This is a genomic window from Flavobacterium sp. ALJ2 (genome assembly GCF_015594725.1).
Classification (GTDB): domain Bacteria; phylum Bacteroidota; class Bacteroidia; order Flavobacteriales; family Flavobacteriaceae; genus Flavobacterium.
On sequence record NZ_JADNRC010000016.1, the window covers coordinates 1 to 57,671 of the forward strand.

Below are 57,671 nucleotides of genomic sequence, written 5' to 3' on the forward strand. Positions count from 1 at the left end.
CTTGTATTTTATAAATGTAAAAACTGTAAAATGCTTACGATTTATCGAAATTAAAAATAGATAATACTAAAATATTGACCAGATTTTAAATCAAAATTGGTTATGAAAATACATGAAGGTGTTGTTTAGAGTTATTAATTATAAAAAATGAGAAACATTATTTTAATTTTTGCCTTTTTAACGCTTTTGAGTTGTAAAGAAAAAGAATTTTCATCTTTTACGGTTAGAGATATTAATGAAATAGCCGAAACAATAATTATTGGAGAGAGCTTATTTGTTTCTAAGAATGATAATAGTTCAAGGTCATTTTGTACGGATTTGATAAAAATAAATATTCGAATTCCAATAAAAAGTGAAGAGAATCCAAATCTTCCGCCACCGCTTCCATTTAATAATGTATCAATAAATGAATTATTAAATTTTAAAACAGGGAAAGAAAGATTTTTTTTAAGTACAGATTCTACCTACTTAATTTCACAAAATTTAGGGCAAAAGGTATTTAAAATAGAACAGAATATAATAGATAAAATAAATTCAACTACAATTGAAAAAAGAAACATTAAAGCAAAAAATAGGAGAAAGATATAATTTTTATGATATGACAATTCCTATTTTCTCAAAAGATAATACTAAAGCTTATGTAGAACTTAATCATCATTGTGGAGCTCTTTGTGGAGAGGGTAAAGCATTTTTTTTATTTAAAACGAATGGAGAGTGGGGAATAATATATAAATATATAAAATGGGTAAGCTAAAAATGGGTATCAATAACACAATTATTGAAAGATGTAAAAAAGAAATTCCTAACATGACGTAAACCAGTCTGGTTAAAAAAAAAAATAACTCTATTTATAATGAAACTAACTATCTTTTTTAAACTAAAATCAATTTTAATTGTTTTTTGTTGTCCTTGGATGTAATTTAAAGACTAAAGAAAGGACTGTTTCAAAACAGATAATCAAAAGTGAGCAAGATAAATTTGAAATTGATAGCTTAGAAGTTAAAGATAAAAATGGAGTTTTATACACGATTAGATATTATAATGATACTATTTACATTAGTAAGGGCAAAGAAAATATTTTAAAAATTGGATACCGTGAACGATTTGATAAGGTGTTTCCAATAAATGGATTGATTGTAAATGATAAATCTAAAGATTGTTATATCACAAATAATTATATGCTTTTATTACCATTAAGTGAAGTGAATAATAGAATAAACTTAGTTGTAGTTGATTTAATAGATAAAAAACAAATAAACTATCAATTTAAACAGACATCTGATATAATTACAACGGCTATTAATTCATTTTATTTTAATGAGAAAAACAATATAATTATAAGTACAAATAGTTTAAATTATGAAGAGAAAACAACTGTGCATTATTACAAAATAGGTGAAAAATTAATAATGCATCAAGGTACTAAAGAATTAGACTTGACACCTGAAATGCTTGAAAGCAATGAAGCATTTTTTAAGTTTTTAAATACAAATAACAATAATATTCCTTAAGATTAGCTACTAATACAAAAAAAAATAAACTATGATGGCACCAATAAAAAGATTCAAGATAGTTTCTAAAAAAGTCAATCTTTTTTCAATTTTAAATAATTAAAAATAAGTTTATTATGTTTCGATCATCATCTTCAGGAAAATATAAAAATGCAAGCTCACTAGGGGCTAAAAGTCCACGATATAATAGAGAAACTGGCGAATGGGAAAATACAAATGTTTTAGCTGCGAATATTGAAAGAAGAAAAATTAATGCTGATATACAACCCAATGATAAGGATTATTTAATAAAATACCCTAGATTCATTCGAATTCTAAAGCAATTAAGTGACTACGTCTACAACAATGAAAATGTTTTTAAATGGCTTTCATATTATTCGGGTTATTCATCGACAGAAGTATTAAATCAATTGCAATATGGAAAAGGCGCAATTTTGTCAGCAGAAATAATGGTTACTGAATATGGCCAAACTCTACGAGATGGTTCGAGCATAAAAATAAATATAAAATGAAAGGTTTAGAAGCCGCTAAATTAAACGAAACGATACAAGGGACTTCTTTTTTGATAGTAGCAACAATACTCCATGAATTTGTACATTATGGAAGAATAAAAAATAATTTAGACAGTGCCTATGAATATGGTTGGGGATTTGAAAGAGAGGCTTTTGGGGAAGTAGTCGAAAAAGAAAATGCTAATACTTTATATAAACAAAATGGGTGGAGTTTTAAAAAATAAATATCATGTTATATTCTTATGTTTGATTGGTTGCTCATTGATTTCTTGTCAAAGAAAGACAGAAAATCCAAGTACTTTCATAGAGAATAATTTCTTGGCAATTGTTGATACTGTGGCATATAAACATGGCGCTTTTGTAATCCCACCACCATTACCAAATGGTATTATTGAAAAGAGACCACTCTACCCACACTTAGCAATAGAATTAAATAAGAAAATTAGATATAATAAAAGAATAGAGAAAGATGTTCTTACTTTTTTTAATTTAAACAAAAAAGTAGAAGCTGATTTTAAAGATTTATTAGAAAATGGAAATTATTTTAATTTTTCATTAGATAAAAACTTTCAAAAAAAAATAGGAAAGTATTATGTTTTTTTTGACGAAAAAAAAATTGACAAAAAAATAAAGTATGTTGGAAGAATTGATATTGAAAATTTAAAGATATATAAAAATAAAGCAATACTAGTATTATCAGAATCAGTAGGAGGTCCAAGAAGAGTTGGAAGTTTTGGAAGAACCTATATTGTGTTACTCGCAAAAGAGGACAATGCTTGGAAAATAGTCAAGAAAGAGTTGTTATATATGACATAAAATAGTTTGATAAAGATGGAAAAAATACTTTAGGTAATTCCTTTTTAATATTTTTAAGTTGTAAAGGAAGAGGGATTTTTGTCTTCTACAATTAGAGATATTAATTAAAATAGTCAAAACAATAAATTCCAGACTATTTATGTAAAATATGACAGTCTGAGCTATAAATATAAGAGAACCTTGTTATTACGATAATAATTAAAGAATATATAAAATTGATGAAATAGATAATGATGAGAGAATCATCTTTAAAACTATAAACTTATGAAACCACCAACGATTATTTTTGGAATAGACAGTAAAAAGATTTCACATTTTAAACAACTCAGACTAAAACAAGTAATTAATGGACATCATCAATTTGAAATTCATGTTCCGCATGCTGCTATAGAGAGTCCATTGGCATATACTTTAGAAAATGCCCAAGGATGGCTAGGTAAGGTAGTACACATCATGCTAGATGAAAAGAATAACTTTTTGGGAGTTGTTACCAATATCGATTTTGATCAGGAAGAAGGGCATTCGGGTAATCATATTATTGTATCGGGGTATTCTAAGACAATATTATTAGAATCAGGTGAGAAATTATATTCTTGGGAAGAACTGCCATTAAAAGATATTGTAAAAGAGGTAGTTAAAAATGGAGCTGGAGAACAATTGCAAAATGAAATTAATCCTGAATATGTTACTAAAATAGAGTATCAAAATCAGTATCTCGAAACCGATTTTCAATTTATCCAGCGACTGGCAAAACAATACAATGAATGGCTGTATTATGACGGAGAAAAATTAATTTTCGGGAAACCTAAAAGTTTTGATAGTCCTATATCATTAACTTATAATAGTGATATTTCGAAATTAAAAATATCGGTTAATGCAGTACCTAATAAATTTAGTGCTTTTACATATAATGAGAGTGCTGATAAACGCTATACAGCTAAATCTAAAGATGCGGTGGGGGGGTTGCCCAAATTAGGTAACGAAGCCTTTGCAAGCTCAAAAGAAGTATTTGCAACCCCTGCTTTCACACACGGTATTGTGAGTACAGGAGATGATTTGGTTTTGGAATCCTTCTTAAAAAAGAAACAGGAAAGTGCTGCCGCAAATACGAATACTGTTGAAGTTAGTACCAAAAATAAAAAATTAAGAATAGGCAGTATTGTGAATATACAATCGAGTGTTCTAGAAAATAAGATTAGAATTACACAAGAAGTTGGTTCTTATATTATTACAGAAATCACACATTACGCTACACATTTAGGAGAGTATGAAAATAATTTTAGAGCCATACCATCAAAAGTATTGAGCTTGCCCGAACCAGATGTGGCGTATCCAATCGCGCAAACACAACAAGCGATTGTAGAGAGTAACACCGATCCACAAAACAAAGGAAGAATAAGAGTGCAAATGCTTTGGCAGCAAGGTACTTATATGAAAACAGCCTGGCTTCGTGTTATGACTCCAGATGCAGGGAGCAGTAATGCAGTAGGTACTAATCGAGGGATGGTTTTTATACCCGAAGTTGGTGATCATGTTATGGTGCATTTCCGCTATGGTGACCCTAATAGACCTTTTATTCTTGGAAGCGTCTTCCATGGGAAAAGTGGTGGTGGTGGAGGAAAAGATAACAATCAAAGAAGCTTTGCTACCCGAGGCGGAACTTCGCTTGTTCTCGATGAAGAAAAAAATACGTTTACAGCCACAGACCCAAGTGGTAATATGGTGAAGCTTAATGGTGATGGAACAATGACTCTTTATGCACCAAATAAAATTGATATACAATCTAAAGAGATCAATCTTATTGCTGATGAAAAGGTGAATATTGATGGTGTAAATGAAGTAAATATCAGTAGTAAAAAAGTACTTACTACAGGTACAGATGAAGTTACTGTTAAAAGTGATACTCAAATTACTGATGAAGCCCCAAGTATCAATATAAAAGGGAAAAACACCATTTTGGCAGAAGGAATGGTCGTTGATATTGATGGAAAAACGATGACTAATGTTAAGGGGGGAGTTGTAAATTTAAATTAAAACAAAAATGAATAACGCTCACAATCCTATTGCTGTAAGGGTCGAAAATATTCAAAAAATATGGAATAAAACCAGAATAGCTAAGCCTAAAGTGCAACTATTTAGTATGGTTTGTTTTACTGAAGATTTTCCTTTGGTAGATGGTTTTATTAGGTTAGAATCTTCAGCATATGGTAAATCAGAAGATTCATTTGTTGCCTTTATTCTTGATTTTTATGATAAAAAAGTTTTTTATACCACAATTATAGAACAATGGATCGTAACGTTTGAAGAAGATTTGAAAAAAAATCCAAGTTGGAATTGGGAAGACTTTGCCACTTTTAGGGAAGTATTGCCAGAGATTGATAAACTTAGTATCGAAAATCTTAAAGATTTTTATATAAAAATGCTGATCAGCTTTAAAAAATTTGAGGCTAAAACAGGTAATCTTTTAATTGTTAGTTTTTTAATTAAAAAAGTTCGTGATGCTAATTTATTAAAGGAAAGTATAAAAGAACTCTCCGTTTTATTACCAGCTAATATAGGGTTCCTATTTGTTGATTATCAAGAAAGACAGTTATATAAAGACATGATTGTTTCTATGAAGGAGAAAGGAACTATCATCGAAATTCCAAATCAGAATATCAGTAAAGCTTATAAAGAAATTGCGACTCAGGGTAATCCAAATGACCCGCAGGTGAAATATAGAAAATGCTTATTTGAAATTGGTGAAGCTGCAAAAAGTAAAAAACAAGAGAAAGTAAAAAAACTAGGTAACGTACTTATTGATATTAGCAAGAGTACAGGAGAAACCAGCTTTTGGGCTTCTTCTTATCTTATTTATGCGAGTTTTTTATTTCGATTTAAAGATGAAAAAGAGCTTATTCATGAACTATTGGATAAAGGAATAAAAATAACTACTCCTTTTTATAAGGAGAAAGAAGATATTGCAGGTGTTTTACTACAATTGGTATCATGCAAAGGATCCCATTACAGCATTACAGGGAAATCTGATTTAGCCATAAATTATTTTTTAAAGCAAGTAGCTGTAGCCAAAGAAATAGAGCAGGAAGTGCAAGTTATTAATGGGTATAATTATGCTTTATTATTGGCAGCAAAAAAGAGAGATGGACAATATAACGAAATTTTGAATGACGCTTTTGAGTATGGATATGCTTTGACAGACACGATGCTCAAAATTATCAATTTTACTTTCATTGCGAATAGTTATTTAGAGGACTATCCCAAAATAGATTATACAGAAAAAGAGGCTATTGCCAACAGAATGGCTATGATTTTTGGAGATAATTGGCGTGATACGCCTCGTGAGATAGCCAAACAAATACAAGAAGAATATTCATCAAGCAACACTTACTAGCTATGTTATTAACCGATAATCATTTTACTATTGTCGTTGGTATCGACATCCACTTTACGACCTTACCTCCATTTAATCCCTTTCATCCCTATGTAGGTATCGTTATTGATCCATTTGATTATATTCCTTTTTTAGGAAGCAATGTACATGTAAACGGATTTAAACGAGGTAACTCAGATACTAGCGGAATAATAATACCACTGGTACACATTCCTCTTTTTTCACCTTGGGTAATGGCGCCAATAATCGGGCACGAAAGCATGAACTTTTTTGCATCAGAAACTGTTTATTCCGATGGTACGCGAATAAGTCCCAAAGGACATATGTTAATGACTTGTAACGATATTGGAATCCCACTATCTATGGCTGTAGGAAAAACTAAAGTCGGAAAAAAAATGCTGCCTTTTGCCCCAACATTATTTGCACCAACCTCGTTTTCATTGCCAATTCCTACAGGAAAACCTGTAATGGTAAGCGGACCTTATCTGCCAGATTGGGGCGGGATGCTAACAGGATTAGCATCGAGTATCGGGTTTAGCACTCTTATGAAAAAAGTTAGAGGACTTGCTAAAAAAATTAACATGAAAGGATCAAAAAGTCCAAAAGGACTTAAAGATTCACTCAGAAAATGTGCTCATGATCCTGTAAATCTTATAAATGGAGCTGTTATTTATGAAGGAAGTGATTTTGATATAGCCAGTCCCATTACGCTTAATTGGGAACGTAGTTGGTATTCTGACTCTGAGTATATTGGTTGGCTCGGACATGGCGTGCATAGTGTTTATGACCGCGCAGTAGAATTATATCCAGAAGACGATGCCTTGGGACTACGCATGGACGATGGGAGATTAGTGGCTTTTCCTACTTTACTTCCAGATGAAGATTACTATCTGCGCGAAGAAAAAACAACCTTAAAAAGAACAGAAAAAGGCTATCAGGCTTACGATCATAAAAGCAAACTTTTTTATGATTTTGCCTTGTTTGATGGTAAAAAATACCAACTTACTCAAATTACCAATAACGATGGACTTTGCATCATTTTTGAATTTACAGGATATCGTTTAAATAAAATCATAGATGTCTCAGGCAGAGAAATCAAGGTAAGCACCAAAGAAGGATTCATCCAGAAACTAGAATTAGTAACACCAGAGCAAGATGAATTACTGGTAGCTTATGAGTATGACGAGCACTATAATATGGTAGCAATTCTTGATGCTTTACAAAAACCAACAAGAATTGAATATGAGAACCATTTAATGGTCAAAAAAACGGATCGTAACGGACAAGCTTTTTATTGGGAATACGACGCTCAAAACAAGTGTATTCACACTTGGGGCGATGGAGGCTGGCAAGAAGGCTGGATGGAATATCATACTCAGGAAGGTTATAACATAATAACCGATGCTAACGGAGCTGTAAGGATCTATTATTATGAGCCAAACCAGCTTGTAACCCAAGAGAAAGACCCGATGGGCAATAGCATTTTTTATGATTATACCGAGTTCATGGAATTGTATCGTGAAATAGACCAAGAAGGTCGTATATTAGGCTTTACTTACGATAATATGGGCAATAAAATTAGTACCACCTATCCCGATGGTACAAAAGAAATGATGTTATACGATGACGAAAATCGCCCATCGATAGCTATTGACCCAGAGGGACATAAAACAATCTATTTATACAATAAAGAAAAAGCGCATCAGCTTAAAACTATTATTGCACCCGATAAAACCAGTACGCATTTTACTTATAATGATGATGGACTACTGGCAAGCGTTGCTAAAAACAAGAATAAGTTACAACTCGTTTACGACCAGCAGTACAACCTTATAGAGTGGAGAGAAAACGACCAAAAGCTAAAAACTTGGGAATACAATTACCGAGGACGTGTACGAGCGATTTACACCCCAATGCAAATGGCGGACTATTTTACGTATGATGCCCTAGACAGAGTACAGAAAATTGTTGAGAAGGACAGCAATGTTATTGAGTTTAGTTATAATAATTACAGCGAAGTAATTGCCTTAAAAGACAGAAAGAACAATATTAAGTTTAGTTATACTCCACTAGGGAGTCTAGCCACAAGAGAGCAAAACGGCGTAAAAGTACGTTTTGCCTACGATAAGATGGAACAGCTAAAAAGCATTCAAAACGAAGACTACGAAAGCTACACTTTTACCCGAAACAAAGCAGGACACATTATAAAAGAAGCTGCTTTTGATGGGATCATAAAAAAATACAACCGCAATCTTGTTGGCGAAGTAACCCGAATAGAAAGACCAAACGGGAAATATACCGAATACGAGCAAGATGCACTCGGGCGCATCACTAGAGCCAATTACCACGATGGGACTTGGGAGATTTACACCTATAATAAAAACGGACTGTTAGTAGAAGCTACGAACCAAAATGTAAGCATCTATTTTGAGCGTGATCCAAATGGAAGAATCATACAGGAAACGCAAAAACAGCAGTTAGACATAGCCGAAAACGCTATAACACTAACAGCTACTTACAACGTTTTAGGTCAACGCACCAACATCAGTACAAGTTTAGGAGCTGATGTTAACACGTACTATAATGAAAAGGGACAACTAGAGCGTATAGAAGCGCAAAGTACAGAACTTAAAGAACAACATCAGACTTGGGAAACGACTTTAAAACGCGATGAACTAGGACGAGAAATAGAGCGCTATGCTACAGGAGGACTACATATAAAAACGAGCTACAATAGCAGCGGCAAACAAAAAGAACAGGAAATATTCGCTAATAGCAAACGCACAGGCGCACGTTACTACAATTGGGACACCAACCAACAGCTAAGAAGTGTAGTGAACCAACTTACAGAAGGAATGACCTTTTTTGATTATGATGATTTTGGTAATCTAGCTAAAGCGGATTATGATGGAAAAGGAGAATTATACAAAACTCCTGATGCAGTAGGGAATCTTTATAAAACTTATGACCGTAGCGACCGAAAATATGGCAAAGGAGGCAAACTACTTAAAGACGAAAAGTATTATTATAAATATGATGAAGAAGGGAATTTAATACACAAAAGCCCTAGAAATATTCTTGAAAAGCTGAAATTTTCAGAACCCACCAACTGGATGGATAGATTAATTGGCAACAAAACCGAGGAAACCAGATTGCAACATGAGCATGAGCAGTGGCAACAAGGAGATACTGGATACAGCTGGCTTGCTAACGGAATGCTCGAAAGTGTAACCAACTCTGATGGGAAAGTTGTAAGTTTTGAATATGACGCACTTGGAAGACGTACCGCAAAAATTGCATACAAAGAAATAAATCGCTATTTTTGGGACGGTAACGTTCTTATTCATGAATGGAAATATCCATTAAACGAAAGACCGAAATTAATTGTTGTTGACGAAGACAATTTGGTTTACAACAAACCTGAACCAATTGAGAATTTAATTACTTGGGTTTATGAAGAAGGTTCTTTTATTCCGAGTGCAAAGATTATTGGCGAAGAGAAGTTTTCAATAATTAATGATTATATTGGTCGTCCTGTACATGTTTACAGTGAAGTTGGCGAACTCGTTTGGGAAACCGATTATGATATTTATGGGGGATTAAGAGAATTTAAAGGAGATAGAGAATTTTTGCCGTTTAGGCAACTAGGTCAATATGAGGATGTAGAAACAGGATTATATTACAATCGATTCCGTTATTATAACCCTGAAACTGGGGTTTACATAAGTCAGGATCCTATCGGATTAGCGGGAAATAATCCGAATTTCTATGCCTACGTTCATGATTCAAATAGGATGGTCGATCCGTTTGGATTAATGGAATTATTTAGATCAATGACTCGTGAAGAATTCTTTGATATAAAAAACCACGGGTGGAGAGGTGGTGAAAACATGTCAGGGAAATGGTTTGCAGAAAGTTACGAAGATGCTGTAACATGGGGACATAAAATGGGACACGGCTCTGATTCTAAATTTTATGTTGTAGGGTTTGAAATAGATGATGATATTGCTAAAAATGCCTTTATGCCAAGTGATTACGATAATTATGATGGTATTGGTAAAGCAAGATATCTTGAAGCTGATGACCTAAACAGTAAACAGACTCCTGTTAAATCTATTAATTCACAAAGAGTAAAATGTAAATAAAATGAAAGACGCTATAATTACTTGGAATAAAACTTATTTCGATGGGGAAAATAGATTATTACCTATTAGCAATCAGTTATATTGTAATTTTTATGACGATAACCTTGGAGGATGGACTATTGATTTAAGATTTGATGAACCACCAAGGATTCAAGGTTATAAATCTAAAGGAAAAGTTGGCTTTATGATGGACAATGCTCCTTCTCATATTTTAAAAAAAGGATATGTTTTTGATGTTTTTCACGGTCCTCATAAAGTAGGAATATGTGAAATAATTTCAATAAGTAGTATATCTATAATGAATATCTTAGATCGAGTGGAATCATTAGAGATTGAAAAACAAGATTTTAAAATGTACGTTAGTTCCATTAGGGATGATTCGTTTGATTATTCAGATGATGAACTTAAAAAATTAATAAAATATAGTTCCGATTATCCCTATTTATTTTCACTAGTTTTAAAACTAAATAAAGAAATAGCTTTAGAATACTTAAAACAATATTATTTAAAATATCCAATAAAAAACAATGCTGTATATCATTCTAGCTTATCTTTATTTTTATTTAATATTGATAAATATTTAGGTAGAGAAAACTTTAATAAATTTATAAAAGAATTACCTAAAAATGTAAATGAAGATGAAATAATTAAATCTGCAATAGAAGAAATTTTACTATAAAAATTATATAGTACTTTATTTGTTTTACTCAAATATAAAGCAAACCTCGCTAATTGCGGGGTTTGGTGTTTTTTTAGAGAATATTGAATTTTAAAACCCTATACAGCGGGCAATTATCGATCTCATTCAGTCGTTCACTTAGTTGCATTCGTCGCTACCAGTCGGCTAAAAAGCCTCCGTTTCCGCTCCTCTCTTCACACGTTCTCTACCTTACATTGGTGTAGTTTTTTTATTTTTTAGCCAATTTATTATTTAGAGAATATAGAAAAATCGAACCCCTTAAGAACTCAATAAGGAGGTTTCGTTCTAGTTTTTTACATTCGAAAATATTATGCTTTTTGGTTTAATAATATCTTAAAACGTTGAATTAAAAAATCCACTTCGAATGTTTTCGAAACTACTAATAAGTAGTAATTATATTACAATTACAGTAAAGTTGAAAAAAAACGCTATTTTTGGGATGATAATGTTCTTATTAATGAGTGGGAATACGACCTGAAAGAAAGACCTAAATTAATTGTTGTTGACGAAGACAATTTGGTTTACAACAAACCTGAACCAATTGAGAATTTAATTACTTGGGTTTATGAAGAAGGTTCTTTTATTCCGAGTGCAAAGATTATTGGCGAAGAGAAGTTTTCAATAATTAATGATTATATTGGTCGTCCTGTACATGTTTACAGTGAAGTTGGCGAACTCGTTTGGGAAACCGATTATGATATTTATGGGGGATTAAGAGAATTTAAAGGAGATAGAGAATTTTTGCCGTTTAGGCAACTAGGTCAATATGAGGATGTAGAAACAGGATTATATTACAATCGATTCCGTTATTATAACCCTGAAACTGGGGTTTACATAAGTCAGGATCCTATCGGATTAGCGGGGAATAACCCAAATTTCTACGCGTATACGTATGACTCTAATACACAAGTCGATCCGTTTGGGTTGGATTGCGATGTAAAAGGAACAGCAACTATTAGGCAATACCACAATGGACATTCTGAAGGGCATTTTACGATTGAAATAAAAACAAAAAATGGTTCGAGTTTAACTACTCATCAAGTGACAAATCGAGAAATGAAAATGTCTAGGATTATAAGCAACACTGACGGATTAGGGAAAGCTCCTTATGAATTAGCTAACACTAAAGTTATAGAATTATCAAATGCTAAAGCCGCTATGACTCATCAAAAGGACCTAATGAAAGTAAGTGATTTGGGTAAATATGATGTTTTAAATAATAGCTGTCTTTCTCATGTTACTGATGTTTTAGAAAAGGGAGGGGAAGCTGCAGTTTCTAAAACAGAGTTAGGGTATTATAGATTTGTTGAAAAAATAGGATTTAATAGATTATAAAAAATGGAAAAACAATATTGTATTGATGTTATACCTCGAATTCAAGATGAAATATGTAACAAAATCTTAAATGATATTGAGATAAATAAGAATGATTTATTTATTTTTCAGTTAGACCTATATGATAATGAAGAATACCTTACATCTGTGAAATATTTATTGACTCGAGAATTTTCAAAAGAACATAAACTTAAAAATCCATATAAAATTTATAACGAAGAGGAGGAATCAAAATATAATTTTATATATAATTATTTAGGAGCTGTATCTTTAAAAATTATAGAAAATTACAAATATATAGATAACATTAGAGGCTCCATAAAAGATTTTTTATCTTTACCCGATAGCTCAGATATGTAATCTGTACCCGCAAAAAGAATCAAACCCATGTTGGCGCAAGCATCTTGCTTGTGTCCGCTTTGTTTAAATATAAGCCCGATGGTGTAGATGGATTTAATGAAAGTAATTTAAAAAAATTACAGAGTAAATTTAAATGCAATTAATCATGGATTTAAAAGATAATCTTATTTTAGTAACAGAAGATGGTACTTCAATAAATATAGCTTTTTTTGAATTTTCTTTGATAAACGAAAAGAACAAACACTATTCTGGTAATATTATTTTACATAAAGAAAGAGTACCCAAAAAATTACAAGAATTACTTACAGAACAAGAAAAATTAGTAACAGAAGGCTCATTTCTTTTAGTAGATCAAATTGGGGAAGAAATTAATAAGTTTAATATTTTTATTGAAACTTCAAATCTTAAAATATATGATTTATATATTGAAAATGGAGAGGGCGATTTTAAAATTTATTAATACTCCCGATCGCTCGGATTTGATAACGCGGATTTTTAATCCGTGTGCCATAGAGAAGAAAATAACATTGATAAAAACCACACAAAAAGTGTGGTTTTATCGTTTTATAAAAGGCTTACTAACTGTTTATTGAAAGAATCTAACAAAGCTGTAAAATCCAAACAGTGGGCAATTTATCTGTCTCTCTTCGGTCGTTCCCTTTGTTCCATTCCTCGCTTTCAGTCGGTCGGGATTGGGAACAAATTCTTATGTACTTGTTCAAACAAGTACAATTAATCTAGCAGATACAGCTATGAAATACCAGTAAGAGTCTATTAAAATCTCTGATTTAGGAAAATATGAAGCTATCAATAACAGTTGTTTATCTCATGTAACTGACGTATTAGAAAACGGGGGTAAAGCTCCTGTATCTAAAACTAAATTAGGATATGCAAAATTCTTACGAAGAAATGGATTTAATTTAATAGAATGTAAATAAAATTATGGGAATGATTCAATGTGTAAAACATGGTTTATATGGAATCGCAATTAATATTGAAAATTCCATATGTGAGAAAATTAATAAAAACCAAGAACTTTTCTCTTCAAATTTAAGTGTTGTTGAAGTTTACTTGTATGATGGAGAAGAATATTTATATAATCTAAATTATATCATTACTAATGAAACAAAAAAAAGTATAATCTTAAATCAGTATATAAAATTCATAATGAAGAAGATGAAAAACAATTAAAAGACTTAGATAGCTTGGTAGGAGTAATTTGTGCTAAATACCTTAGTGAATATATATTCATCAATAATATTAAAAATGTCATTGATGAATATATAAATAGAAATCACGAATAATTTTTATATAAATCTAAAGGTATGCGTAAGCTTCAAGCTTGTGTCAGTCGAGAGATTCATTTAGACAGCTTGAACAGTATGGAGATGTAGAAACAGGACTTTACTACAATAGGTTCAGGTACTATAATGTTTGCTGTTATGATTTTGATCGTTTTCTCATTTTCATATTAATAAACTCTACTGCCAATGAAAACGAAATGGCAAAATACAAGTATCCTTTTGGTACTGCGCCTATATGTTCACCAATTAGAGATGCATTAGATAGGTGCATACTTTCGGTGATTAGCATAAATCCAATTAAGATTAAAAAGGCTAATCCTAAAATTTGTATAGAAGGGTTTGCATTTACAAAATTTCCAACTGGAACCGCAAACAGCATCATTACCATTACCGAAATAATTACGGCTGTAATCATAATCGTTAAAGCACCTGTAACACCGTTTGTCATTCCTACAGCAGTCAGGATTGAATCTACAGAAAATATTAAATCGATTAGTAAAATTTGTACAATTACATTCGAAAAAGATTTTTTTGCAACCCCTTTTAATGTTTGCTCTTCTTCGCCTTTATGATCTACTTTTTCACTTATTTCTTTGGTACTTTTATAAATCAAGAATAATCCACCGCCTAATAAAATCAAAGCTTGCCCGGTAAAATCGGCATTTAGCCAACCCCAATTGATGCTAAAAACAGTTGCTTTCATTGCTATTAAATACGAAATACCCATTAATAGAGCAATACGCATAAACATGGCCAAAAACAAACCAATTCGAGTCGCTTTTTTACGCTCTTCGGGGGGTAGTTTTCCTGTTACTATTGATATAAAAATGATATTGTCAATTCCTAAAATAATTTCAAGAAAGGTCAGTGTCAATAAGGCAATCCATGCATCAGGATTTAAAAATACTTCCATTTAAAATTGGGTGTTAATTAGGGGGTGAAATTAGGGATAAAAATTAATCTATTCGAACAACAGTTCCACGTTGTTTTTGGTTAGAACCAATCATTCCGAATTCAAAAGTATAAGAATTTTGGGTTGTACTTAAAATTTTCATTCCAATTGCTTTCTCTTCGGCTTTATTTTTAGGATGTTTCTTTTGTAGAACATATTCGCAATCGCTTACCCAACGAATAGTTGCAGTGTCGGTTTTACCTTCATACGTTTCTATTTCAATATCATTTTTTCTTTCAAAAATGGTAGTTTTTTTTACTCCATCAACTTCGAATTCAAACTTAAATTTTCCAGTTTTAAAATCCTTGCAATTGTGTTCGGCATTGTAACAAGATGCGATAATAAGTAATAAAGGGAGTACTAGTAATTTTTTCATGATAAATGATTTGTTTAATTTTTTTTGGAGCTTTTTCCTGCTTTTCACTAGAATCTTTTTATTTTTTAAAGAAAAAAATAAAAAGGATTTTCGCTTCAATCAGGGCTACTCTGAGCAGACAGAAAGGAATAGAGTGTTTTATTTCAATTTCTTAAGTTCTTCGTCTGCAAAGTTCTTGATTTCTTTTTCTTGTGCAAATTTTACAGCATTATAATTATTAGATTCTTTTCTTGGGATTGATAGACTTTGCCAGCTACTATTTTTTAATTGTTTGGCATAAAATACAATCTGACCCACGTGATAAGGATAATGTGCTAATTGTCTGTTGATGGCTTCAATAACAGTATGGCCTTCGTTTCTAATATATATAATGTCTGAGAGTTGGTTGGGCTGTAAGCTATTTAAAGCATCAAAAAGGCATTTCCAGCCTTTTTCCCAAGTAACCATTACTTCATCTTTAGATTGTTGAATGTCATTTTCAAATTCGGCATCCCGATTGCGCCATTCTTTTTCACCATCGGTTGTAAGAAAATCAGTCCAACGCGAAAGCATATTACCTGAGATGTGTTTTACTATAGTAGCAATACTATTTGTATCTTCATTTATAGCAATAAAAAGCTGTTCGGGTTCAAGTTGGGCGATAGCTTTTTCACCTAAGGTTTTATAATATAAAAACTGTTTTTTTATACTTTCTAAATACGATTCGGATGTATTCATAGTTATACAATTTTAATGTCATATTTATCCAAAAGTCCCAAAACACCTTCGGTTGAGAATTGTGCTTTTTTCATGGGATTAAACTCTGGGTCAATTTTAAAATTATAAGCAGTTTTAAAATTAACACTAGCCAATTGTGTTTCGTTAAAAATTGCTCCTTCCAGATTGCAGTTGTCAAAAACCGAACTAGTTAAGTTGGTACCAATGAAAGTAGTTTCTTTCATCGAACAATTTATAAATTTTGTTTTTGGCATTTTTTTATTCGAAAATGAAGCGTAGTCTAAAGCAGATTCTTCAAAATAGACCTGAAATAAAAAGTCCTCACATTCATTAAATACAATCCCGAGGAGTTTGCAGTTCTTAAAGGTTACGTTTTTTAAGCTTGTTCCTTTTAAACTAGTCATGGATAAATTACAATCTATAAACTCACAATCTAAAAAAGTATTGTAGGCAAAATTACTGTTTGAGAAATCGCAATTTTTGAATACGCAATCTTCAAATTCGCGATTGTTTATTTTCTTATCAATATAGATAACCTTATCGAATGTTTTTTGAATATGAATTAGACTTTCCATGAATGTTTTTTGGATTTTCGAGCATTATGTCTTACCCGAAGAATTTGGATTGTGTGATTGTTGATTTGGTTTGAAATACTATAATCATAGATGCTATAAACTCTAAAGCTACCATCGTTATTGGTTTTTTGTTTGTCGAGTTTGAAAATTTTAGGTTGCATTTTTAGTATTTCAGTACTTTCGAAAATAGTATTTATTACTTTATCAGCAATATCGATTGATTTGCTTTCGAAAAAAATATAAAAATGAATGTTTTCTAATTATTTTAAAGCGTTGTTGGACCAAATTATTTTCGCCCCCATTTTTTTGCTATTTTCTTGGCTTCATTTTCAGAATAAAAGGCACCTTTTTTTATATCTTCTAAAGCATTTTCTATGTCTATGTTATAGACTACATCAGAATCAACAGTTGGATTATTGATAGATTGTAAAAGATTTTTTAGTTTTTCAACAAAAGTTGGGTCTTTTACTTTATCAATTTCTTGATGAATCCAATTTATTTCGGCTTGAATATTCATAATTAAGTATTTTAGTAAAGATACAAATTAGTCGTTAAACAGACCTCTCATAATTGTTTTTAGTCCATAAAAGATTAAATACATTCCTGCCAAACAGGCAATAATGCCAATAGCAAGAACCAAGTAATGCCAAACGTTTTGCTTGTTCATAAACGCATTGTATATTACCGAAGGACCAATAAATAATAGTGGTAAAGAACCCGATAAATATTTAACTCCTTTTCCTATTAACTCTTTGTTTGTTCCCATATTTTTTAATTTTCAGTTTCATGTTTTACAAAATACATGTCACTTTTTAGATGTTATAATTCTCTATCGCTTTTCGTACACTTCCATAAGTATGCAATAGTTCAGCTGCTTGCTCGTATGAAACTGGAATTTCACCCATAATCATTTTAACACCGCGGTCAACTAATTTACTATTGCTTAATTGCATATCGACCATTTTGTTTCCTTTTACTTTTCCGAGTTGTATCATGGTTGCTGTCGAAATCATATTAAGCACTAATTTTTGTGCAGTTCCAGCTTTCATTCTGGAGCTTCCTGTAACAAATTCAGGACCTACAACTACTTCTATTGGGAATTGTGCAGTTTGCGAAAGCGGACTTTCGGCATTACATGTTATGCATCCCGTAATAATATTATTTTCATTGCAACGCTCTAACCCTCCAATTACGTAAGGAGTAGTTCCTGAGGCTGCAATACCTATTACAACATCATTTTTGGTAATGTTATGTGCTTGTAGGTCGATCCATGCTTGTTTAGCATCGTCTTCGGCATTTTCTACGGCTTGGCGAATAGCTTTGTCTCCACCTGCAATGATTCCATTTACTAAATCGAATGGAACACCAAACGTAGGAGGGCATTCTGAGGCGTCTACAATCGCTAAACGACCTGATGTTCCTGCTCCTATATAAAATAATCGTCCGCCCAGTTTCAGTTTGGTTACAATTTGTGCTACTAAAGCTTCTATTTGTGGAATTGCTTTTTCTACTGCAAAAGGAACTGTTTTGTCTTCCTGATTAATATTGGTCAGTAAGTCATGTACAGACATTTTTTCTAGATGTTCGTATTTTGAGGACTGCTCTGTAATTTTTGTAAAAGTCATTTTATTTTTTGAGTTTCTAAGTTACAAAGCATCAAAGTTACAAAGTTTTTCCTACTAAGTGATAAACAATTCATGTGAAATAGAGCTAATTAGTTAAAATATTTAGAAAGGAAAAATAGAATATTTATTGTGTGATAAATGATTTTTTTAATTTTTAAGTTGCGTGAGGGATTGAGGCGGTATCCTTTTTTTTAAGGAACGAAAAAAAAAGATATAGCCAAAAGCCCGACCCAGAGGGGCACGCCCAAATTATATAAAATAAGCCAATGCAATTCCGAAAATAATCATTGAAATTTTAGCGATATTAAACTTGTGTCCTTCGCTGCTTTCAAAAATTATAGTCGATGATATATGGAATAATATTCCGATTACAATTGCTGTAATTTCAGTATAATAATCATTTAAAAACGGTAAATATTCTGATGCTATTGTTCCTAGCGGAGTCATGATTGCAAATGTAATCATAAATGCAAAGATGGCTTTTTTGTTAAGCTGTGCATTAATAAAAAAGGTCGTAAGGATAATTGCAATTGGTAAGTGATGTATAGCAATACCAATGGCAATATCGTGGTGGTGGCTCACAGGGAATCCTTCAAGGAAAGCGTGTATGCATAAACTAATGAAAAGTAACCACGGAATTTGAGATATTTTTGCATGACCATGCACATGCCCGTGTTCCGCTCCTTTGGAGAAAAACTCAAGTATGATTTGGAATAAAATTCCAAGCATTATAAACAATCCAATATTATGGTTGTGCGATTCGTAAACTTCCGGTAATAAATGCATTACTGTAAGCGATAGCAAAAATGATCCGCTAAATGCTAATAACAGTTTAAGATTGGTTTTGTCTTTTGGTTTTAGAACCAATGCGATAATGTATCCTAATAATACAGAAAGTAAGGGTAATAGATAATTCATTTAGTTTAATTAAATAAAAAGTGCTTGTCAATTACTTAAAAATCATGATTAATCGTTCGCTATCGGTTTTGTGAAACTTTTTTAATTTATAATCACCAAATGTATCTAAAAGGAAAATCCCTGCTTGTTCCATTAGCTCTTCAAAATCTTTTAGAGTTAAGGCTTTTACTTTTTCGGTAAAATGAAATTTCTTGCCTTGGTCTTCAAAATCTATTTCTTTAAAAATGTGTCCATCTTCTAAGTATCGCTTTATATGAAAATCAATACCATCTACTGTTTTTACTTCTTCAGGAACTAGTGTCTCTAATACTTGTATTACGTTCATAAAGTCGATTACGGCAAAACCATATTCGCTTAAGCTTGCTTTTATCGCTTTTAATGTGGTAAGATTATCATCATCATTCTCAAAGTAACCAAAGCTGGTAAATAAATTAAAAATAGCATCAAATTTTTCTTCAAAGGGCTCACGCATATCGTGCACTTTAAAATGCAGTGTTTCATTACTGTTTTTACTTGCTTCTGTAATACTATTTTCGGATAGGTCAGCACCAAGAACATTAAAACCTAATTGGTTTAAATAAATTGAATGGCGTCCTTTTCCGCAAGCTAAATCAAGTACTTTGGCTTTTTCGGGTAGATTAAGATAGTGCGTAAGATTATCCATGAAAATTTGCGCTTCTCTATAATTTCTATCCTTATATAATATATGATAGTAAGGTGTATCGAACCAAGATGTGAACCAGTTTTCGGATGGTTGATTTGGATTTGTTACAGATGGGTGATGTGCTTCAGACATTTATTCTTTTTCAATTAATTCAAGTCCCGCAAATTTAGTGTATTTTTGCTGAAAAATAACTATTTCGCAAGTGATACACGAAGAATGTCGCTGTGTATAATTGAAATTTTTTATTACAGATTGATTTTTGTTTAAATAGGTCTGTTTTAATTTAAATATAAAAATGGAAGATAATTTTAAAATGGTAGCCAAAACCTTTTTTGGCTTTGAAGAAATTTTAGCAAAAGAATTGCAATTGCTAGGAGCACAAGATGTTGAGCAAGGAGTGAGAATGGTAAGTTTTAAGGGGGATAAAGGGTTTATGTATAAGGCTAACTTGTCATTGCGTACGGCATTAAAAGTGCTAAAACCAATTTACTTTTTTAGAGCTAATAACGAGCAAACTCTATATAAAGGTATTTCGGGTGTAAACTGGTCTAAACTTATAAGTGCTAATCAGACTTTTGTGATTGATGCAACAGTACATTCAGAATATTTTAATCACTCAGAGTTTGTTTCTCAAAAGTGTAAAGATGCTATTGTGGATCAGTTTAGAGAGCGTACGGGACAGCGTCCTAGTATTGATAAAGCGCATCCAGACTTAAGAATAAATGTGCATATTGATAAAGATCAAGTTTCGGTTGCTTTAGACACTTCAGGTAATTCATTGCATCAACGCGGATATAGAACGGCTACAAATATAGCTCCTATAAATGAAGTATTGGCTGCAGGAATTTTGTTGTTATCTGGATGGGAAGGTCAGGGGCATTTTTTGGATCCTATGTGTGGTTCTGGAACTTTTCTTGCTGAAGCTGCTATGATTGCATGTAATATTCCAGCAAATATTAATAGAAAAGAGTTTGCTTTTGAAAAATGGAATGACTGGGATAATGATTTGTTTGATCAAATTGTAAGTAGTTTGATGAAAAAAACCAAAGAGTTTCATTATACTATAAAAGGTTTTGATAAAGCACCAAGTGCAGTAAGCAAAGCAAAAGATAATATTAAGAATGCAAACCTAGAAGATTATATCTCTATCGAAGAGAATAATTTTTTTGATACTGAAAAAACTACCCAAGGAACGTTGCATATGGTATTTAATCCACCATATGATGAGCGTTTGGATATTCATATGGAAGAGTTCTATAAAAATATTGGTGACACATTAAAGAAAAATTATCCAGGAACTAATGCTTGGTTCATTACTGCAAATCTCGAAGCCTTAAAGTATGTTGGGCTTAAACCGTCTAGAAAGATCAAGCTTTTTAATGCAAGTTTAGAAGCAAGATTAGTAAAATACGAAATGTACGAAGGAAGTAAGAGAACAAAGTTTCAAGTAACAGAATAATAATTTTAAGGCGCTAAGTGCTAAGATATTAATTTCCTGAGATTAGCTCAGAATCTTATAGCCTCAGAACCTTATTAACTTAAAAAAGGATGACAAAATTACAAGTAAGAGCATTTTTATATCAGCTAGGCTGTTTTGCTATATTATTTATTTTAGCGCGATTTTTGGTGGGAAAATATACAGAATTAACTGGCTTTTGGATTCCTATGACAGCATTTGTTGCTGGAACTCTTTTATCTCCAAAATTTCAGGCAGCTAAGACTAAAGATGGTGAGAAACTTTTTATGAAATGGATTTTCATGAAAGGAATTAAAGAAATAGGGTAGTGCTAAATTATATTTTACAATTTGGTTATTTACTTATGATAACCAAATTGTAAGATTATATTATTTTTTTGTTTCAGCTCCTGGGATTACTACTTTTTTCTTGTAAATTGGAATGAAATAAGAAACGGTATAGTTGAAACCAATTCCAAAATTACCGTCATAGGTTCTGTTGAATCCTGGAATATAAAGATTGTCGAAGTTGTCAGGTTTTTTATTTGTAACCAATGTTTTTAACTGCACACTGAATCCTACAAATACGTTATTAAAAACTTTAGCTTTTACCCCAGCATTTACTTCTAACCAACTAGCTGATAGACCACTAAATTTTTCGCCAGAAACTTCAGGCGGAAGTTCTCCCCAGTACGGATCTGAATTGTATATTTTATAATTATTTAGTTCTTGACTAAATGTACTAAAACCATAACGGAGACCCACTGATATAATATTTTCCATATCTAGCCAGTTTTCATACAAATTGTAATCGAATCCTATTTTTAGATAAGTACCTTTAGTGGTTGTGTTTAGTCTGTCATCGTCGGTAGTTTTATTTTCAGTACCTATTTCGCCAGCCAGATAATATTTTTTTGTTAATCGATAATCACCTGTGAATTCTACTCCTTTATAATCGGAATCATAAAAACCTCGGGTTAATTTATATAAATCAACGCCAAAACGTACTCCATAACGATCTGTTTTTGCGGGTATACTATCTTGCTTAACTTCCTGTGTTACCACTTTTTTAGGAGTTGGTTTTACAGATTCCGTTTCTGTTTTATTTGTTATTGTAGTTTTGTTTGCTGTTATTTCTTGGGCTTGAACCGTAAATAAAGAGAACATAAGGCAAAAGCTAAAAATATACTTTGATGTGTGTTTCATTTTCAAATTCAATGTTAGGTTCTTGTACATAAACAGCTTGCATCCAAAATCCTTCAAGATTATTTGAATCAGTTAGGACAAATGGAGAGTTTTGGTCTAAAACAAATGTGGTTTTGTAACCACATGCTCTTGATACAAAAGTATTTATATGCGTATAGTTAAATTTTATGACATCCTCATTTACTAAAGCTGGGTTTGGGTCATTGTAATTTAATATAAAACGATAGGTAGTACTTTCGGCATTTGTTTTAAGCGGAATAGAAATTTTGTTTCCATTAGTAATATATTTATCCGACTCAACAAGAGCATTCTCATTAAAGATAATACCTTCTGTCATTTTTTCTCCAATTACCTTTAAGTTTGTTACATTCTTAGGGGTTGAATTAGTACGATCAAAAAAGGAAATTACCAATCGAGGTGTTGTTGGTGTATTGGGGTCACAAATATCATCTTTCTCACATCCTGAAAAAGTGAATGCCATTACGATTATTATAAAAAGTATTTTTTTCATTTACTGTTTGTGATTTATACTTCACACATTTTTATTCAATAAAACTTATCGCAGTTCCAAAAGCACAACATTTTCTACGTGATGTGTCTGTGGAAACATATCTACCGGGCGTACACGTGTTACTTTGTATTTCTCGTCCATTAATGCTAGATCACGAGCTTGTGTAGCTGAGTTACAACTTACATAAACAACCTTTTGAGGTGCTATTTTCATAATTTGTTCAATTACATCTTTGTGCATTCCGTCGCGAGGTGGGTCGGTGATAATAACATCTGGTTTACCATGTGTAGCAATAAAACTTTCGTTAAATACCACTTTCATGTCTCCAACAAAAAACTCACAATTGGTAATGTTATTACGCTCAGCATTTGCTTTAGCATCTATAATTGCTTCAGGAACACTTTCTACGCCAATTACTTTCTTTGCTTTTTTAGAAACAAATTGTGCTATAGTTCCAGTCCCTGTATAAAGGTCATAAACCGTTTCGTTACCAGAAAGACCTGCGAAATCTCTTGTTATTTTGTATAACTCATATGCTTGATCTGAATTGGTTTGGTAAAATGATTTTGCGTTTATGCTGAATTTTAAACCTTCCATTTCTTCCAAAATATAATTTCTACCTTTATATAGTTTTACATCCTGATCGTAAATTGTATCGTTAGCTTTTCCGTTTACAACATATTGTAATGATGTTATTTCTGGAAATTTATCATAAAGATGATCCAAAAGTAATTCTCTGTTGGCTTTGTCTTCTTCAAAAAACTGAATCAATACCATGATTTCTCCAGTCGAAGCAGTACGGATCATAAATGTTCTTAATAAACCAGAATGTTCTCTTGGATTAAAGAAGGCTAAGTTATGTTCATTAGCAAAAGCTCTGATTTCGTTTCTAATTGCATTTGATGGATCTTCTTGTAAATGACATTTATTAATGTCCAGAATTTTGTCCCACATTTTAGGAATATGAAAACCTAATGCATTGCGATTTCCCAAATCTTCGGTACTGTCTATTTCTTTTTCGGTTAACCAACGGCTATTCGAAAATGAAAATTCCATTTTGTTTCTGTAGAAAAACTGTTTTTCAGAACCTAAAATGTTTTCAAATTCAGGAAGTTCAATTTTACCTATGCGTTGTAAGTGATTCTTAACTTCATTTTGTTTGTAATACAACTGTTGGCTGTATTTCATGTTTTGCCATTTGCAACCTCCACAAACACCAAAATGTTCACAAATTGGTTCTATGCGATGTTCTGATAGTTCATGAAATTTTACTGCTTTTCCTTCATAATACGCTTTGCGTTTTTTGAAAGTTTGCACATCTACCACATCTCCCGGAACTACGTTCGGGATAAAGATTACTTTTCCGTCGGGAGCTTTTGCTACCGATACGCCTTTTGCTCCAGCATCAAGGACTTGTATTTGATGAAAGACAACTTTGTCTGTATTTTTTCTTCCCATAGCGCAAAAATAAGGGTTTGTAAACTTTTATAAATTTAAAAATGGAAATATTTTATCAAATTCTTTTATTTAACATTTTTTTTGTGTTTAAAAGTTAACTTTGTTTTTATCTAGATACCCAAATTCTACGGCTTAATCAGGAACTTATACTATTTTTATGAAGTTGTATCACATGTTGTCAAAGATTAGTTTTTTGAAGAAAAGCTATGCGTTTAAATTTCTTTTTATTGCTTTTATAGGTATTCATATTCCCTTAATCGGGATTTTGTTTTTTGTGCTTTATAGTAATCATTCCATTTCAGTCAATTCTATTTTGTTTTTTTCATTAGTAATGACTTTATTTGCTACAGTTGTTACATTGGTGATTATTAATCAATTAATAAGGCCAATTGTTATAGCATCAAAAGCATTGAATGAATACAGAACTAATCGAAAACTGTCTGTTTTACCATCTCAGTATGAGGATGAAGCAGGATTATTGATGCGTAATATTCAGGAATCTATTGATGAAGCAGAAAGTTTTATCAATGAGAAACAAGATTTAATTTATATGATTTCTCATGATTTGAGAAATTTTGCTGGAAATCCTCAATCATTAGCAAAATTAATTATAGAAGAAAATCCATCGGATTCAGTTAAGAACATGGCGGAATTAATCTGCGAATCAACAGATTTACAGTTTCGATATATTGAAAATTTCATTAAATTACTTAAACAACAAGATGAAATTGCTAAATCGAACTCAATAGCAAAAACAATTCAGATAGCACCAATTCTTCCTGCTATAAATGAGCAAGTGTCTCAGCTTTTAGTTCAAAAGAACATTAAGTTAGTTTCGGATATTACTGTTGGTGAAGCTGTGCTTAAAATTGATCCAGAATTGCTAATTCAGGTTCTTGTGAATTTGATTAGTAATGCAATTAAATTTTCTTACGCAGGAAGTGAAATTTTACTCAAAATTTTTAAAGACAATGAAAAAATAGTTTTTATCGTTTCGGATAAAGGAATTGGATTTGATCAAACTCAAATTGATGAGATGTTTAAAAAGTTTACTAAAATGGGTAAATTAGGAACTGCCAACGAAACCTCTACAGGAATTGGACTGTATTTATGCAAAAAGATTATTGATAAAAATGGAGGTAAATTAAGCGCAACGAGTCTTGGTAGAAACAAAGGAGCAACTTTTACTATTGTTTTTTCTTTTAAAGATTTTGATAAATTAAGTTTCTAAGATTTTAAATGTGAAAAACTAAAAAAAATAGCTTCTTTGTTTAAGCTGCAAAGCTTTAGAGAAACAAAGTTGTAAATGTTTTTTTTACAGCAAGCTTTTAAAACCTTAGTACTTCAGAATCTTTGCAACTTTGAGCCTTTTTCTCTTAATCAAATAGATCAGAAGATAAATAACGATCCCCACGATCGCAAATTATAGCTACAATTACTCCCGATTCTATTTGATTAGCAATTTTTAAAGCCACAGCTACAGAGCCTCCGCTACTCATTCCTGCAAAAATGCCTTCTTCCAGAGCTAATCGTTTAGTCATTTCACGAGCTTCTTGTTCGCTTACATCTACAACTGTGTCTACTTTTTTTGCATCAAATATTTTTGGCAAATATTCTTTTGGCCATTTTCTTATTCCAGGTATTTGTGAACCATCGCTAGGTTGCGCCCCTATTATTTGAATATCGGTATTTTTTTCTTTAAGGTAAGTAGATGTACCAATAATGGTTCCTGTGGTTCCCATTGCTGAAACAAAATGAGTTATTTTTCCATCAGTATCATTCCATATTTCTGGTCCTGTAGTTTTGTAATGAGCTTTCCAGTTGTCTTCGTTAGCAAATTGATTCAGCATGATATAACCGCCTTCGGCAACTTTTCTATCAGCATAATCTCTCGAGCCAATTATTCCCTCGCTAGCAGGCGTTAAAATAACTGTGGCGCCATAAGCACGCATAGTTTGTACTCGTTCTTTGGTGGAGTCTTCAGGAAGAATTAATTCGATATTGATCCCCATCAATTGTGCAATCATTGCCAAAGCTATTCCTGTATTACCGCTTGTGGGTTCAATAAGTTTATCGCCTTTTTTGATATCGCCTCTCTCCAGAGCCGAAAAAATCATATTATATGCAGCTCTATCTTTTACGCTGCCACCAGGGTTGTTTCCTTCAAGTTTTAATAAAAGTTTTACATTTTTGTTTTTTACTAAATTCACTGTCTCCATTAAGGGAGTGTTTCCTATCAGGTTTACTAATGTATGAGTCTTCATGTTATTTTTTTTCTTTTACTTTAACTTCTGTTGTGGTAGTATTGGTTACAATTGACTTTTCTGGAATTGACTTAGTAATCCATGCATTTCCTCCAATAATACTGTCTTTGCCAATAATCGTTTCGCCTCCCAAAATTGTAGCGTTGGCATAGATGCAGACATTTTCTTCAACGGTAGGATGTCTTTTTGCATTTTTCATTTCTTTGGTAATGCTTAACGCACCTAAAGTTACTCCTTGGTATATTTTTACGTGTTTTTTTATTACAGTTGTTTCTCCAATTACAATTCCTGTTGCATGATCGATAAAAAATGGTGAGGCTATTGTTGCACCTGCATGAATATCCGTTCCTGTAATTCGATGTGCATATTCGCTCATTAATCTTGAAAGGAGTAATAGGTCTAATTTGTATAATTCATGGCTTAATCGATATATAGCGATGGCATAAAAGCCAGGGTAAGCGAGGTATACTTCTTCTAGGCTATTTGAGGCAGGATCATTTTCTAAAATGTATGTTGCATCCTGAATTAGTTTTTCTAAAACAATAGGTAGTTTTTCCAGAAATTGCTCCCAAATTGATTCACATGTTTTTTCTGGCTTTTTACAGGCTATTATAGCTATTTCTTTAAAAAAAATTTCGAGTTCATTGATGCTTTTGTCTAAAGGAGCATTAGAATCGAATAAAGTATAAAATAGCTTTTCTGTGAAATCTTCTGTTTTGGTTTTGATTCCATAGTTTATAGAAGAGTGACTCTTTAAAGCATTTATGTTCTGGATAATCATATTTTTTGTCACAATTATTTAATTAAATTGTTAGTTTGAAATGCTAAAAGTAATGTGTTTTTTATAAATAGAAGTAGTAATTAGTTAAAGAAATTTAATCATTAACATTCTATTTACAATAATTAAAAATATTTAATCACCTTAAAAGTATCTGTTATAAAATGATTTAAAAGAGTAAATTAGCTTATATAAAATTATTAAAATGAAAACAAACGGAATGTTTAAAAGTGCTCTTTCTCATATTTCTTATCCTGAAAGTGAAAAAGTTTCAGGAAAATCTATTCAAAGTCCTATTTTGGCATTAATTGTTGCTGCGCATCCAAAATTCACGAGAGAAGATTATATTTCTATAAAGGAATTGAATTTGTTTCGTGAAAAATACATTTCGAATTATTTATCTTCAGAGCTAGGAGTGCTTTCTAGTCTTGAAAAAAATGTGATGGGATCGCTGACGGACGAAAAGTTATTAGTAAGTGCTGTTGAAGATGAAGTAGAGGTAAGGAGTTTTGGTCAAAAAGTAGCAGATAAAGTAGCAGATTTCGGTGGGAGCTGGACTTTTATTTTATTATTTATTACTTTCATAATACTTTGGATTTGCGTTAATATTTACATTTTGGTAAATAAAGGCTTTGATCCCTATCCGTTTATTTTACTTAATTTGATTTTGTCATGTGTTGCTGCTTTGCAGGCTCCCGTAATTATGATGAGTCAAAATCGTCAGGAAGAAAAAGATCGTGATAGAGCAAAAAAAGATTATATGATTAATCTAAAATCAGAATTAGAAATAAGAATGATGCACGAAAAATTAGATCATTTAATTATGCATCAACAACAAGAATTAATAGAAATTCAGAAAGTTCAAATCGAAATGATAAATGATATTTTGAATCAGATTAAGAAATAGATTTTCGGATATTTATGAAACATTAGTAATAGTGTTTGTATGCATAAGCCAATATCATAATTAGGCTATTAAGGATGCCAAAAAGCCAAAGTGGTTTTTTGTAATTTCGGCTTTTATCAAAAAAATATAACGCAAAAATTCCTAAAAATAAAAGGCTGGTATATAGTGCTGGGTACATTTCAAAGGCAGCTTTAAATTCACCTTTAAAAAGTAAGAATAAAGCACGTTGAAATCCACATCCCAAACACTCTATTCCAAAGAGAGTTTTGCTCAAACAGGGTAGCATATATTTTTCTAGATTCAAGAGATTTGTTTTTTTACAATTTTACGAAAAATAGTTCAATCTATTTCAAGAATAATTAAATGCTATTTTAAAGTTGATTACTTTTGGAATCTGATAATTTATAAAAATGAAAAAGTTAAGAATCCCAATAATGATAATTGCAATTTTGATTGCGTTATATGAACAGTCATGTACTGATAAAAATGTATACATTACAATTGTAGCGATTGTAGTTTTCATGATAGGGATGATGCAGTTAAGTGCAAAAACGCCAAGTAAAAACCAAGATAAAGAAGAACAAGATGCTGAATAAAGGTGATAAGGTTTCGGTGCTGGATGAAGCTATAAACGGAGTAGTGTTATCTGTTAAAAACAACGAGATTACTATAGAAACAGAAGATGGATTCGTGATGACGTTTTTTGTCAATGAGTTGATTAAAATGCAAGATACCAATGATTTAATGAACTCTATTAAAAGAATTAATTTAAATGAGGTTTCAAAAGAAAAAGAAGAGCCAAAAGCTAGGAGTTTTGTTAAAGAACGTAAGGATAAACGTGAAATTCCAGCTCCTGAATTTGATTTGCATATCGAGAAGTTAGTACCAAATAAACGCGGAATGTCTAATTATGATATTTTGACTTTACAGGCAGAAACGGCAAAACGGCATATTGAATTCGCTATCAGAAATCGCATTCCTAAAATTGTTTTTATTCACGGTGTTGGTGAGGGGATTTTAAAGGCAGAACTTGATTTTTTGTTAGGCCGTTATGATGGAGTTGATTTTCAAGATGCCAATTATCAGAAATATGGTTTAGGTGCAACCGAAGTTTATTTTAAGCAAAACACTAAATAAAGCATGTTTTAAAGTGTGAAATGAGTTAGGCATAAGCATAAAAAAAACGTCTGTTTTAAAAAGAATTTCATTAAGAAACTCATTTTTAGAACAGACGTTTTTGTAGGAAAATATTTTTTTAAATATTAAATAAAAACACTCAAAAAGAAAAGTGAAATATTCTTTTTGAGTGTTGAATTTTATTCTAATTTGAAGTTGTTATTATTGTTCCCAAGACAAAAGCATTACCTAAATTGAAATCATTATTTCCTTTTTGTAATGAGACATTTTTAAGAGTTATAGTGTGCACAAAGTTATTCCCATTTGTTGTTGTTGAGACTTCTATTATTCCACTCTCTTTTTCAGTAATTCCATTTATACCTGCCCATATTTGAGTTATTGCAGGAGTAGAGGGGGTACTAGTTTGACAGAAATAATCTGGAGATAAAGGAGAGGCAAATACGCGATAAAATACTTTATTTGTTGTGTCATTGATTAAGCCTGTTCTTGGTTGATTTAAAGGAGTTGATGCATTTGCAATCAAAGAAGGGTCGATATTATCAATAGTAAGTGCTGCAGTTTCATTAAAGTTATATATCTGTTTTGAAACTGTACATTGCTTTGCATTTGATGGAACGAAAGTTAATGGCATGTCTGTTATCGTAGCTACGTAATCTCCGAATGGAAAGCTTTCGTATGTTTGTGGTCCACTAGGTTTGTTAAATGTGATGTCTTTAAAAATAATACTATAAGTATATCCTTTTATTCTGGTGCTACCGTTGGCTTCATCTGGTGGAGTCTTATTGGCTCTTGTTATTATTTCTATTATTCCAGAGGTGGCTACCCATTCTTCTATTACATTAGGGGTTGCAGGTGGAATAACATCACACATATTGTTTAGAGTAACTTTACCATTATAAGCGCGATAAATAACACGATATTTAGTAAGGTCGATACTATATTTTTTTGGCACTAGAGGAGTACCTACAGAAGGTTCACCTGCAAAAACCTCTTTAGGAAGATAAAGCAATAATGATTCTTGTTCTTTTAGTTTAAAAATAAGACTGCTTGTAGAGTTGTTATCGGGACAAATGGAAGGTAGTATATCTTGAAATTCGATAGAGTCAACAGATATATCTCCATCGTCACAACCGTTTAATAGAAGGGCAAATAATGCTATGCTTATGATTTTTTTCATTATGTTTTTATTTGGGTCAAAAATAGTGAAAAAAATGATAATTGATATTTAAGAATAGACAATTGATATTTCATAACTTTGCCACAATGAAAAAAGTATATCTCGATAACGCCTCTACAACTGCCATACGACCAGAAGTCATTCAAGAAATGACTAAAGTAATGACAGAAGATTACGGAAATGCATCCTCTCCACATAGTTTTGGGCGAAATGCGAAGACAATTTTGGAACTTTCAAGGAAAAGTATTGCTAAACAGTTAAATTGTTCAGCACAAGAAATTATTTTTACTTCAGGAGGTACTGAAGCTAATAATTGGATACTCCGTTCAGCTGTAAAGGATTTAAAAATCGAACGTATAATAACGACTAGAATCGAGCATCATGCTGTTTTGCATACGGCTTTGGTCTTAGAATCAGAATATAATATTACAATTGATTATGTAAATATTAACTCTGATGGGTCAATTGATCTAACTCACTTGTCAAATTTATTATCAGAGGAGAAGAAAACACTGGTGAGCTTAATGCATGTTAATAATGAAACAGGTACGATATTAGATTTAGACAGAGTTAGTGTTATATGTAAGCAATATGATGTGTTGTTCCATTCAGATACAGTACAATCTGTAGGTAAAACTAAAATAGATTTACAAAGTAGTTCTTTGGATTTTATAGTTGCAAGTGCTCATAAATTTCATGGGCCCAAAGGAATTGGTTTTGCTTTTGTTCGAAAAAATTCAGGATTGCAGCCCTTACTTTTTGGTGGGGAACAAGAAAAAGGGCTGAGAGCAGGTACAGAGGCAGTACATCAAATTGCTGGAATGGCAAAAGCTTTGGCACTTTCATATGAAAACTTAGAGACTGAAGAAAAATATATTACAGAATTGAAAGCGTATTTGATTAATCGTTTAGAGATTGAATTTCCAGCTTTTAGAATTAATGGAAAGAGAGATGACTTTTATACAATTCTGAATGTAATACTGCCTTTTTCAGCAGATAAAACCGCGATGTTGCTGTTTGGTTTGGATATGAAAGGAATAGCAGTTTCTAGAGGAAGTGCTTGCCAATCGGGGAGCGTACGTCCATCTCATGTTTTAAAAGAAATGCTATCAGAAGCAGATCTAAAACTTCCGAATTTGCGAATTTCTTTAAGCCATTATAATACCAAAGAAGATATTGATTGGTTGATTGAAAGCTTGAAACTAATTGATAATTAACGATTGATAATTATCAATTAGTTCTAAATTATTTACGGATTACCTTTACTTGAGAATCACTTGTAAGTTTTATAATTGTTGATGGTTTTCCTGCTATTTTATCACGATATAAATTAACAACATAATCTACCCCTTTGATAATTTCAGGATTAATATCCTTGAAGGCTATAGGAGTGGGTTGTCCAGAAATATTTGCCGAGGTAGAAACTAAAGGTTTTTTCATTCGTTCTAAAAGCTTAAAGCAAAATGGTTCTTTTATTATTCTTATTCCCAAAGAATTATCTGGAGCAATAATATTTGGTGCCACATTTCGAGGTTTGTCTAAGATAATCGTAGTTGGTTTTTCGGATAAATCCAAAATTTGCCAAGCTACTTCAGGAATATCCTTGAATACGTTGTACATCATTTTTTCACCATTCATTAGGCAAATCATACTTTGTGTTTCGGCTCTTTGTTTGAGTTTGTATATTTTAGCAACAGCTTCTGGGTTTGTTGCATCGCATCCTATTCCCCAAACAGTATCGGTTGGGTAAAGTATTATTCCGCCATCTTTAATAACTTCGTATGCGTTTTGAATTTCTGTATTTATGTCTTGACTCATAAGTTTGATTTTAAATGAGAAATATTTTTTGATAATAACAGTATATAACTGATATTATGATGTTAGTTTGTTTATAATTTGAGTAATTTTTTCTAAATCTTCGCGAGTAAGTCCTACATAAAGCGGTAAACATACTATTCGGGATGCAATAGATTCTGATATAGGCATTACATCACCTTTTGTATAATTTATGGTGTTTAATGATGGATAAAAATAGCGTCTAGGAACTATATTTTCTTTTTGTAATTCTTCTTGAACCTTCAATAATGTAGTTTCAGAATCAAATAATAAAGGATAATAGCTATGATTCCAGTCTGTATTTTCTCTGATTTTTATGCTTTTTAAGTTGCTGAAATTTAGATTTTCATTGTAAAAATCAGTTACCTTTTTTCTTTCATAAATAATATGTTCCATGTATGGGAAAATTGCCAATCCCATAGCCGATTGCAATTCAGAAATTTTCGCATTTATTCCGAGGCCATGAAATTCAAGAGGACCATTATGACCAAAATTGTGACTGTAAAATAATCGATGGTGTATTTTATCATCATTACAGAACATTGCTCCGCCTTCTCCTGTATGGAATAATTTTGTAGCATGAAAACTACAAGTACTTACATCTCCAAAATTGAATATCGATTGGTTCTTGTATTTAACCCCAAAACAATGTGCAGCATCATAAATTACTTTTAGATCGTGTTTTTTTGCAATAGCTTCTATGGCGGTTACATGACATGGATTTCCGAAAACATGAGTTGCTAATATTGCAGTAGTTTTAGGAGTTATTGCAGCTTCAATCTTAGTTTCGTCTATAGTTAGATATTCAGGATGAATGTCTACAAAAATAGGTTTACAATTCTCCCACACAATTGCAGCCGAAGTAGCAACATATGAAAAAGGAGTTGTAATTATTTCGCCTCCTTTACCAAATAACTTTAATGCAATTTGTATCGGGATTGTACCGTTATTAGTGATTGTTAGGTTAGAAACACTAAGATAATCTTTAAGTTTTTGTTCTAGTTCTAATGTCAGTTCACCACGGTTTGTGAGCCAAGCTTTATCCCACGCACGTTTTACATAAGAATTGTATTCTTCTTGTGGAGGTAAAAAAGTTTTGGTAACAGGAATCATTTAATTATGGATTTAGTGAGTTTAATTAACCGTTAAGGGTAAACTATTGTTATATTTGCGGGGTAAAAATAGGAAAAGAAACCTGATTTTTTGGTATATGTGAGTATTATAAAAAGAAGAAGAAAAAATTTGAGTATCTGATTGTTTGAAAAACAAGATTTTAAGAATTGACTTCCTTTTGCCAAATGTGTGGTTTTTCTTTAGTTTTTATTGAAATTAATAAAATAATAAAACCCAAAATAAATTTAAGAATACTATGGAAATCAACACTTTTTTGCAAAATTTTGCAGATATTTTAGATGATACGGATGCAACATTAATAAAACAAGAAACTGTTTTTAGAGATTTACAAGAATGGGATTCATTAACGGCTTTATCATTAATTGCTATGGCAGATGAAGAGTATTCAGTAAAATTAACTGGAGATGATATTAAATCTTCAAATACATTAAACGATATCTTCGAAATAATAAAAAATAAAGGGTAAGTAAAATGGCTACTTTTTCAGTAAATAATATTGCAATAAAAGGTATTTCATGTTGCGTTCCCAAAAATAAGGAACGCAATATTGATTTAGAGATATTGTCACAGGAAGAAATTCAAAAATTCATTGCTGTAACAGGAGTGGAAGAACGACGTATAGCAACCAAAGAAATTTGTACTTCTGATTTGTGCTGTGAAGCTGCTGAAAAATTAATCAAAGATTTAAATTGGCAAAAAGAAGAAATAGAAATTTTAGTTTTTGTTTCTCAAACAGCCGATTATATTTTACCTGTTTCTGCAGCCATACTTCAGGACAGATTGGGATTGTCTACAAATTGTATAGCCTTTGATGTGCCATTAGGTTGCTCAGGTTATGTTTATGGTATGTCGATAATTGCTAGTATGATGAAAACTACTGGTATAAAAAAGGGATTATTACTTGCTGGAGATACAATAAGTAAAATTATTTCAAAAAATGATAAAAGTACATTACCCCTTTTTGGTGATGCCGGAAGCGTGACCGCTTTAGAATTGACAATAGATTCCTCAGAACTTATTTTTGATTTGGGGTCAGATGGATCAGGATATAAAACGATAATTATTCCTGATGGTGGATCTAGAAATAGAATAAATGAGGATTCGTTAAAAATTGAAAAAATAGAAGAGGGGATCAGCCGAAATTCCTGTGATTTGATTCTAGACGGTATGGATGTTTTTAGTTTTGGAATATCGCAAGGACCAAAAACAGTGAATAAACTTATCGAAAAGTTTGAAATAGATAAAGATAAAATAGATTATTTTATTTTTCATCAAGCAAATATGATGATGAATAAAATGATTTCGAAAAAAATGAAACTTCCTATAGAGAAAGTACCATACTCATTGAAAAAATTCGGGAATACTTCTTCGGCTACAATACCCTTGACTATTGTTTCTGAATTAAAAGAAGATATTTTGAATAAATCGACAAATTTAATTATGTGTGGGTTTGGAGTTGGATTATCATGGGGAACTATGTTTGCTAAAGATTGTAAAATAGATTGTCTGGATTTAATAGAAATATAGGAATGATTACATTAAAAGATAAAAATATATTGGTTACAGGAGCTTCGTCTGGAATCGGGAGACAAATTGCTATAATGGCTTCTGAATTAGGAGCTACAGTTACTGTTCTTGGAAGAAATATAGAAAGATTAAATGAAACAATTTCATTACTAACAGGGACAGGACATAAGATGTTTTCTGTTGATCTTTCGGTTTCTAGTGATATTGATCAATTAATTATTGAAAGTTTGCCTTATGATGGAGTAGTTTTTAATGCAGGTATAGTAGAATATTTGCCTGTTAAATTTTTAAATGACAATAAGATTAGTTCTGTTTTTGCTACAAATTTTGATAGTAATGTCATATTGAGCCAAAAATTAATCAAAAAAAAGTTGTTAAATAAAAAAGGGTCTCTTGTTTTTGTTTCTTCAATTTCTTCAAAACTAGGTGTTCCTGGTACAGCTATGTATGCAGCATCAAAAGCGGCGCTTTCTTCTTTTTCAAAAGTATTAGCTTCAGAATTAGCTCCTCAAGGGATAAGATCCAATAGTGTTTGTCCTGGGATAATCAGGACAGCTATGACTGAGCAAGCCAGCGATGTAGTTTCTCAAGAAGAATTAAAAAAGGCAGAGTCAGAATATCCATTAGGATATGGAGAGCCGTCAGATGTAGGAGGATTAATTATGTACTTATTAAGTGACATGAGTAAATGGATGACAGGTTCGGATTTAATTATTGATGGAGGTTTCACGCTGAAATAAAAATATTATGAATTCAAATATATCAGCTGTTCATTATTATGACAATGAAATTTTTGCTCGAGAAAATGATCTGTTATTTAATAAAATATGGCATTTTGTTGGGTTTAGGTTTGATTTTGAAAATGAGAATGATTTTGTTACTTTGAAAATTTCAGGAACACCCATTGTAATTCAAAATGTGAGGGGAACTATTAAAGCTTTTTTGAATGTTTGTTCTCATCGATTCTCAATAATCCAACAAGATAAATCAGGGAATAGACCCTTGATGTGTCCATATCATGGTTGGGCTTATGATAAAGATGGAATTCCGAGTGGGATACCTAAAAAACCATTATTTAAGAAATTTTCAAAAGAAGAGCTTTGCGAAATGAAATTGAAAGAATTTAAAGTTTCTTTCTGTGGTAATTTATGTTTTGTCTCTTTAAATGAAACTATTGAACCTCTTGAGGAGTTTATAGGTATTTTTTATGATGAATTAAAAAAAATGTCTTTGGCATTAGGAGATCGAATTGACATTAATGCAATGGAAATTACTGCAAATTGGAAGGTTGTTGTTGAGAACACTCTTGAAAGCTACCATGTAGGTTTGATTCACGCTGAAACACTTGCCAAACTGGAGCCTTCTGGATTAGATTTTGAATTTGATAAAAATAATTCAAGTTGGACAAGTAGCTTAAATATTGTAAAAGATAAAGGGGGGTATAAAAAAATAAATACTTATTTTTCACCTCGAAGTTATGATATTGAAGGTTATAAACATATATTAATTTTTCCTAACTTATTAATATCAAGTACGCATGGTATATCGTTTAATTATTCAGTAATAGAACCTATAACTTCGAATGTATCAAAATTCACAAGTCATGTTTTTACTACAACAAAAAATAGCCCAGATGCAAAATCAGTTTTAATTAAAGCCTTTGAAGAATCACTAATTAATTTTAACAGACAAGTTTTTGATGAAGATAAAGCAGTTTGTCAATTAGTTCAGCAAGGTGTAAAACATACAAATCAGTTGGGTAAACTTTCTGATGAGGAGGAACGAGTGCATCATTTTCAAAATACATATATAAAATTATTAGAGAATGAAAGCTAATATAAAAGCCATTTCGTATTATCTACCAGAAGCTGTTTTATCAAATGATTTAATTAATCAGGAGTTTCCAGAGTGGGATATTGAAAAAATCAGTTCAAAAACAGGAATAAATTCACGTCACATTAGCGCGAATGATGAATTTTCATCAGATATGGCAGTAAAAGCTGCTAATAAATTATTTTCGGAACATAATATAGATAAATCAACTATTGATTTTTTATTGTTCTGTACCCAAAGCCCTGATTATTTTTTGCCAACTACAGCCTGTATTATTCAGGAAAAATTAGGACTAAATACTACTATAGGAGCCTTAGATTTTAATTTAGGATGCTCAGGATTTGTATATGGTTTGAGTTTAGCAAAAGGACTTATTGCTGGAGGAATGGCAAATAATGTTTTGTTGATTACTTCAGAAACCTATTCAAAGTTTATTCACCCTAAAGATAAAAGCAATAAAACTATTTTTGGAGATGCTGCAGCTGCAACGTTAATAAGTAGTGAAGAAGGGTTTTGTTCAATTGGAAATTTTGTTTTTGGAACAGATGGGAAAGGAGCCGAAAATCTAATTGTAAAACAAGGAGGAATGCGTTTCCCAGTTTCAGACGATAATGAAGATATTTCGGATGAGTTTGGAAATATTAGAAATGATAAAAATTTATTCATGAATGGAACTGAAATCTTCAATTTTACAGGAGAATTTGTTCCAAAACTGACAGAAGCTATTTTAGAAAAATCTAATTTAATCAAAGAAGATATAGATTTATTTATTTTTCATCAGGCAAATAAATACATGCTTAATCATCTGAGAAAAAAAATAAAAATACCAGAGGAAAAATTCTTTATCTCAATGCAACATTGTGGTAATACCGTTTCGTCTACAATACCAATTGCCTTATATGAAGCTCAAAAAGAGGGGAGACTGGTTAATTGTTGTAATTTAATTTTGGCTGGTTTTGGAGTAGGATATTCTTGGGCTGCTTGTAACATAATAATTGAATAATGAAGAATTTAATAATAATCGGTGCAAGAGGTTATGGACGTGAAGTTTATAATTTAGCTATGCAATGTGTTGGTTATCAGAGTGATTATGTTGTTAAAGGTTTTTTAGATGATAAATCAGATGCACTTGTTGGTTTTGATAATTATCCAGAAATTATTTCATCTGTAGAGAATTATGAAATCCAAGATAATGATGTATTTATTTGCGCTTTAGGAAGTGTAAAATGGAAAAAGCATTATATAGAATTGATTCTTAGTAAAGGAGGTAAATTTACTAATTTAATACATCCTACTGTAATAATTAATTCAAATGTAAAAATGGGAAATGGGTTAATTGTTTTTATGTATTCAAACATTAGCAATGATTGTGAAATAGATGATTATGTAACAATTCAAGGATTTGTTGCAATTGGACATGATTCTAGAATAGGTAAATGGACACATATTAACGCTTATAGTTTTATGGGAGGTTATGCTACTTTAGAGGAAGAAGTTTGCTTAAACACGAGAGCTACAATATTACCAAATGTTGTTGTTCGAAAAGGAGCTACCGTTGGTGCAGCAAGTTTAGTTATTAGGAATGTAAAAGAGAATACTACAGTTTTTGGAGTTCCAGCGAAAAAGCTAGAATTTTAATATCATTATATAGATAATATATGAAAGTGAAAAACAAAAAAAATGTTTTGATGATTTGTTCTTGGCTAGATCATAAATTAGGGCTAGGAGGTTTTTTTATAGATCAGGCATTGATGTTGAGTGGGGATTTTAATTTCATTCTAGTAAATTTCAGACCTGTTAAAATTAAAAACATTAAACAAATTTTTAAAACTGAAAAATTTGTTTACGAAGATAAAATTACAATTGTCTATTTATATTATCCCGTATTGAAGTTGATTAAAGGAGGTTTTTTTGCAAAATTAATTGAAAAGAAATCTTTAAATATTTTAAATCAATTTCTAAAAAAGGAAAAAATAAAAATTGATTTAGTTCATGCTCAAGGGATATTTGATGCTGCATTTTGGGCGTTAAGCTACCATGAAAAATATGGAGTTCCTTATATGTTAACTGAACACAATCAATTTAAATTAAGAAATGTAAAAAGAAAAAAAATAAGAAAACTGGATGAGGTTTTAAAGAAATCGAATTCTAATCTAGTTGTTAGTAATGATTTGATCAGACAATTAGCAACTAATGGTTTTTTCTATGATTTTGTAAACATTGGAAATTTAGTTGATGAGAAAATATTTAATTATAAAGAAACAAAACAAGGAGAGTATTTTGAAATTATGACGGTAGGAGCTTTCGACCCCCTTAAAGATCAAATTACGGCATTAAAAGCTTTGAAAATTATTGATGATTTAAATATTGAAAAAATTAAATTTACTTGGATTGGTATTAATGCCTGGAGTACAGGAGTTGATCAGGAAGAAGAAGTTAATAGATTAATTTCGGGTTTTGGATATAAAAACATAAAAATTGAAGTAGTTAAAATCGGATCAAAAGCTGAGATTGTTTCTGCTTTATAAAAATCAGATGTTTTTGTTTTTACAAGTATATGTGAAACTTTTGGAATTTCTCCTCTAGAGGCTTTATTTACAGGGGTCCCAGTTATTACCACGCAATCAGGAGGTATAAATGAATTTATGAATAGTGAGAATGGTATTGTTATACCAGTTAAGGATTTCAAAGCTTTGGCAGAAAGTATCTTAAAAGTTTTAAATAAAGAATTGAATTTTAATAAGGAACTAATATCTAGAGAAAGCATTGCTAAATTTGGATCGGACGCATTTATAGAAAAAATGACTTCAGTTTATAATAATGCCTTTGTAAAGTGATTTGTAAAAGAATATATTAAAAAGGAATTGTATTTTATATAAAAATGAAATGCTTTTTTAGAAGTTAATGGCTTCTAATAGTATATCTATTTCAAGCTAAAAGAAATAGTTTAAGGCACCAAAAATAAAGTCTCTGTTATTGAAACAGAGACTTTATTTTATAATTTAATTTTTGAAAAAAAGAAAAATCTTTAGATTTAATTTTTAAAATCTGTTTGTTCAGTATTTTTTGAATATCCGAATCAAAATATGTTTTTAGCTTATTGAGAAAATCAATCATTATTATTCTTTGCTCAGCATCTTTTTTAGAAGACCAATAAGAAGTATTATGAATACGGTATACAGACATGATTTTGTCTATATATTTAATTTTTCCATGTTGAGCATTAAGCATGTGTAAAAAATAATCTCCAATAGGTGCTTCGCTAAAATATTTTGGTAATTCTCCAAAAAGATTATTTCGGTAAATTACACTTGGGGTATGAATGTAATTGTTTTTTGCAAGATCATTAATAGTAGTAATCTCGGGAATCTTCTTTTTTTTGTTATCTTCCTTGAGTTCTGTTCCAGTTAGTAAATAAACATTATGAAAACAAATACTAAAATCTGGGTTATTTTCTAAGAAATCAGTCTGAATTTGTAATTTTTGATTATCACACCAATAGTCATCACCTTCGCATGAAGCAATATATTTGCCAGAAGCTTTATTTAATGCAGAAACAGAGTTAGGCATCATTCCTAAATTAGTTTCATTATTGTAATATTTTGCTTTGTAACCATTTGGGTTATTGGCTAATGTATCTCTGATTACAGCGTCAGTATCATCTGTAGAGTTATCATTTGAGATAATTAATTCAAATTCAAAATTGGTATTTTGTGACAAGACACTTTCTATGGCTTGTTTGATATATGGAGAGTGATTATAAGTAATCATTATAACGCTTACAAGCATATGGGGTAGTTATTTTTTATTAAAAAGTTTTTTTGTATTTTCAATCATACTGTCTTTCTCATTCATTACAAATGTTCTAAAATCTAAAAATTCAGCAAAAACGTCATCATAATTATTCATAGTATGATTAATTAATTCAGTTACTTTTTCAGGCTGCATTTCATCTGTATGCAACTTATATTTTTCGGGTATTCCTAAATCTTCTTTAAAAGCCGATGTACCATCACGACCAGTTAATAAGCAAACGCCTGAAATGAGTGCTTCTCTTGGGATCTTATCTCTTCCTGGGAAATAACCAAAATCAACATGAAGTTTAGTTTTTCGTAAGGTATCTCTCATTTGTTCCCTTGTCATGCCAGATAAAGGTATCCAGTTATATTGAGGAAGAAGTGCCATGTATTTTTCAATCTTATCTAGTCCTTTTTTGGGATTATAAGTTATTATGTTTTCTTTTGGAAAATGATGAATATTTGGTAAATTATCAAAGAAAAGTTCAGTAACATAATCACATAAATAAGCAATATCATTTTCATGATTCTGAGTTAATAAAAATTCTTTTGTTCTTTGAGATTGATACCAGTGAGTAACTGTTTTATTAGGCTCAAATCGATATTCGGTATGTTTATAAGGAACTAGCAGTTTTCTAATCCAGTTTTTTTTCTTTTCTCTGCTATTCATCAAAACTTCATAAAAATCAAGGCTTAACCACCATACTTTTTTTTGAGACAAAGGATATTTAGCGATTAAGTTGGTCATTGATTCTGGGATTATCATCACATTTTCAGCACTGTCTTTTATTTTTCTTACATAGGGAACATTGTAGTTTTTGTAAAAAGGATGAACTGGATCTTTTTTGTATTTTGAATATAACATTTTAGCATTATAGCCTAAAGTATTTAAGATATAGCCTAATTGATGTAATGCTTCAGGTCCTCCTGTTGCTTTGCTAGGAGGGCATATTATATATATGTTTTGTTGCATGTTTTTAATTAAATTTTGTTTCAGAATTATAAATCACATTTTGAATCCAACCATCTAAGGTGTATTTATTAAAAATGATATCAGGTATTTTTTCATATTCCTTTTCAAAAAATGATGGAGGGATTACAGGATTTTTTTCGTCAATTATAAGAATATTGTTAGGATTATAAAAGTCGTAATTTATAATGTCTGAGTTAGTTGTAATGAGTTTTTTTTGTAGCCCTAAGCTTTCAAATACTCTAAAGGTTAATCCGCTTTGACCTTTTCTATTAACATCAAGTAAAACTTGTGTCTTATTTATGTATTCTTCTATTTCTGGTAATGGAATATATTCGTTTATAAAGTCAATGTTTCCAGTTTTCCTTTTGCAACTTTTAGTATAGACAAATATTTTATAGTTTATATCATTTAATTTTAGATTAGTCGCTATTTTTGATAGAATGGGTAATCTTTTATCTTTTGTAATAATGCTGAAAACTTGATAAGCAAATTTTTCAGTATTATTTTTTATTGAAGAATTGTATATCCAATTAGGTGCAAATTTTAGATTGTATTTTTTACAATCTTCTTTTTCAAAGGAAAAGACTTCATCAAAATGGGGGAGCACATGCAATATTTTAGTACAACGCTTAGTATTATCATTAAAATATGCAATTGTTTTTTTTCCATATTTTTTTAATTTTAATACATTTTTAGTATTAATGAGGTCCCCTTTAATGACTAATATGACATCTTGAATTTCACCAATTTCTTCAAGATTTTCAATAACTTTTTTTCCGAAAAAGTTTGTTTTAATATTTTTTTTAAAAACAGATTTTAAGATGAAATTGTAAACTTTATAAAAGACATTAGGGTATTTATATTCAAATTCATCAAAGTTAATATGGTGTACATTATGACCTTGTTGTTTTAACGCGACTGCAATATGGTTATTAAATCCCCAATTGTCTAGGGTTATTAATGTAATGCGCATAATATATTTTTGTTTTTTTTCTATTTGACAAATTTAATTAAAATTTGGGTCAATAATTTATATAATTGGTATATTTAGTTAATAGAATTACAATGTTTTTATTTAATTAGCAAAAGAGTAAAATAGTTTGACTTTACTTAGTTTTAGGATTGTTACATTATAATAGAATCGTAAACTTTTAAATATTTGGCTGCAGCATCTTTCCAGTCAAAACTAGCTCCTCTTTTTTTTATGAGTTGTTCTTTTTCTTTTTTATCATTTTCATAATCATTCAAGCCGTTAAATAATATAGATTTCATATATTCTGGATCAAAATTGCTCCAATAAGTAGCAGCATCACCACCTATTTCAGGTAAAGATGTTTTGTCAGATAAAAATACAGGTTTACCAAAACTCATAGCTTCTATAGGAGGTAATCCAAAGCCTTCCCTAATTGAAGGGAAAAGAAAAGCTGTGCAGTTTTTCATGTAAAATTGTTTGCCTTGATCACTAACTTTACCAGTCAAAAAAACTTGGTTTGTAAGGTTGTTTTCAGCAATCATGTTTTTTATTACATCGCCGTATTTTTTATTGTTGTTTCCTGAAATAATTAAATTGTAATCCTTTATTAATTTCATCATATTAATAATTGAAGAAAAGTTTTTTCTTTCCATAAAATCTCCAATTGTATAGAAAAAAGGTTTGTTCACAGGAACATTAGGAATATATGAAGATGTGTCTAAGAATGTAGAGATAGGATTTCCATTGTAAATAATATGCTCAGGAACATTAGGGACATTAAAATATTGATGTGTTTGTTTTTTAGCAAATTCAGAAATATAAGTAATTGCTGTAGCTTTTTTTAGTTTAGCAGTAAAAAGTCTATTTAGTCTATGATTTACATCTGAAGATATTTCTTCTATGAAATTTATGTCATGTATAGTAAGTAAATATTTATTACAATGGTAAGGCTCTACTTTTGTATTCTGATTTACTGAATGCCATAAATCATACTTTTTTCTAATTCTGAAAAGAGGATGTCTGGATAGGCTGGTGTATTTATGATAATTAAATTTTTCTTTAAATTCAGCTTTAAGAAGTTCTGGATTTGAAGAATTTAGTGTGAGTTCATAATTATCTAAATTTAATTTAGAAATACCTTTTATTAATTCATAATTGAAGGTTCCTAGACCAGCTGCTCTGTTGTTAATATTATGAGTTTCTAGGAAAATACTATTATGCGACATTATCTTTTTTTTACGAAAATACAATAATAATTTGAAGTCTTATATTCTATGCGTATTTTTGTTCTCTTATAAAACTTAAAGGATGAATTTTAAAATAAACCCAATTTATATTGATGCAACGGATTTAATTATTGATTATGTTCATAGATTTAATAATTCGGGTGCCCTTTTTGGAAATGGAGATCGAAATAAGATAAAATTGTTTGATTTTGAGGGGATAAAGATTAATATTAAATCCTTTAAAATTCCAAATTTATTTAATAAAATAGCTTATAAATATTTTAGAAAATCAAAAGCAAGACGTTCTTTTGAATATGCTACAATTTTGTTAGAAAGAGAAATTGGAACTCCACAACCAATCGCTTTTTTAGAGAACTATAATTGGCTTGGTTTAAGAGATAGTTACTACGTTAGTGAACATTTAGTAACTGAGTTAACTTATAGAGAACTTATTGAGGTTGATAATTATCCTGATTTCGAAAATATATTAAGACAGTTTACACGCTTTACTTTTAAACTACATGAAAAGGGAATTGAATTTTTAGATCATTCTCCAGGGAATACATTAATAAAAAAAAGAAACAATAATGAATATGATTTTTTCTTAGTAGATTTAAATAGAATGAATTTTCATACTGAAATGAGCTTTGTACAACGTATGAATAATTTTAGAAGACTTACTCCTCGTAAAGAGATGATTGCAATTATGAGTAATGAATATGCAAAATTATATTCAGCTAAGACTGAGGCTCAAATTTTTGAAAAAATGTGGGAAGATACCGTTAAATTTCAAGAAGAATTTGCGAAAAAGCAAAGGTTAAAAAAGAGATTAAAGTTTTGGAAATCTTAAAACCAACAACAAAAAAAACATTATTTAAAATAATGTTTTTTTTTGTTGTTGATATCCTTCTAGACTTTACTTATCTTTTAAAGATTCTTAGTTATAAAGAACTCAATCTGATCTTTGAATAATTCAGGATTAAATTGTTGGTAAAGTTGAGCGAAATTATTTTTAATCTCCTTGTGTGGTAAATTTAAATCAATTAATTCGGGTTTGAAATCATTTAAATGTACCGAAATATTGCGTAATCCATCTTCAAAGGTTGCCCAGTCGTTTTTCTTAACATATGGTGAAAAGATTGTAAAAGAGGGTTTGTTTAATGCTTTAGCCATGTTAATTGCTCCGCCATCGTTTCCTATGATTACATCACACTGATTCATTATACCTATAAAGGATCGTAAATTACTGCCTAATAAATCAAAATGGATTTTTTCTTGGGTACTTTTTGAGCATAAATTGAATACTTTTTGAGCATCTTCAATTTGATTTGGAAAATAATTAAAAAGAATAGTTAGGTTTTTGTTCTCTGCAACATATTCTACTACTTTAGCCATATATTCTAGAGGGTAAGTTTTTGATTTTTCACTTCCCAAAAGGCTTATCATTACAATTTTCTGGTCTTTTTTTACTTTATGTTTGTCTAAAAGAGCAATTGCCTCATCATTTTCGTCTTTACTTACATATAATTTTGGAAAAGGGTCTATTGAATCAGCGTCCAAATTTAAAGGATTTAATAGCAAAAGTCTGTTGTCTATAGCTAGTCCATATTTAGTTTCGGTAGTGTCCTCAAAACGCTTCATATTATGGTTGTAAAACAAAGACGAGTACCATTTGTAGTATGATATTTTATAATCAGCACCAGAAAAAATAGTTATTAAATTGGTTTCTAATTTACCATAAACATCAATTAATATATCATACTTATTAGATCTCATTTTGAAAATAAAGTTAAATAATGATAAATATGATTTTCTTATTTTATTTTCTAATACAATTACTGAGTCAATATTCGGATTACCTATTAAAACATCTGTGCAATTAGAATAACACATATAGTCTATAGTTGAATTGGGATGTTTTTTTTTAAGATTATTACAAAGTATTGTACTTATCAGGACATCACCAATTCTTTTTTGTTGTATGATTAATATTTTCATTATTAGGGGTAAGTTTAATAAAAACTATATTTTGTTTCTTATTGAAGGGGTTTAAAAGTAGAGTTACTCCATTTTATTATATGTTATCCAAAGTATTAAATAACGTTTTAAAACCGCAAATGAATTTATATAAGCAAGAATATAGCCTTCTTTACCGTCAAGGAAGCCAAATTTAATGAAATATTGATTTATAAAGTTGAAAAAAGGTTTTAGTAAAAAATGATAAAAATTTGGTTTCATATTTTTATCATATAATTCTAAAGCTTCCTTTTTACTTAATAAACTTAGCTTATAGTTGTATTCGTCGAAACTTTTGTATGAATAAGAGTCTATTCTGTTTTTTAATACATTTGATTTAAAGAACGATATATTAGATTTCCTTTTTTCATCGCCTGAATAAGAGTATCTTTTTTTATCAAAAAGAAAAATTCTTTTTTTGTTGTTGAATTCTCCGTGTTTTATTTTCTTTTTGAAGAAAAATAATGTCTGTTTAATGTAATAAAGTTCATTATTTTTATGATCAGAAACTTTAGTTAAAATTTCATCTTTAAGCTCAGGAGAAAGATATTCGTCTAAATTTAATAATAATATCCAATCATTTTTGGCATGATTGATAGCTATCTTTTGTTGTTGTATTTTGTCAGTGGTATTTTGTTTAATAACAGTTGCACCAAGTTCCTTTGCAATAGCTACTGTTTGATCAGTACTTTCACCATCCATGAAGATAATTTCATCAGCAAATGAAACATTTTCAATGTGCTTTTTTATATTGTTCTCTTCATTAAAACAAAATGTCAAAACACTAATTTTTGGAACTATTACATTTTGGGGCATAAAATCAATTTTGTGCAATATTAATAATTTTAGATTTATAACTTTGTGTAAAATTAAACAAAATGTCTCGACTCCCTATTTTAATGTATCATAACATTTGTGAATCTGAAAATGAAACTAATAATTTGACTATTTCAGTGCAAAAATTAGAAGAACAATTTCAATATTTAAAAGATAATAATTATCAAACCTATCATTTTGAAGAGTTAGCAAAAATGAAGTCTATTCCCAAAAGGAGTATTGTTCTTACTTTTGATGATGTTACTGAAAATCAGCTTACTTATGCAGTACCTTTATTGGATAAGTTCAATTTAAAGGCCAGTTTCTTTATTCCTTTTTCATATATAGGAAAAACAGATTTATGGAATGAAAGTTCTGAGGTTTTGGGGAATAAAATAATGACAATCGAGCAGTTAAAAAAACTGAATAGAGACAGAATAGAATTAGGATACCATTCCTATGAACATAAGAAGTATAGTTTATTATCTGATTTAGAAATAGAAAAAGATTTTATGAAGTGCGAGGAGGTGATAAAAGTTAATGATTTAAAAATATATTCTGCTTTGGCTTATCCATATGGTAATTACCCTAAGAAGGGTAGTGGTAAAGAGCATTTCAAGCAGATAGTTGCTGTGAATAAAATAAAATTTGGTTTAAAAATTGGCAATCGCCCTAATCGTTTTCCTTTTAAAGATAATTATGAAATTAAGCGAATAGATATTAAAGGACATGATAGTTTAATGACATTCAGATTAAAAATCAAGTTTGGGAAATTAAAGCTATTCTAAATCTTTTTCTATTAACATCATTTTTGCATATCTAGAGAAAACACCATAAGCATCGATTGCCGCCGCCGCAAGACCTGGTACTCCATCAAGATAGACTCTTTTTACAATATAAGTATGAAAAAAACGATAAAAGGGTTTAAAGAAAAGTAAAAATAGCGTTACTTTTTTTCCTTTATCTGCAGACATTTTTGCTTGGAACCAGGCATATTTATCCTTTTTACTTATGAAATGGAATAGTCCTTTGTAGGTGTAATGTATCATGTAGTTTTTTAATACACCAGGCTTTGACTTTAGTATTAATTTTTCATGTACTTCATTTTCAAAAGCTAGATTTTCATTTTTCATTAAACGAACGACTTTGTCTGTGTAATGAAATAGAAAACGATTCATGAAATAATGTGGAAACCAAATTTTGTAAGCATCAAATTTATCCGATTCGATGCTTTCAAGTATTTCTTTTTGAAGCTTTTCTGTAACTCTTTCATCGGCATCTAAAAATAATATCCAATCTCCAGTTGCAAAGCTTATTGCATAATTCCTTTGGTTGCAGTAATTATCAAATTTTCTAAAAATAAGCTTAACACCTAATTTAGAAGCAATTTCTTGTGTAGCATCAGTACTATGAGAGTCTAAAACAATGATCTCATCAGCAAATGAAACAGATTTTATTGCATCAGCAATATAAAACTCTTCATTATAAGTAAGTATGATAACGGATAGTTTTTTCATTTCTTTAATTAATATACTTACTTATAATAAGGGAGTTTAATGATATATTATTATACAGCAACATCGTATTCTCGAAGTGCATTGTTCAATGAAGTTTTTAAATCTGTAGATGGTTTACGAGTACCAATAATTAATGCACATGGAACTTGAAATTCTCCAGCGGCAAATTTTTTGGTGTAACTTCCAGGAATCACTACAGAGCGGGCAGGAACATATCCTTTCATTTCAACTGGAGTATCACCTGTTACATCAATTATTTTAGTTGAGGCAGTTAAGCATACGTTTGCACCTAAAACAGCTTCTTTTCCAACATGTACACCTTCTACGACGATGCAACGTGAGCCTATGAATGCGCCGTCTTCGATAATTACTGGAGCAGCTTGTAAAGGTTCTAATACACCTCCAATACCTACACCACCACTTAAGTGTACGTTTTTACCAATTTGCGCACAGCTTCCTACAGTTGCCCACGTGTCTACCATTGTGCCTTCATCAACATATGCTCCAATATTTACATAGCTAGGCATTAAGATTACTCCGCTAGAGATATAAGCTCCATAGCGTGCTACAGCATTAGGCACTACACGAATACCTTTTTCAGCGTATCCTCTTTTTAATAGCATTTTATCGTGATATTCGAAAATACCAGACTCTAAAGTTTCCATTTTCTGAATAGGAAAATACATAACAACTGCTTTTTTTACCCATTCGTTTACTTGCCAAGCATCACCAACTGGTTCAGCAACACGTAATTTTCCAGTATCTAAAAGTTCAATGACTTCTCTGATAGCATTTGTAGTTGTTGTTTCTTGTAATAAAGCTTTGTTTTCCCAAGCTTGTTCTATAATAGTTTGTAATGAATTCATAATAGTAAATATTTTAGACAAATATAATTCGATTTTTTCTTAAAACAACCCTCATTGCTTTATAGTAACATTTTTATAAAAAAAGAATATTTAATTTGGTTATTTTAAGATAAAAAGTGTTTTATTTTAAATATTTTTTCATCTTATTTCCTGATAAATATCAATTTTTGATTATTGTTATAAAAGTAGTTTTGCTGAACAATATAATAACAGAACGTCAGTTTTGATTTGTCTGAATCCAAAATTTAATTAGTATTATAACTATGAATAAAGAAAACCAGTTGTTTAAAAGACCTACGCCAATTGATAAAGAGGTTTCTTGGGATAAAACCCAAGTAATTATGAGTAAAACAAATCCAATTGGAATTATCGAATATGCAAATGAAACTTTTGTAGATGTTTGCGGATACGAAGATTATGAATTAATGGGGGAGCCGCACAACATCATAAGACATCCTGATATGCCACGAGTACTTTTTAAAGTATTATGGGAAAACCTAAAAAAAGGGAATAACTTTCATGCCATTGTGAAAAATCTAGCTAAATCTGGTAGGTTTTATTGGGTTATTACTGATTTTGAAATAGCAAAAGATTCAAATGGTGTGATTGTAAATTATTTTGGTAGAAGACGTGCTGTACCACAAGAAGTAATTTCGATGCATATTGAGCCTTTATATAAAAAATTATTACAGATAGAATCTGCTAGTGGAATTGAATATAGCGAGAAATATCTGATCGGATTTTTAGAAGAAAAAAATAAAACGTATGTCGAGTATATTAAAGACTTAATGTATGAGTATGAGAGAACTCAATTAAAGGTACAACATAATCATCAACCAGAACCTCATGAAATAGAGGAAGAGGAGGAGAGAGGTTTCTTTAGTCGTTTTTTTAACAGATAGAGATGTATTGGTACAGCTTCAAATGAGCTAGGTTTAAAAGAAGGGTTTGACTTTTAATTAAAGTTAAACCCTTTTTCTGATGTGGAAATGTATTTTTAGGATTGTTCTCTAAAGTTATGAATCTAGTACTAAGGATTTTATTTAGTAAGTGTTTTATCTTAATAGCTTTAAATAGCTAATTTATTATTGATAACTCTTTCATTAAAAGATTGGATGTATGCTTTTAAGAATTTTTCATATTCTTTGACTTTAGGTTTATTTTGCAGCATCAAATTGTTCTTTAAAAGAACATCCTCTTTCCATTTGTATAATCCAATTGTTTGATTATTTGCAAAAGCCAGATAATAATCGTCTTTAATGAAATGATATGTTCCTTGAAGATAATATACTACAAAGTTTTCTTTGGATTTGTAGCTTTTACCAAAACTAACCATGTCAGTTTTTATATTTAAATAATCTAAAATACTAGGCATGATATCAATTTGCTGAAAGTTTTTGTCACTAACACCAGTTAATTCAGGATTTGATGGATCGAAAAATAATATTGGAATGTGAAATTTTCCAATATTTGTCTTGTCAATATCTTTATCACCAGCAGATGAAGTATGGTCAGCAGAGATAACAAATAACGTATTTTTGTACCAGCTTTCTTTTTTAGCAGCATTAAAAAACTTTCGTAGAGCAAAATCAGTATAAGCTATGCTTTCTTGAATATCGGTAGTTCCTTTAGGGAATTTTCCTTTGTATTTTTCAGGAATAGTATAGGGATGATGTGAAGAAATGGTAAATAAAGAACTAAAAAAAGGTTTTTTAAATGACGTTAACTTAGAAGCGTAAAATTGTAGAAATTCTTCATCAAAAATGCCCCATTTTCCATCAAAAACATCTTCACCTGTATATTGATCTTTTCCGTAGTATTGGTCAAAACCTGCAACTTCTGCATATTGATCAAAATTTTGGCTACCATTAAAAGCACCATGAAAAAAGGATGTATTATAGCCTTCTTTCTTTAAAATTTTTGGAAGACCATTTATTTTATTCAAAGAATAACTTGACGATATAAAAGAATTATTCATTAAGCTTGGAATACTTGAAAGTATTGATGGAACAGCATCAATTGAAACTTTTCCATTTGCAAATCCATTTTTGAAATAGTACGATTTTGTAATAAGAGAATCTAGAAAAGGAGTTTGTCCGCGTCTAATATTCTCATTTCCGAAGCTTTCTAAAATTAAAATTACTACATTTTTTTTAATAGTAGGTTGATCTGGTTTCAATGAAATAACTGGATTATAAATTGAAACTAATTCTTTTTCATCAAAATATTTAGTTTTATCGATATCTTCTTTCTTAAAAAGAGTTTTTAGAATGCAAAAAGGAGTATTTAAGACTAATCCCGTATTATTTAGAGCTCCATATTTAGCAGCATCTACAATTTTAATAGGTTTCTTTTGTAAACCTCCACGGCCAATTATTAAAATTAAAATTAATGAAATAACAAAATAAGCAACTTGCTTATAATAGTCTTTTTTAGTTGATTTTTCGTGTATTAAATGTGTTTTTAAGTTAGGTATTAATTTCCATAATAAAATGCTTACTATAAGAAATAAAAGGAGGATATACCAAAAATCTCGTAAAAACGAAGGGATTAATCCTATGGCTTCTTGTTCCATTCCCTTGGCAGTAATCATTCCAAAAGTACTTCTTCTGCCAGTAAAACGATAGTAGATAATATCAATAAAATTAGTTGCAATAAATACAAGATTTACTAAGTAAAAGCTAATCTTTAAAATGTTTTGATACCTTGGTTTGTATTTGAATTTACCAGGAATCAAATGGGCAATCATGAATATAATATTAATATAGGCAATGGCTGCGAAGTCAAAAAGAACTCCTCCTAAAAAGTTCTGAAACGTAAAAGCTTCAAATAATTTTAAATTCATGAGATAAAATAGAATTCGAGCGAATTGGTAGATTATAACAATTAAAAAGAATCTTTTTAGAAATAAAACAATACTATTTTTATAGTTATTCATTTGGTTTTTAGTATTTTTTTGAAATAATTGCTTTTGTTTTTATGTTTTTCTAAATGAAGAAAAATAAATTTTGAGCAAAAGAACTATTTTTTTTTAAATTATGATTACTTAATTAATCTAATTTTTGAGAGCATGATATTAGTTTTATAAGTTTTTGAATATTAATGATTGTTTAATTGTGTTGTTTTTTAGTGTTTTATCTGTTTTTTTGAGGTATGATTTGCTTAAGGAAATTATTTTAAAAACAAGTTAATTTTTTTTACTTCTTCAATGATAATTATCATAAATTAAAATCATAATGAGTATTACTTTTGTAATGAAATTATATATAAAGATTTTTTTAGGAGTAAAATTTCATTTAAGTTTTTTTAATATATGAATTAGTATAAATAGAGTTGATTGGTAAGCTCTTAATATAAATTTTTTAATATTGTTTTAATTTTTTTTGGAGAAAAAATTTAATTAATCCGTTTTAAATTCTAGAACGGATTTTTTTTAGAGCCTATTTAAATTTTAAAGAGGCTCTAAAGGTATCTGGTTTCTACTTTATGTATCTTTGTATTATAATTTTAATTAAGATGCCAAGAATTCTCGCTATAGATTACGGAAAGAAAAGAACAGGAATAGCTGTTACTGATGAATTGCAAATTATTGCTTCGGGTTTAACAACAATTCCGTCGCATACAACGATCGATTTTTTAAAGGATTATTTTGCTAAAGAAAGGGTCGAAGCGGTCTTAATCGGTGAACCAAAACAAATGAATGGAGAGCCATCAGAAAGCGCTTCGATTATAAAAGGTTTTGTAACTCATTTTTCTAATATTTTCCCTGATATGAAAGTGGTTCGTGTAGACGAGAGATTTACTTCTAAAATGGCTTTCCAAACAATGATTGATAGTGGACTTAGTAAAAAGCAACGTCAGAATAAAGGTTTGATTGATGAAATCTCTGCAACAATAATGCTTCAGGACTATTTATCCCGAAAAATGTATTAACATTTAAGCAGTTTTATTTCGAAAACGTTTTAGAAAACTATAACTTTTCAGATGAAATTTATAGTTTTTTTTTGGAATTTTATGAAGTATCTTTGCACTTTAAAATTTTCTTGCTATGTCCGACAAAACCATACGTTCAAATACCGAAGTAGTACTTATTGGTGCTGGAATTATGAGTGCAACTCTTGGGTTAATCTTAAAAGAATTACAGCCAGATTTAAAAATTGAAATTTACGAAAGATTAGATGTTGCCGCAGCTGAAAGCTCTGATGCTTGGAATAATGCTGGAACAGGACATTCTGCATTTTGTGAATTAAATTATACTCCAGAAAAAAATGGCAGTATTGATCCTAAAAAAGCAATTAGTATTGCAGAATCTTTTGAGGTTTCTCGTCAGTTTTGGTCTTATTTAGTACAGCAAAATAAAATTACATCTCCAGATAATTTTATAAAAAGTGTTCCTCATATGAGTTTTGTTTGGGGAGAAAAAAATGTAGATTATCTTAAAAAAAGATTTGAAGCATTACATCAAAATCCGATATTTAAAGAGATGGTTTTTAGTGCTGATTTTTCTCAATTAAAAGAATGGATGCCTTTAGTAATGGAAGGAAGAGATGCTTCAGATAAATTTGCTGCAACTTTTATGAAAATTGGAACAGATGTAAATTTTGGAGAATTAACAAGAAGCATGTTCAATTATCTAGGAAAACTGGATGGTGTGACAATTCATTTTAACCACGAAGTAAAAAAGTTAAAGCAACGTGAAGATAAATCTTGGAGAATTAAAATCACAGATTTATCAACTGGCCAAACCAAAAAAGTATATACTAAATTCGTTTTTATTGGTGCTGGTGGAGGATCTTTACCTTTATTAGAAAAGGCAAATGTTGCTGAAGGAAAAGGATTTGGAGGTTTCCCAGTGAGTGGACAATGGTTAAAATGTACCAATCCAGAAGTTATTCTTCAACATCAGGCCAAAGTTTATGGAAAAGCAAGTGTTGGTGCACCGCCAATGTCGGTTCCTCACATCGATACTAGAATGATAGATGGAGAAAGAGCTTTGCTCTTTGGACCATTTGCAGGATTTTCAACTCGATTTTTAAAGAATGGATCCTATATGGATTTACCTATGTCTATTAAAACAGATAATATAATACCAATGTTGGCGGCTGGGTATCATAATATTCCACTTACTAAATATTTAATTGAGCAAGTGAGACAATCGCCTAAAGACAGAATGAACGCTTTACGTGAATACTTGCCAAATGCGAAATCTAAAGATTGGAAATTAGAACGTGCAGGACAACGTGTTCAGGTTATTAAAAAAGACGAAAAAGAAGGCGGAATTCTTGAATTTGGAACAGAAGTAATTAATACCGAAGATGGAACATTAGCTGTTTTATTAGGAGCTTCTCCAGGAGCTTCAACTGCAGTTTCAATTATGATAGGGTTGATTAATAAGTGTTTTAAAGATAAAGTTAAAACACCAGAATGGAATGAAAAGTTCAAAGCAATGATTCCCTCTTATGGTCAAACCTTAAATGATAAACCAGAGTTATTGGCCGAAATAAGAAAAAATACTGCAGCTGCTTTAAAATTGAATAATTAACGTAGTGATGAAAATATATTTAAATAAAAATCCAGATTAATTAATCTGGATTTTTTGCTATAAACTCTTTTGTAATAGTAAGTATTTTATCAGATAGATCCGTCATCCATATTAATTGTTCGATTACTAGTTGTGCTTCTTGCATTTTGGATTCTCTTGCATTTTCGTCAAGTTCATTATTATTTTCTAATTGGCTGAAATTTTTTCTTTTTAATTCTTCAAAATGAAAAGTTAATTTTTCTACATTAATGTCTTTGTTTGTGTATATAGCTGTTTTTTCATGTCTTAAGATAGCAATTGAGTGATTCAAATTAGAAATAACAATATCAATTACAAAATTAAATGATTCAGATGCTGAAGTCGTTTTATGGGATTGTATATAGGTACCTAAAGATGCTGAAGATGAAAGCAAGGAATGATTTAGTACAGCTAGCTTGTTTATTTGAGGGAGTTGCTTTTGTTTCGACTTAGGTTCTTGAACCATTCTTTGGAAAGAAGTCATCAGATTTCCAATTTCGATAAAGGCATTTTTTCTGGCTAAACGATAAGACGTAGGTAAAGTTCCTTTTTTATTATAGTATTCGGCAATTTCTCGTAAATAGTTTTTATTAGCTTCAATAGATTTTTCTAAAAATGATGCAGCGTTTAAGAATTCCCAAGCTGGCCATAAATAATAATTTGCTAAAAAGGCCAATGTAGCACCAACAAGAGAATCTAATATTCTGAACTGAATAACTTCAAGAATATTAGGAGTTAGGATTCCATAAACAAATACTACATACATAGTAACCAGTGTGGTGCTTATTTTGTAATTGCTTTGTGTAAAAGAAATACCAATGAGCATACAAAAAATAGCGAATATGCTTATTGCAATATGGTTGTGTACTAAAGATACAATTCCAAAAGCTATTAATCCACCTAAAATGGTTCCAAAAACGCGATTATAAGAGCGCTCTTTGGTTAATCCGTAACCAGGGCGCATAATTACTACAATAGTTAATAAAATCCAATATACGTTTTGAAATGGAAGTAATTTTCCAATTATGAAACCTAACATTATAGTTATGGTAAGGCGTAGTGAATGTCTGAAAAATATAGATGAGAAGCTAAAGTTTTCAATTAATGTGCGTATCGGATAATATTGTGGAGTCAGGAATTTTTCAAGTTCCTTGTTTTTTTCTTTGAAATCAAAAGAATGAATAGCTGATGAAAAAGCCATTTCTACAATTTTTATTTTTTCGACCTGTTTTTGAGCATACTTCAGCATATTGGTAAGCATCCAAACTCCCTCGGAGGCTTCAATTTTACCTAGATTGTTTTTATATGCATCAATTGCAGATTGTAATCCATCTAACTCCTTTTTTAAATCGTTTATAGAGATGTATTCGGAGGCTTTATGAACACTTTTGGATAGTTTTTTTAATGTAGAGGCAAGTTTGTAAGCCAGATTCTGATAAGAACGCAATGCTTCGGGATGGTCACTAAATTTTTTGTGTAATTTATTATGATCAAATGAGGTAGATAGTGCTAATTCCTGAATTTCGACTAATGTTATAAAAACAATAAGCATTTTTCGGTTTTGACTGGAGTCTCCAGATGTGGCTTTATTACCAATAAGCACTTGTCTCAAATTCTCATGAATTTGGTTTAATTCAACTTGAAGATGTAATTGTTTCTCAATGATCTTTTTTCTGTCGGCGTCAGGATTCCATAAATCACCTCTAAGTTTTAAGTATTTTGCAGTTAGTCGAATTCCATCGGCAATTTGTAATTCGACATAGCGATGGGGTTTTACATAATGAAAAATAAGTGACACGATTAAATAAAATAAACCTCCTGTAAAAATATAGCTAGAATGTAATACAGCTTCCCAGCCTTCGTGTAAGTGAGCAAATGATAGCGAAATAGAAAGTAAAGCTGAGAATGATGCCATAGTTGCTCTTTGCCCATAAACAGAAATCATAGATGATAGGAAAAGTAATATTCCTAAAAACGGATAGAACAACCAAGGAAATGGGTATACAAGATTAACTAATAGGTTGACGCATGAAACAATTAGAGCCGTAACTATAATTCCTTTTATTTTATGTTTAAGATTACTAGGAATATCACTTGGATAAGTATAAAAAGCCCCAAGCGCAATTGTAAAGCCAATTTCAAAATAGCCTAAAAAGTTAAAAAACAAAACAGGTACAACAGATGCAAGTGTAACTTTTGAAGCGTTGATAAAAGAAGTATTGTTTGTGAATTTAACGATGCGATCGAACATATGAATAGGTTTACTAGCAAAGATAAGAATTGTATGAATTGTTTAGCAAAAATAGTGGCTTTGATTTAAATAGAAATCAAAAAGCATATAATATGATTTATAGAATTATTCATTGACTATTTTTTACTATTTTTGCCAACCTAATTCAGAATAATGAAATTCTGGATTAATAGTCGTTAATACATAATACAACAAGAATGATTTTACCAATTATAGGATATGGTGATCCTGTTTTAAGAAAAGTTGGAGAGGCAGTTTCGCCTGAACATCCCAATTTGAAAGAAACAATAGCTAACATGTACGAAACTATGTACAATGCTTATGGAGTAGGTCTTGCTGCACCACAAGTTGGTTTGGCCTTGCGTTTATTTGTAATTGACACGACTCCTTTTAGCGATGACGAAGATTTGCCAGCAGATGAACAAAAAGAGTTGAAAGGATTTAAAAGAACTTTTATCAATGCCAAAATTCTAAAAGAAGATGGTGAAGAGTGGAGTTTTAATGAAGGTTGCCTGAGTATTCCAGATGTTCGTGAGGATGTTTACAGACACG

At 30.6% G+C, this 57,671-nt stretch carries 63 protein-coding genes and 1 pseudogene (1 of these 64 running past the window's edge); 35 read left to right on the top strand and 29 right to left on the bottom strand.

The genetic code is table 11. The features are described 5' to 3' along the window. The first annotated feature begins 147 nt into the window (after positions 1-147). The 14 genes from IUY40_RS16235 to IUY40_RS16300 all read left to right on the top strand — a co-directional run bounded on the left by IUY40_RS16235 (position 148) and on the right by IUY40_RS16300 (position 13,961). The gene (locus tag IUY40_RS16235) at positions 148-588 is read left to right on the top strand and encodes a hypothetical protein (RefSeq protein WP_195737911.1); all 441 of its coding nucleotides are present in this window, start codon (positions 148-150) and stop codon (positions 586-588) included. After that, positions 545-754, top strand: a complete 210-nt coding sequence (locus tag IUY40_RS16240; RefSeq protein WP_195737912.1) for a hypothetical protein — start codon at positions 545-547, stop codon at positions 752-754. The genes IUY40_RS16235 and IUY40_RS16240 overlap by 44 nt, the downstream gene beginning before the upstream one ends. A 139-nt stretch (positions 755-893) precedes the next feature. Then, on the top strand, positions 894-1,511 hold the full coding sequence (locus tag IUY40_RS16245; protein ID WP_195737913.1) for a hypothetical protein: 618 nt from the start codon (positions 894-896) through the stop codon (positions 1,509-1,511). 116 nt (positions 1,512-1,627) lie between these two features. Beyond that, positions 1,628-2,023 carry a hypothetical protein gene (locus IUY40_RS16250; RefSeq protein WP_195737914.1) on the top strand — a complete coding sequence of 132 codons (396 nt, stop codon included), beginning with the start codon at positions 1,628-1,630 and terminating at the stop codon, positions 2,021-2,023. Beyond that, positions 2,020-2,247 (top strand): hypothetical protein, encoded by a 228-nt coding sequence (locus IUY40_RS16255; protein ID WP_195737915.1) that lies wholly within the window; start codon positions 2,020-2,022, stop codon positions 2,245-2,247. Before IUY40_RS16250 ends, IUY40_RS16255 begins: the two co-directional genes overlap by 4 nt. Continuing rightward, positions 2,225-2,839 (top strand): hypothetical protein, encoded by a 615-nt coding sequence (locus tag IUY40_RS16260; RefSeq protein ID WP_195737916.1) that lies wholly within the window; start codon positions 2,225-2,227, stop codon positions 2,837-2,839. Before IUY40_RS16255 ends, IUY40_RS16260 begins: the two co-directional genes overlap by 23 nt. A gap of 264 nt (positions 2,840-3,103) precedes the next feature. Further along, complete coding sequence (locus IUY40_RS16265) at positions 3,104-4,873, top strand: phage baseplate assembly protein V (protein ID WP_195737917.1); 1,770 nt, start codon at positions 3,104-3,106, stop codon at positions 4,871-4,873. Positions 4,874-4,880: 7 nt separating this feature from the next. Next, positions 4,881-6,230, top strand: a complete 1,350-nt coding sequence (locus tag IUY40_RS16270) for a hypothetical protein (protein ID WP_195737918.1) — start codon at positions 4,881-4,883, stop codon at positions 6,228-6,230. A gap of 2 nt (positions 6,231-6,232) precedes the next feature. Beyond that, entirely contained in the window at positions 6,233-10,375 is a 4,143-nt protein-coding gene (locus IUY40_RS16275; RefSeq protein ID WP_195737919.1) for an RHS repeat-associated core domain-containing protein, read from the top strand. 1 nt (position 10,376) lies between these two features. After that, on the top strand, positions 10,377-11,054 hold the full coding sequence (locus tag IUY40_RS16280; RefSeq protein ID WP_195737920.1) for a hypothetical protein: 678 nt from the start codon (positions 10,377-10,379) through the stop codon (positions 11,052-11,054). Between the two features lie 537 nt (positions 11,055-11,591). Then, positions 11,592-12,410 (top strand): RHS repeat-associated core domain-containing protein, encoded by an 819-nt coding sequence (locus IUY40_RS19675; RefSeq protein ID WP_317190937.1) that lies wholly within the window; start codon positions 11,592-11,594, stop codon positions 12,408-12,410. 3 nt (positions 12,411-12,413) lie between these two features. Beyond that, positions 12,414-12,770: a hypothetical protein gene (locus tag IUY40_RS16290; RefSeq protein ID WP_195737921.1), complete on the top strand. Its 357-nt coding sequence runs from the start codon at positions 12,414-12,416 to the stop codon at positions 12,768-12,770. Between the two features lie 145 nt (positions 12,771-12,915). Further along, the gene (locus IUY40_RS16295) at positions 12,916-13,230 is read left to right on the top strand and encodes a hypothetical protein (RefSeq protein WP_195737922.1); all 315 of its coding nucleotides are present in this window, start codon (positions 12,916-12,918) and stop codon (positions 13,228-13,230) included. Between the two features lie 488 nt (positions 13,231-13,718). Beyond that, positions 13,719-13,961, top strand: coding sequence for a hypothetical protein (locus tag IUY40_RS16300; RefSeq protein WP_195737923.1), 243 nt, complete (start codon positions 13,719-13,721; stop codon positions 13,959-13,961). A 249-nt stretch (positions 13,962-14,210) separates the two neighbouring features. On the opposite strand, the gene IUY40_RS16305 is transcribed toward IUY40_RS16300, so the two are convergent. The 10 genes from IUY40_RS16305 to IUY40_RS16350 all read right to left on the bottom strand — a co-directional run bounded on the left by IUY40_RS16305 (position 14,211) and on the right by IUY40_RS16350 (position 20,033). Continuing rightward, on the bottom strand, positions 14,211-14,987 hold the full coding sequence (locus tag IUY40_RS16305) for a TerC family protein (protein ID WP_195737924.1): 777 nt from the start codon (positions 14,985-14,987) through the stop codon (positions 14,211-14,213). Positions 14,988-15,030: 43 nt separating this feature from the next. Beyond that, positions 15,031-15,402, bottom strand: coding sequence for a DNA topoisomerase IV (locus IUY40_RS16310; RefSeq protein WP_195737925.1), 372 nt, complete (start codon positions 15,400-15,402; stop codon positions 15,031-15,033). Positions 15,403-15,540: 138 nt separating this feature from the next. After that, a complete protein-coding gene (locus IUY40_RS16315) occupies positions 15,541-16,119 on the bottom strand; it encodes a DUF1572 family protein (protein ID WP_195737926.1) in 579 nt (192 codons plus the stop codon). 2 nt (positions 16,120-16,121) lie between these two features. Further along, positions 16,122-16,694 (bottom strand): pentapeptide repeat-containing protein, encoded by a 573-nt coding sequence (locus IUY40_RS16320; RefSeq protein WP_195737927.1) that lies wholly within the window; start codon positions 16,692-16,694, stop codon positions 16,122-16,124. Next, entirely contained in the window at positions 16,682-16,945 is a 264-nt protein-coding gene (locus IUY40_RS19540) for a type II toxin-antitoxin system RelE/ParE family toxin (protein ID WP_317190938.1), read from the bottom strand. Before IUY40_RS19540 ends, IUY40_RS16320 begins: the two co-directional genes overlap by 13 nt. Positions 16,946-16,980: 35 nt before the next feature. Next, entirely contained in the window at positions 16,981-17,211 is a 231-nt protein-coding gene (locus IUY40_RS16330) for a hypothetical protein (RefSeq protein ID WP_195737928.1), read from the bottom strand. A 27-nt stretch (positions 17,212-17,238) separates the two neighbouring features. Then, entirely contained in the window at positions 17,239-17,460 is a 222-nt protein-coding gene (locus tag IUY40_RS16335; protein ID WP_195737929.1) for a DUF6095 family protein, read from the bottom strand. A 46-nt stretch (positions 17,461-17,506) separates the two neighbouring features. After that, on the bottom strand, positions 17,507-18,319 hold the full coding sequence (murQ, locus tag IUY40_RS16340) for an N-acetylmuramic acid 6-phosphate etherase (protein ID WP_195737930.1): 813 nt from the start codon (positions 18,317-18,319) through the stop codon (positions 17,507-17,509). Positions 18,320-18,568: 249 nt separating this feature from the next. Then, complete coding sequence (locus IUY40_RS16345) at positions 18,569-19,237, bottom strand: ZIP family metal transporter (protein WP_195737931.1); 669 nt, start codon at positions 19,235-19,237, stop codon at positions 18,569-18,571. A gap of 31 nt (positions 19,238-19,268) precedes the next feature. Next, positions 19,269-20,033: a class I SAM-dependent methyltransferase gene (locus tag IUY40_RS16350; RefSeq protein WP_195737932.1), complete on the bottom strand. Its 765-nt coding sequence runs from the start codon at positions 20,031-20,033 to the stop codon at positions 19,269-19,271. Positions 20,034-20,196: 163 nt separating this feature from the next. Between IUY40_RS16350 and IUY40_RS16355 the strand changes: the two genes are divergently transcribed. Together IUY40_RS16355 and IUY40_RS16360 are read left to right on the top strand one after the other, a co-directional pair. Beyond that, entirely contained in the window at positions 20,197-21,360 is a 1,164-nt protein-coding gene (locus IUY40_RS16355; RefSeq protein ID WP_195737933.1) for a THUMP domain-containing protein, read from the top strand. 89 nt (positions 21,361-21,449) lie between these two features. Continuing rightward, entirely contained in the window at positions 21,450-21,686 is a 237-nt protein-coding gene (locus tag IUY40_RS16360; protein WP_195737934.1) for a hypothetical protein, read from the top strand. Positions 21,687-21,746: 60 nt separating this feature from the next. On the opposite strand, the gene IUY40_RS16365 is transcribed toward IUY40_RS16360, so the two are convergent. Genes IUY40_RS16365 through rlmD form a run of 3 tightly spaced genes read right to left on the bottom strand, consistent with a single transcriptional unit; the run spans position 21,747 to position 24,531 of the window. Beyond that, positions 21,747-22,562 (bottom strand): DUF6048 family protein, encoded by an 816-nt coding sequence (locus IUY40_RS16365; protein WP_195737935.1) that lies wholly within the window; start codon positions 22,560-22,562, stop codon positions 21,747-21,749. Further along, positions 22,534-23,073, bottom strand: a complete 540-nt coding sequence (locus IUY40_RS16370; protein WP_195737936.1) for a DUF6452 family protein — start codon at positions 23,071-23,073, stop codon at positions 22,534-22,536. The genes IUY40_RS16365 and IUY40_RS16370 overlap by 29 nt, the downstream gene beginning before the upstream one ends. A gap of 45 nt (positions 23,074-23,118) precedes the next feature. Beyond that, complete coding sequence (rlmD, locus tag IUY40_RS16375; RefSeq protein WP_195737937.1) at positions 23,119-24,531, bottom strand: 23S rRNA (uracil(1939)-C(5))-methyltransferase RlmD; 1,413 nt, start codon at positions 24,529-24,531, stop codon at positions 23,119-23,121. Positions 24,532-24,724: 193 nt separating this feature from the next. Here rlmD and IUY40_RS16380 point away from each other — a divergent pair, with 193 nt between their 5' ends. Further along, positions 24,725-25,762 carry a HAMP domain-containing sensor histidine kinase gene (locus tag IUY40_RS16380; protein WP_229335603.1) on the top strand — a complete coding sequence of 346 codons (1,038 nt, stop codon included), beginning with the start codon at positions 24,725-24,727 and terminating at the stop codon, positions 25,760-25,762. Positions 25,763-25,907: 145 nt separating this feature from the next. Here IUY40_RS16380 and cysM read toward each other — a convergent pair whose 3' ends face one another. Together cysM and epsC are read right to left on the bottom strand one after the other, a co-directional pair. Then, the gene (cysM, locus tag IUY40_RS16385; RefSeq protein ID WP_195737939.1) at positions 25,908-26,795 is read right to left on the bottom strand and encodes a cysteine synthase CysM; all 888 of its coding nucleotides are present in this window, start codon (positions 26,793-26,795) and stop codon (positions 25,908-25,910) included. 1 nt (position 26,796) lies between these two features. Further along, positions 26,797-27,588, bottom strand: coding sequence for a serine O-acetyltransferase EpsC (gene epsC, locus IUY40_RS16390; protein WP_195737940.1), 792 nt, complete (start codon positions 27,586-27,588; stop codon positions 26,797-26,799). A gap of 190 nt (positions 27,589-27,778) precedes the next feature. Between epsC and IUY40_RS16395 the strand changes: the two genes are divergently transcribed. Beyond that, a complete protein-coding gene (locus tag IUY40_RS16395) occupies positions 27,779-28,480 on the top strand; it encodes a DUF1003 domain-containing protein (RefSeq protein ID WP_195737941.1) in 702 nt (233 codons plus the stop codon). A 22-nt stretch (positions 28,481-28,502) separates the two neighbouring features. Here IUY40_RS16395 and IUY40_RS16400 read toward each other — a convergent pair whose 3' ends face one another. Next, positions 28,503-28,784, bottom strand: a complete 282-nt coding sequence (locus tag IUY40_RS16400) for a DUF2752 domain-containing protein (RefSeq protein ID WP_195737942.1) — start codon at positions 28,782-28,784, stop codon at positions 28,503-28,505. 106 nt (positions 28,785-28,890) lie between these two features. Between IUY40_RS16400 and IUY40_RS16405 the strand changes: the two genes are divergently transcribed. Beyond that, the gene (locus IUY40_RS16405) at positions 28,891-29,076 is read left to right on the top strand and encodes a hypothetical protein (RefSeq protein WP_195737943.1); all 186 of its coding nucleotides are present in this window, start codon (positions 28,891-28,893) and stop codon (positions 29,074-29,076) included. Beyond that, complete coding sequence (locus IUY40_RS16410) at positions 29,066-29,617, top strand: Smr/MutS family protein (RefSeq protein WP_195737944.1); 552 nt, start codon at positions 29,066-29,068, stop codon at positions 29,615-29,617. Before IUY40_RS16405 ends, IUY40_RS16410 begins: the two co-directional genes overlap by 11 nt. Positions 29,618-29,801: 184 nt before the next feature. Here IUY40_RS16410 and IUY40_RS16415 read toward each other — a convergent pair whose 3' ends face one another. Continuing rightward, positions 29,802-30,794, bottom strand: a complete 993-nt coding sequence (locus IUY40_RS16415; protein WP_195737945.1) for a hypothetical protein — start codon at positions 30,792-30,794, stop codon at positions 29,802-29,804. Positions 30,795-30,880: 86 nt separating this feature from the next. On the opposite strand from IUY40_RS16415, the gene IUY40_RS16420 reads away from it, so the two are divergent. Further along, on the top strand, positions 30,881-32,011 hold the full coding sequence (locus IUY40_RS16420; protein ID WP_195737946.1) for a cysteine desulfurase family protein: 1,131 nt from the start codon (positions 30,881-30,883) through the stop codon (positions 32,009-32,011). 28 nt (positions 32,012-32,039) lie between these two features. Here the strand turns inward: IUY40_RS16420 and IUY40_RS16425 are convergent, their stop codons facing one another. Together IUY40_RS16425 and IUY40_RS16430 are read right to left on the bottom strand one after the other, a co-directional pair. Continuing rightward, entirely contained in the window at positions 32,040-32,612 is a 573-nt protein-coding gene (locus tag IUY40_RS16425) for an L-threonylcarbamoyladenylate synthase (RefSeq protein WP_195737947.1), read from the bottom strand. 54 nt (positions 32,613-32,666) lie between these two features. Next, positions 32,667-33,743: a DegT/DnrJ/EryC1/StrS family aminotransferase gene (locus IUY40_RS16430; RefSeq protein ID WP_195737948.1), complete on the bottom strand. Its 1,077-nt coding sequence runs from the start codon at positions 33,741-33,743 to the stop codon at positions 32,667-32,669. 256 nt (positions 33,744-33,999) lie between these two features. Between IUY40_RS16430 and IUY40_RS16435 the strand changes: the two genes are divergently transcribed. The 8 genes and pseudogenes from IUY40_RS16435 to IUY40_RS16470 form a co-directional block, all read left to right on the top strand. Beyond that, positions 34,000-34,230 (top strand): acyl carrier protein, encoded by a 231-nt coding sequence (locus IUY40_RS16435; RefSeq protein WP_195737949.1) that lies wholly within the window; start codon positions 34,000-34,002, stop codon positions 34,228-34,230. Positions 34,231-34,235: 5 nt separating this feature from the next. Next, positions 34,236-35,291 (top strand): ketoacyl-ACP synthase III, encoded by a 1,056-nt coding sequence (locus IUY40_RS16440; protein WP_195737950.1) that lies wholly within the window; start codon positions 34,236-34,238, stop codon positions 35,289-35,291. A 2-nt stretch (positions 35,292-35,293) separates the two neighbouring features. Continuing rightward, entirely contained in the window at positions 35,294-36,031 is a 738-nt protein-coding gene (locus IUY40_RS16445) for an SDR family oxidoreductase (RefSeq protein ID WP_195737951.1), read from the top strand. Positions 36,032-36,038: 7 nt separating this feature from the next. After that, positions 36,039-37,127 (top strand): aromatic ring-hydroxylating dioxygenase subunit alpha, encoded by a 1,089-nt coding sequence (locus IUY40_RS16450; RefSeq protein WP_195737952.1) that lies wholly within the window; start codon positions 36,039-36,041, stop codon positions 37,125-37,127. Beyond that, positions 37,117-38,127 carry a ketoacyl-ACP synthase III gene (locus tag IUY40_RS16455; RefSeq protein WP_195737953.1) on the top strand — a complete coding sequence of 337 codons (1,011 nt, stop codon included), beginning with the start codon at positions 37,117-37,119 and terminating at the stop codon, positions 38,125-38,127. Before IUY40_RS16450 ends, IUY40_RS16455 begins: the two co-directional genes overlap by 11 nt. Further along, entirely contained in the window at positions 38,127-38,762 is a 636-nt protein-coding gene (locus IUY40_RS16460) for a sialic acid O-acetyltransferase (protein WP_195737954.1), read from the top strand. Before IUY40_RS16455 ends, IUY40_RS16460 begins: the two co-directional genes overlap by 1 nt. A gap of 20 nt (positions 38,763-38,782) precedes the next feature. Beyond that, positions 38,783-39,652 carry a glycosyltransferase gene (locus IUY40_RS16465; RefSeq protein WP_195737955.1) on the top strand — a complete coding sequence of 290 codons (870 nt, stop codon included), beginning with the start codon at positions 38,783-38,785 and terminating at the stop codon, positions 39,650-39,652. A 12-nt stretch (positions 39,653-39,664) separates the two neighbouring features. Beyond that, positions 39,665-39,961 (top strand): annotated as a pseudogene (locus IUY40_RS16470) (glycosyltransferase); the annotation flags it as partial. Positions 39,962-40,097: 136 nt separating this feature from the next. Here IUY40_RS16470 and IUY40_RS16475 read toward each other — a convergent pair. The 4 genes from IUY40_RS16475 to IUY40_RS16490 form a co-directional block, all read right to left on the bottom strand. Next, positions 40,098-40,913: a glycosyltransferase gene (locus IUY40_RS16475; RefSeq protein WP_195737956.1), complete on the bottom strand. Its 816-nt coding sequence runs from the start codon at positions 40,911-40,913 to the stop codon at positions 40,098-40,100. A 9-nt stretch (positions 40,914-40,922) separates the two neighbouring features. Further along, the gene (locus tag IUY40_RS16480; protein WP_195737957.1) at positions 40,923-41,894 is read right to left on the bottom strand and encodes a hypothetical protein; all 972 of its coding nucleotides are present in this window, start codon (positions 41,892-41,894) and stop codon (positions 40,923-40,925) included. A 4-nt stretch (positions 41,895-41,898) separates the two neighbouring features. Continuing rightward, positions 41,899-42,867 carry a hypothetical protein gene (locus IUY40_RS16485; protein ID WP_195737958.1) on the bottom strand — a complete coding sequence of 323 codons (969 nt, stop codon included), beginning with the start codon at positions 42,865-42,867 and terminating at the stop codon, positions 41,899-41,901. Positions 42,868-43,019: 152 nt separating this feature from the next. Continuing rightward, positions 43,020-44,093 (bottom strand): glycosyltransferase family 1 protein, encoded by a 1,074-nt coding sequence (locus IUY40_RS16490; protein ID WP_195737959.1) that lies wholly within the window; start codon positions 44,091-44,093, stop codon positions 43,020-43,022. Positions 44,094-44,175: 82 nt separating this feature from the next. Here IUY40_RS16490 and IUY40_RS16495 point away from each other — a divergent pair, with 82 nt between their 5' ends. Continuing rightward, positions 44,176-44,943, top strand: a complete 768-nt coding sequence (locus tag IUY40_RS16495; protein ID WP_195737960.1) for a Kdo domain containing protein — start codon at positions 44,176-44,178, stop codon at positions 44,941-44,943. 77 nt (positions 44,944-45,020) lie between these two features. On the opposite strand, the gene IUY40_RS16500 is transcribed toward IUY40_RS16495, so the two are convergent. Both IUY40_RS16500 and IUY40_RS16505 read right to left on the bottom strand, forming a co-directional pair. Further along, on the bottom strand, positions 45,021-46,091 hold the full coding sequence (locus IUY40_RS16500) for a glycosyltransferase family 9 protein (RefSeq protein ID WP_195737961.1): 1,071 nt from the start codon (positions 46,089-46,091) through the stop codon (positions 45,021-45,023). 63 nt (positions 46,092-46,154) lie between these two features. Then, on the bottom strand, positions 46,155-46,925 hold the full coding sequence (locus IUY40_RS16505) for a glycosyltransferase family 2 protein (protein ID WP_195737962.1): 771 nt from the start codon (positions 46,923-46,925) through the stop codon (positions 46,155-46,157). A gap of 62 nt (positions 46,926-46,987) precedes the next feature. Here IUY40_RS16505 and IUY40_RS16510 point away from each other — a divergent pair, with 62 nt between their 5' ends. Then, positions 46,988-47,713, top strand: a complete 726-nt coding sequence (locus tag IUY40_RS16510) for a polysaccharide deacetylase family protein (protein WP_195737963.1) — start codon at positions 46,988-46,990, stop codon at positions 47,711-47,713. On the opposite strand, the gene IUY40_RS16515 is transcribed toward IUY40_RS16510, so the two are convergent. Together IUY40_RS16515 and IUY40_RS16520 are read right to left on the bottom strand one after the other, a co-directional pair. Next, on the bottom strand, positions 47,705-48,442 hold the full coding sequence (locus IUY40_RS16515; protein ID WP_195737964.1) for a glycosyltransferase family 2 protein: 738 nt from the start codon (positions 48,440-48,442) through the stop codon (positions 47,705-47,707). The genes IUY40_RS16510 and IUY40_RS16515 overlap by 9 nt on opposite strands. A 50-nt stretch (positions 48,443-48,492) precedes the next feature. Continuing rightward, complete coding sequence (locus IUY40_RS16520; RefSeq protein ID WP_195737965.1) at positions 48,493-49,308, bottom strand: 2,3,4,5-tetrahydropyridine-2,6-dicarboxylate N-succinyltransferase; 816 nt, start codon at positions 49,306-49,308, stop codon at positions 48,493-48,495. Between the two features lie 263 nt (positions 49,309-49,571). Between IUY40_RS16520 and IUY40_RS16525 the strand changes: the two genes are divergently transcribed. Continuing rightward, positions 49,572-50,210, top strand: a complete 639-nt coding sequence (locus IUY40_RS16525; protein ID WP_195737966.1) for a PAS domain-containing protein — start codon at positions 49,572-49,574, stop codon at positions 50,208-50,210. 167 nt (positions 50,211-50,377) lie between these two features. On the opposite strand, the gene IUY40_RS16530 is transcribed toward IUY40_RS16525, so the two are convergent. Then, positions 50,378-52,153, bottom strand: a complete 1,776-nt coding sequence (locus IUY40_RS16530) for an LTA synthase family protein (RefSeq protein ID WP_229335607.1) — start codon at positions 52,151-52,153, stop codon at positions 50,378-50,380. A 671-nt stretch (positions 52,154-52,824) separates the two neighbouring features. Between IUY40_RS16530 and ruvX the strand changes: the two genes are divergently transcribed. Both ruvX and IUY40_RS16540 read left to right on the top strand, forming a co-directional pair. After that, the gene (ruvX, locus tag IUY40_RS16535; protein WP_195737968.1) at positions 52,825-53,241 is read left to right on the top strand and encodes a Holliday junction resolvase RuvX; all 417 of its coding nucleotides are present in this window, start codon (positions 52,825-52,827) and stop codon (positions 53,239-53,241) included. A 115-nt stretch (positions 53,242-53,356) separates the two neighbouring features. Further along, on the top strand, positions 53,357-54,850 hold the full coding sequence (locus IUY40_RS16540) for a malate:quinone oxidoreductase (RefSeq protein WP_195737969.1): 1,494 nt from the start codon (positions 53,357-53,359) through the stop codon (positions 54,848-54,850). Between the two features lie 40 nt (positions 54,851-54,890). On the opposite strand, the gene IUY40_RS16545 is transcribed toward IUY40_RS16540, so the two are convergent. Continuing rightward, a complete protein-coding gene (locus IUY40_RS16545; RefSeq protein WP_195737970.1) occupies positions 54,891-57,119 on the bottom strand; it encodes an FUSC family membrane protein in 2,229 nt (742 codons plus the stop codon). A 197-nt stretch (positions 57,120-57,316) separates the two neighbouring features. On the opposite strand from IUY40_RS16545, the gene def reads away from it, so the two are divergent. Next, positions 57,317-57,671, top strand: partial view of a peptide deformylase gene (gene def, locus IUY40_RS16550; protein ID WP_035621249.1) — the 5' portion only. The gene runs 236 nt beyond the window's last position; 355 of the gene's 591 nt are visible here — the first part of the coding sequence; its start codon is at positions 57,317-57,319; the stop codon falls past the right edge of the window.

Coding starts and splice junctions, on each gene's coding strand:
- IUY40_RS16455 (WP_195737953.1), top strand. CDS start 37,117: ATGAAAGCTAATATAAAAGCCATTTCGTATTATCTACCAGAAGCTGTT.
- IUY40_RS16435 (WP_195737949.1), top strand. CDS start 34,000: ATGGAAATCAACACTTTTTTGCAAAATTTTGCAGATATTTTAGATGAT.
- IUY40_RS16440 (WP_195737950.1), top strand. CDS start 34,236: ATGGCTACTTTTTCAGTAAATAATATTGCAATAAAAGGTATTTCATGT.
- IUY40_RS16425 (WP_195737947.1), bottom strand. CDS start 32,612: ATGAGTCAAGACATAAATACAGAAATTCAAAACGCATACGAAGTTATT.
- IUY40_RS16265 (WP_195737917.1), top strand. CDS start 3,104: ATGAAACCACCAACGATTATTTTTGGAATAGACAGTAAAAAGATTTCA.
- IUY40_RS16300 (WP_195737923.1), top strand. CDS start 13,719: ATGATTCAATGTGTAAAACATGGTTTATATGGAATCGCAATTAATATT.
- IUY40_RS16450 (WP_195737952.1), top strand. CDS start 36,039: ATGAATTCAAATATATCAGCTGTTCATTATTATGACAATGAAATTTTT.
- IUY40_RS16530 (WP_229335607.1), bottom strand. CDS start 52,153: ATGAATTTAAAATTATTTGAAGCTTTTACGTTTCAGAACTTTTTAGGA.
- IUY40_RS16515 (WP_195737964.1), bottom strand. CDS start 48,442: ATGAAAAAACTATCCGTTATCATACTTACTTATAATGAAGAGTTTTAT.
- IUY40_RS16480 (WP_195737957.1), bottom strand. CDS start 41,894: ATGCAACAAAACATATATATAATATGCCCTCCTAGCAAAGCAACAGGA.
- IUY40_RS16360 (WP_195737934.1), top strand. CDS start 21,450: ATGACAAAATTACAAGTAAGAGCATTTTTATATCAGCTAGGCTGTTTT.
- IUY40_RS16445 (WP_195737951.1), top strand. CDS start 35,294: ATGATTACATTAAAAGATAAAAATATATTGGTTACAGGAGCTTCGTCT.
- IUY40_RS16460 (WP_195737954.1), top strand. CDS start 38,127: ATGAAGAATTTAATAATAATCGGTGCAAGAGGTTATGGACGTGAAGTT.
- IUY40_RS16335 (WP_195737929.1), bottom strand. CDS start 17,460: ATGGGAACAAACAAAGAGTTAATAGGAAAAGGAGTTAAATATTTATCG.
- IUY40_RS16430 (WP_195737948.1), bottom strand. CDS start 33,743: ATGATTCCTGTTACCAAAACTTTTTTACCTCCACAAGAAGAATACAAT.
- IUY40_RS16260 (WP_195737916.1), top strand. CDS start 2,225: ATGGGTGGAGTTTTAAAAAATAAATATCATGTTATATTCTTATGTTTG.
- murQ (WP_195737930.1), bottom strand. CDS start 18,319: ATGACTTTTACAAAAATTACAGAGCAGTCCTCAAAATACGAACATCTA.
- IUY40_RS16520 (WP_195737965.1), bottom strand. CDS start 49,308: ATGAATTCATTACAAACTATTATAGAACAAGCTTGGGAAAACAAAGCT.
- IUY40_RS16290 (WP_195737921.1), top strand. CDS start 12,414: ATGGAAAAACAATATTGTATTGATGTTATACCTCGAATTCAAGATGAA.
- IUY40_RS16305 (WP_195737924.1), bottom strand. CDS start 14,987: ATGGAAGTATTTTTAAATCCTGATGCATGGATTGCCTTATTGACACTG.
- IUY40_RS16495 (WP_195737960.1), top strand. CDS start 44,176: ATGAATTTTAAAATAAACCCAATTTATATTGATGCAACGGATTTAATT.
- IUY40_RS16345 (WP_195737931.1), bottom strand. CDS start 19,237: ATGAATTATCTATTACCCTTACTTTCTGTATTATTAGGATACATTATC.
- IUY40_RS16405 (WP_195737943.1), top strand. CDS start 28,891: ATGAAAAAGTTAAGAATCCCAATAATGATAATTGCAATTTTGATTGCG.
- ruvX (WP_195737968.1), top strand. CDS start 52,825: ATGCCAAGAATTCTCGCTATAGATTACGGAAAGAAAAGAACAGGAATA.
- IUY40_RS16270 (WP_195737918.1), top strand. CDS start 4,881: ATGAATAACGCTCACAATCCTATTGCTGTAAGGGTCGAAAATATTCAA.
- IUY40_RS16540 (WP_195737969.1), top strand. CDS start 53,357: ATGTCCGACAAAACCATACGTTCAAATACCGAAGTAGTACTTATTGGT.
- IUY40_RS16465 (WP_195737955.1), top strand. CDS start 38,783: ATGAAAGTGAAAAACAAAAAAAATGTTTTGATGATTTGTTCTTGGCTA.
- IUY40_RS16485 (WP_195737958.1), bottom strand. CDS start 42,867: ATGCGCATTACATTAATAACCCTAGACAATTGGGGATTTAATAACCAT.
- IUY40_RS16395 (WP_195737941.1), top strand. CDS start 27,779: ATGAAAACAAACGGAATGTTTAAAAGTGCTCTTTCTCATATTTCTTAT.
- IUY40_RS16320 (WP_195737927.1), bottom strand. CDS start 16,694: ATGGAAAGTCTAATTCATATTCAAAAAACATTCGATAAGGTTATCTAT.
- cysM (WP_195737939.1), bottom strand. CDS start 26,795: ATGAAGACTCATACATTAGTAAACCTGATAGGAAACACTCCCTTAATG.
- IUY40_RS16420 (WP_195737946.1), top strand. CDS start 30,881: ATGAAAAAAGTATATCTCGATAACGCCTCTACAACTGCCATACGACCA.
- IUY40_RS16510 (WP_195737963.1), top strand. CDS start 46,988: ATGTCTCGACTCCCTATTTTAATGTATCATAACATTTGTGAATCTGAA.
- IUY40_RS16275 (WP_195737919.1), top strand. CDS start 6,233: ATGTTATTAACCGATAATCATTTTACTATTGTCGTTGGTATCGACATC.
- IUY40_RS16490 (WP_195737959.1), bottom strand. CDS start 44,093: ATGTCGCATAATAGTATTTTCCTAGAAACTCATAATATTAACAACAGA.
- IUY40_RS16410 (WP_195737944.1), top strand. CDS start 29,066: ATGCTGAATAAAGGTGATAAGGTTTCGGTGCTGGATGAAGCTATAAAC.
- rlmD (WP_195737937.1), bottom strand. CDS start 24,531: ATGGGAAGAAAAAATACAGACAAAGTTGTCTTTCATCAAATACAAGTC.
- IUY40_RS16310 (WP_195737925.1), bottom strand. CDS start 15,402: ATGAAAAAATTACTAGTACTCCCTTTATTACTTATTATCGCATCTTGT.
- IUY40_RS16545 (WP_195737970.1), bottom strand. CDS start 57,119: ATGTTCGATCGCATCGTTAAATTCACAAACAATACTTCTTTTATCAAC.
- IUY40_RS16315 (WP_195737926.1), bottom strand. CDS start 16,119: ATGAATACATCCGAATCGTATTTAGAAAGTATAAAAAAACAGTTTTTA.
- IUY40_RS16525 (WP_195737966.1), top strand. CDS start 49,572: ATGAATAAAGAAAACCAGTTGTTTAAAAGACCTACGCCAATTGATAAA.
- IUY40_RS16500 (WP_195737961.1), bottom strand. CDS start 46,091: ATGAAAATATTAATCATACAACAAAAAAGAATTGGTGATGTCCTGATA.
- IUY40_RS16365 (WP_195737935.1), bottom strand. CDS start 22,562: ATGAAACACACATCAAAGTATATTTTTAGCTTTTGCCTTATGTTCTCT.
- IUY40_RS16370 (WP_195737936.1), bottom strand. CDS start 23,073: ATGAAAAAAATACTTTTTATAATAATCGTAATGGCATTCACTTTTTCA.
- IUY40_RS16235 (WP_195737911.1), top strand. CDS start 148: ATGAGAAACATTATTTTAATTTTTGCCTTTTTAACGCTTTTGAGTTGT.
- IUY40_RS16250 (WP_195737914.1), top strand. CDS start 1,628: ATGTTTCGATCATCATCTTCAGGAAAATATAAAAATGCAAGCTCACTA.
- IUY40_RS16350 (WP_195737932.1), bottom strand. CDS start 20,033: ATGTCTGAAGCACATCACCCATCTGTAACAAATCCAAATCAACCATCC.
- IUY40_RS16280 (WP_195737920.1), top strand. CDS start 10,377: ATGAAAGACGCTATAATTACTTGGAATAAAACTTATTTCGATGGGGAA.
- IUY40_RS16355 (WP_195737933.1), top strand. CDS start 20,197: ATGGAAGATAATTTTAAAATGGTAGCCAAAACCTTTTTTGGCTTTGAA.
- IUY40_RS16330 (WP_195737928.1), bottom strand. CDS start 17,211: ATGAATATTCAAGCCGAAATAAATTGGATTCATCAAGAAATTGATAAA.
- IUY40_RS16505 (WP_195737962.1), bottom strand. CDS start 46,925: ATGCCCCAAAATGTAATAGTTCCAAAAATTAGTGTTTTGACATTTTGT.
- IUY40_RS16255 (WP_195737915.1), top strand. CDS start 2,020: ATGAAAGGTTTAGAAGCCGCTAAATTAAACGAAACGATACAAGGGACT.
- IUY40_RS16475 (WP_195737956.1), bottom strand. CDS start 40,913: ATGCTTGTAAGCGTTATAATGATTACTTATAATCACTCTCCATATATC.
- IUY40_RS16415 (WP_195737945.1), bottom strand. CDS start 30,794: ATGAAAAAAATCATAAGCATAGCATTATTTGCCCTTCTATTAAACGGT.
- IUY40_RS16295 (WP_195737922.1), top strand. CDS start 12,916: ATGGATTTAAAAGATAATCTTATTTTAGTAACAGAAGATGGTACTTCA.